Source organism: Porphyromonas sp., assembly GCF_030529325.1.
Classification (GTDB): Bacteria; Bacteroidota; Bacteroidia; order Bacteroidales; family Porphyromonadaceae; genus Porphyromonas_A.
The window spans coordinates 57672-115342 of sequence record NZ_JAUMXC010000001.1 but is presented as its reverse complement, the minus strand read 5'-3'; the positions used below and the strand labels follow the sequence as shown (position 1 = coordinate 115342).

The 57671-nt window shown below is 44.3% G+C and carries 50 protein-coding genes, 1 tRNA gene and 2 pseudogenes (2 of these 53 cut by a window edge); 20 read left to right on the top strand and 33 right to left on the bottom strand.

Going from position 1 to position 57671, the window contains the following annotated elements:
* The 8 genes and pseudogenes from Q4A14_RS00505 to Q4A14_RS00470 form a co-directional block, all read right to left on the bottom strand.
* On the bottom strand, positions 1 to 900 hold the start of the coding sequence (locus Q4A14_RS00505; RefSeq protein ID WP_303169132.1) for a S41 family peptidase. It extends 2352 nt beyond the left edge of the window; 900 of the gene's 3252 nt are visible here — the first part of the coding sequence; it begins with the start codon at positions 898 to 900; its stop codon lies off the left edge, out of view.
* Between the two features lie 189 nt (positions 901 to 1089).
* Positions 1090 to 2721 (bottom strand): L-glutamate gamma-semialdehyde dehydrogenase, encoded by a 1632-nt coding sequence (gene pruA / locus Q4A14_RS00500; protein ID WP_303169130.1) that lies wholly within the window; start codon positions 2719 to 2721, stop codon positions 1090 to 1092.
* 66 nt (positions 2722 to 2787) lie between these two features.
* On the bottom strand, positions 2788 to 3723 hold the full coding sequence (ctlX, locus tag Q4A14_RS00495; RefSeq protein ID WP_303169129.1) for a citrulline utilization hydrolase CtlX: 936 nt from the start codon (positions 3721 to 3723) through the stop codon (positions 2788 to 2790).
* A 26-nt stretch (positions 3724 to 3749) separates the two neighbouring features.
* Positions 3750 to 4985 (bottom strand): ornithine--oxo-acid transaminase, encoded by a 1236-nt coding sequence (gene rocD / locus Q4A14_RS00490; protein WP_303169128.1) that lies wholly within the window; start codon positions 4983 to 4985, stop codon positions 3750 to 3752.
* A 403-nt stretch (positions 4986 to 5388) separates the two neighbouring features.
* Positions 5389 to 6762 (bottom strand): annotated as a pseudogene (locus Q4A14_RS00485) (IS3 family transposase).
* Between the two features lie 233 nt (positions 6763 to 6995).
* On the bottom strand, positions 6996 to 8039 hold the full coding sequence (locus tag Q4A14_RS00480; protein ID WP_303169126.1) for a ribonucleotide-diphosphate reductase subunit beta: 1044 nt from the start codon (positions 8037 to 8039) through the stop codon (positions 6996 to 6998).
* A gap of 47 nt (positions 8040 to 8086) precedes the next feature.
* On the bottom strand, positions 8087 to 10594 hold the full coding sequence (locus Q4A14_RS00475) for a ribonucleoside-diphosphate reductase subunit alpha (protein WP_303169125.1): 2508 nt from the start codon (positions 10592 to 10594) through the stop codon (positions 8087 to 8089).
* A gap of 488 nt (positions 10595 to 11082) precedes the next feature.
* Positions 11083 to 13701 (bottom strand): zinc-dependent metalloprotease, encoded by a 2619-nt coding sequence (locus Q4A14_RS00470; RefSeq protein WP_303169124.1) that lies wholly within the window; start codon positions 13699 to 13701, stop codon positions 11083 to 11085.
* Between the two features lie 490 nt (positions 13702 to 14191).
* On the opposite strand from Q4A14_RS00470, the gene Q4A14_RS00465 reads away from it, so the two are divergent.
* The 11 genes and pseudogenes from Q4A14_RS00465 to Q4A14_RS00415 all read left to right on the top strand — a co-directional run.
* Complete coding sequence (locus tag Q4A14_RS00465; RefSeq protein ID WP_303169122.1) at positions 14192 to 15169, top strand: polyprenyl synthetase family protein; 978 nt, start codon at positions 14192 to 14194, stop codon at positions 15167 to 15169.
* Positions 15166 to 15969, top strand: coding sequence for a TatD family hydrolase (locus tag Q4A14_RS00460; protein ID WP_303169121.1), 804 nt, complete (start codon positions 15166 to 15168; stop codon positions 15967 to 15969). Before Q4A14_RS00465 ends, Q4A14_RS00460 begins: the two co-directional genes overlap by 4 nt.
* A gap of 102 nt (positions 15970 to 16071) precedes the next feature.
* A tRNA-Ser gene (locus tag Q4A14_RS00455) sits at positions 16072 to 16159 on the top strand.
* 78 nt (positions 16160 to 16237) lie between these two features.
* Positions 16238 to 17059 (top strand): MotA/TolQ/ExbB proton channel family protein, encoded by an 822-nt coding sequence (locus Q4A14_RS00450; protein ID WP_303169120.1) that lies wholly within the window; start codon positions 16238 to 16240, stop codon positions 17057 to 17059.
* A gap of 5 nt (positions 17060 to 17064) precedes the next feature.
* Positions 17065 to 17538, top strand: a complete 474-nt coding sequence (locus tag Q4A14_RS00445; protein WP_303169119.1) for a hypothetical protein — start codon at positions 17065 to 17067, stop codon at positions 17536 to 17538.
* A 28-nt stretch (positions 17539 to 17566) separates the two neighbouring features.
* On the top strand, positions 17567 to 18148 hold the full coding sequence (locus Q4A14_RS00440) for a biopolymer transporter ExbD (RefSeq protein WP_303169118.1): 582 nt from the start codon (positions 17567 to 17569) through the stop codon (positions 18146 to 18148).
* A complete protein-coding gene (locus Q4A14_RS00435) occupies positions 18145 to 18612 on the top strand; it encodes a biopolymer transporter ExbD (RefSeq protein WP_303169117.1) in 468 nt (155 codons plus the stop codon). The genes Q4A14_RS00440 and Q4A14_RS00435 overlap by 4 nt, the downstream gene beginning before the upstream one ends.
* A 210-nt stretch (positions 18613 to 18822) precedes the next feature.
* On the top strand, positions 18823 to 20127 hold the full coding sequence (locus tag Q4A14_RS00430) for a serine hydrolase (protein ID WP_303169115.1): 1305 nt from the start codon (positions 18823 to 18825) through the stop codon (positions 20125 to 20127).
* A 56-nt stretch (positions 20128 to 20183) separates the two neighbouring features.
* Positions 20184 to 21353: a DNA/RNA non-specific endonuclease gene (locus Q4A14_RS00425; protein ID WP_303169113.1), complete on the top strand. Its 1170-nt coding sequence runs from the start codon at positions 20184 to 20186 to the stop codon at positions 21351 to 21353.
* Between the two features lie 14 nt (positions 21354 to 21367).
* Positions 21368 to 22219, top strand: a complete 852-nt coding sequence (locus tag Q4A14_RS00420; RefSeq protein WP_303169111.1) for a hypothetical protein — start codon at positions 21368 to 21370, stop codon at positions 22217 to 22219.
* A gap of 81 nt (positions 22220 to 22300) precedes the next feature.
* Positions 22301 to 22495, top strand: a pseudogene (locus Q4A14_RS00415) (ISAs1 family transposase); the annotation flags it as partial.
* Between the two features lie 39 nt (positions 22496 to 22534).
* On the opposite strand, the gene Q4A14_RS00410 reads toward Q4A14_RS00415, so the two are convergent.
* The 20 genes from Q4A14_RS00410 to Q4A14_RS00315 form a co-directional block, all read right to left on the bottom strand.
* Positions 22535 to 24613, bottom strand: a complete 2079-nt coding sequence (locus Q4A14_RS00410; RefSeq protein WP_303169109.1) for a tetratricopeptide repeat protein — start codon at positions 24611 to 24613, stop codon at positions 22535 to 22537.
* 42 nt (positions 24614 to 24655) lie between these two features.
* Positions 24656 to 25210 (bottom strand): peptide deformylase, encoded by a 555-nt coding sequence (gene def, locus Q4A14_RS00405; RefSeq protein WP_303169107.1) that lies wholly within the window; start codon positions 25208 to 25210, stop codon positions 24656 to 24658.
* Between the two features lie 24 nt (positions 25211 to 25234).
* Positions 25235 to 25666 carry a Holliday junction resolvase RuvX gene (ruvX, locus tag Q4A14_RS00400; protein ID WP_303169106.1) on the bottom strand — a complete coding sequence of 144 codons (432 nt, stop codon included), beginning with the start codon at positions 25664 to 25666 and terminating at the stop codon, positions 25235 to 25237.
* Entirely contained in the window at positions 25667 to 26149 is a 483-nt protein-coding gene (folK, locus tag Q4A14_RS00395) for a 2-amino-4-hydroxy-6-hydroxymethyldihydropteridine diphosphokinase (RefSeq protein WP_303169104.1), read from the bottom strand.
* 15 nt (positions 26150 to 26164) lie between these two features.
* Entirely contained in the window at positions 26165 to 27214 is a 1050-nt protein-coding gene (gene queA, locus Q4A14_RS00390; RefSeq protein ID WP_303169102.1) for a tRNA preQ1(34) S-adenosylmethionine ribosyltransferase-isomerase QueA, read from the bottom strand.
* A 30-nt stretch (positions 27215 to 27244) separates the two neighbouring features.
* Positions 27245 to 28012, bottom strand: a complete 768-nt coding sequence (gene truB, locus Q4A14_RS00385; protein ID WP_303169100.1) for a tRNA pseudouridine(55) synthase TruB — start codon at positions 28010 to 28012, stop codon at positions 27245 to 27247.
* Positions 28013 to 28032: 20 nt separating this feature from the next.
* Positions 28033 to 28884, bottom strand: coding sequence for an undecaprenyl-diphosphate phosphatase (locus Q4A14_RS00380; protein ID WP_303169099.1), 852 nt, complete (start codon positions 28882 to 28884; stop codon positions 28033 to 28035).
* Positions 28885 to 28889: 5 nt separating this feature from the next.
* Positions 28890 to 29153, bottom strand: a complete 264-nt coding sequence (locus tag Q4A14_RS00375; protein WP_303169098.1) for a DUF3098 domain-containing protein — start codon at positions 29151 to 29153, stop codon at positions 28890 to 28892.
* Between the two features lie 11 nt (positions 29154 to 29164).
* Positions 29165 to 29896 carry an ABC transporter permease gene (locus Q4A14_RS00370; RefSeq protein WP_303169145.1) on the bottom strand — a complete coding sequence of 244 codons (732 nt, stop codon included), beginning with the start codon at positions 29894 to 29896 and terminating at the stop codon, positions 29165 to 29167.
* A 230-nt stretch (positions 29897 to 30126) separates the two neighbouring features.
* Complete coding sequence (gene dnaB / locus Q4A14_RS00365) at positions 30127 to 31629, bottom strand: replicative DNA helicase (protein ID WP_303169096.1); 1503 nt, start codon at positions 31627 to 31629, stop codon at positions 30127 to 30129.
* 3 nt (positions 31630 to 31632) lie between these two features.
* Positions 31633 to 33420, bottom strand: a complete 1788-nt coding sequence (lepA, locus tag Q4A14_RS00360) for a translation elongation factor 4 (RefSeq protein WP_303169094.1) — start codon at positions 33418 to 33420, stop codon at positions 31633 to 31635.
* 293 nt (positions 33421 to 33713) lie between these two features.
* Complete coding sequence (locus tag Q4A14_RS00355; protein ID WP_303169144.1) at positions 33714 to 34268, bottom strand: DJ-1 family glyoxalase III; 555 nt, start codon at positions 34266 to 34268, stop codon at positions 33714 to 33716.
* 38 nt (positions 34269 to 34306) lie between these two features.
* On the bottom strand, positions 34307 to 35188 hold the full coding sequence (locus tag Q4A14_RS00350) for an energy transducer TonB (protein ID WP_303169092.1): 882 nt from the start codon (positions 35186 to 35188) through the stop codon (positions 34307 to 34309).
* 11 nt (positions 35189 to 35199) lie between these two features.
* Positions 35200 to 35610, bottom strand: coding sequence for a biopolymer transporter ExbD (locus Q4A14_RS00345; protein ID WP_303169091.1), 411 nt, complete (start codon positions 35608 to 35610; stop codon positions 35200 to 35202).
* A 12-nt stretch (positions 35611 to 35622) separates the two neighbouring features.
* Complete coding sequence (locus tag Q4A14_RS00340) at positions 35623 to 36288, bottom strand: MotA/TolQ/ExbB proton channel family protein (RefSeq protein WP_303169143.1); 666 nt, start codon at positions 36286 to 36288, stop codon at positions 35623 to 35625.
* Between the two features lie 94 nt (positions 36289 to 36382).
* On the bottom strand, positions 36383 to 37108 hold the full coding sequence (locus tag Q4A14_RS00335; protein ID WP_303169090.1) for a pyridoxine 5'-phosphate synthase: 726 nt from the start codon (positions 37106 to 37108) through the stop codon (positions 36383 to 36385).
* Positions 37109 to 37296: 188 nt separating this feature from the next.
* Positions 37297 to 38007, bottom strand: a complete 711-nt coding sequence (locus Q4A14_RS00330; protein ID WP_303169088.1) for an FKBP-type peptidyl-prolyl cis-trans isomerase — start codon at positions 38005 to 38007, stop codon at positions 37297 to 37299.
* Positions 38008 to 38059: 52 nt separating this feature from the next.
* Positions 38060 to 38647: an FKBP-type peptidyl-prolyl cis-trans isomerase gene (locus Q4A14_RS00325; RefSeq protein WP_303169087.1), complete on the bottom strand. Its 588-nt coding sequence runs from the start codon at positions 38645 to 38647 to the stop codon at positions 38060 to 38062.
* A gap of 65 nt (positions 38648 to 38712) precedes the next feature.
* The gene (locus Q4A14_RS00320; protein ID WP_303169085.1) at positions 38713 to 39390 is read right to left on the bottom strand and encodes a LysE family translocator; all 678 of its coding nucleotides are present in this window, start codon (positions 39388 to 39390) and stop codon (positions 38713 to 38715) included.
* A 17-nt stretch (positions 39391 to 39407) separates the two neighbouring features.
* Positions 39408 to 40436, bottom strand: coding sequence for an aminotransferase class I/II-fold pyridoxal phosphate-dependent enzyme (locus Q4A14_RS00315; RefSeq protein ID WP_303169084.1), 1029 nt, complete (start codon positions 40434 to 40436; stop codon positions 39408 to 39410).
* Positions 40437 to 41184: 748 nt separating this feature from the next.
* Here Q4A14_RS00315 and Q4A14_RS00310 point away from each other — a divergent pair.
* From Q4A14_RS00310 to Q4A14_RS00270, 9 genes are all read left to right on the top strand, one after another.
* Positions 41185 to 41931 carry a hypothetical protein gene (locus Q4A14_RS00310; RefSeq protein WP_303169083.1) on the top strand — a complete coding sequence of 249 codons (747 nt, stop codon included), beginning with the start codon at positions 41185 to 41187 and terminating at the stop codon, positions 41929 to 41931.
* 265 nt (positions 41932 to 42196) lie between these two features.
* Positions 42197 to 43357, top strand: a complete 1161-nt coding sequence (locus Q4A14_RS00305) for a 1-deoxy-D-xylulose-5-phosphate reductoisomerase (protein ID WP_303169082.1) — start codon at positions 42197 to 42199, stop codon at positions 43355 to 43357.
* Positions 43358 to 43379: 22 nt separating this feature from the next.
* Positions 43380 to 44699, top strand: coding sequence for an RIP metalloprotease RseP (gene rseP / locus Q4A14_RS00300; protein ID WP_303169081.1), 1320 nt, complete (start codon positions 43380 to 43382; stop codon positions 44697 to 44699).
* Positions 44699 to 47161 carry an endonuclease MutS2 gene (locus Q4A14_RS00295; protein ID WP_303169079.1) on the top strand — a complete coding sequence of 821 codons (2463 nt, stop codon included), beginning with the start codon at positions 44699 to 44701 and terminating at the stop codon, positions 47159 to 47161. Before rseP ends, Q4A14_RS00295 begins: the two co-directional genes overlap by 1 nt.
* A 29-nt stretch (positions 47162 to 47190) precedes the next feature.
* Positions 47191 to 47742 (top strand): DUF4924 family protein, encoded by a 552-nt coding sequence (locus Q4A14_RS00290; RefSeq protein WP_303169077.1) that lies wholly within the window; start codon positions 47191 to 47193, stop codon positions 47740 to 47742.
* Entirely contained in the window at positions 47739 to 48647 is a 909-nt protein-coding gene (rfbD, locus tag Q4A14_RS00285; protein WP_303169076.1) for a dTDP-4-dehydrorhamnose reductase, read from the top strand. Before Q4A14_RS00290 ends, rfbD begins: the two co-directional genes overlap by 4 nt.
* Positions 48648 to 48667: 20 nt before the next feature.
* On the top strand, positions 48668 to 50245 hold the full coding sequence (locus tag Q4A14_RS00280; RefSeq protein WP_303169075.1) for a peptide chain release factor 3: 1578 nt from the start codon (positions 48668 to 48670) through the stop codon (positions 50243 to 50245).
* A 5-nt stretch (positions 50246 to 50250) separates the two neighbouring features.
* Entirely contained in the window at positions 50251 to 51216 is a 966-nt protein-coding gene (locus Q4A14_RS00275) for a hypothetical protein (RefSeq protein ID WP_303169074.1), read from the top strand.
* 16 nt (positions 51217 to 51232) lie between these two features.
* Complete coding sequence (locus tag Q4A14_RS00270; RefSeq protein WP_303169073.1) at positions 51233 to 52165, top strand: ion transporter; 933 nt, start codon at positions 51233 to 51235, stop codon at positions 52163 to 52165.
* A gap of 415 nt (positions 52166 to 52580) precedes the next feature.
* Here the strand turns inward: Q4A14_RS00270 and Q4A14_RS00265 are convergent, their stop codons facing one another.
* From Q4A14_RS00265 to Q4A14_RS00245, 5 genes are all read right to left on the bottom strand, one after another.
* Positions 52581 to 54023 (bottom strand): aspartate ammonia-lyase, encoded by a 1443-nt coding sequence (locus Q4A14_RS00265; RefSeq protein WP_303169071.1) that lies wholly within the window; start codon positions 54021 to 54023, stop codon positions 52581 to 52583.
* A gap of 133 nt (positions 54024 to 54156) precedes the next feature.
* A complete protein-coding gene (locus Q4A14_RS00260) occupies positions 54157 to 55413 on the bottom strand; it encodes a DUF1015 domain-containing protein (protein WP_303169069.1) in 1257 nt (418 codons plus the stop codon).
* Between the two features lie 108 nt (positions 55414 to 55521).
* On the bottom strand, positions 55522 to 56445 hold the full coding sequence (locus Q4A14_RS00255) for an NAD(P)-dependent oxidoreductase (RefSeq protein WP_303169067.1): 924 nt from the start codon (positions 56443 to 56445) through the stop codon (positions 55522 to 55524).
* 30 nt (positions 56446 to 56475) lie between these two features.
* Positions 56476 to 57555 (bottom strand): 3-phosphoserine/phosphohydroxythreonine transaminase, encoded by a 1080-nt coding sequence (gene serC / locus Q4A14_RS00250; RefSeq protein ID WP_303169065.1) that lies wholly within the window; start codon positions 57553 to 57555, stop codon positions 56476 to 56478.
* Between the two features lie 43 nt (positions 57556 to 57598).
* Positions 57599 to 57671, bottom strand: the end of a protein-coding gene (locus Q4A14_RS00245; protein WP_303169064.1) for a replication-associated recombination protein A. The gene runs 1286 nt beyond the window's last position; only the last 73 of its 1359 coding nucleotides appear in the window; its start codon lies off the right edge, out of view; its stop codon occupies positions 57599 to 57601.

The window sequence follows — 57671 nt, the reverse complement described above, 5'->3', positions numbered from 1 at the left end:
GTCAGAGTAGACTCTCACGTCCACCTTTGTGGGCTTACCACCTTTGGGGAGATAGTAAAGTTCTCCGTTCCAAGAGTAAGCAAGGTTGCCCGCATCATCAGTCGAAACATATCTGACAGGGTGATTTTTGTACGTTGTCAGTTGGGTAGACTTGCTACCGTCAAGAGCTCTTTTATAGATATTGAGTGTGCCATCCTCTTCGGATGTGTAGTAGAAGGCATCTTCGCCCGCTACCCAAAGAGCATTGCGATCCTCTCCCTTGAATGTTGTCAATTTCTTGTATCCGGCTTTTTGGTCGTACAACCAGATATCTCTCGTGATAGAGGACGTGTGGTGCTTACGGAAAGGATCTTCGTATCCTTTTATATCCGTGTAGAGAATCTTTTCTCCTCTGATTGATGGTTCGATCATGGAAACTGCGCTGAACATCTCAGGACGTCCGCCTTCAGCAGATACTGTATAAAGCTGGCTAAAGCCTCTAAACGGGAAAATCCCCATCTCTACCGCAGGGCGGATATTTGCATCAAAGATCACATTGTTATTGTCCTTGAATGCTACCGGCCTTTCGGAGGCGCTGTTGAATGTCAGGCGGTGAGCCGCTCCACCATCTCTCGATGTGAGGTAGACATCAAACGACCCCTCTCTGTCTGACGCAAAGGCGAGTTTGGATCCATCAGGGCTCCATACCGGATTGGTGTCAAACTTTGAGTGGGAAGTGATCTGTGTCGCGCGTCCTCCTTGTGTTGGCACTGTGAAGATGTCACCTTTGTAGGTAAATGCGATGATCTTACCATCGGGTGAAAGCGCTGTATGACGCACCCATTTGGGAGCTTCTTGGGCCGAAAGCCCTCCGGCAACAGCTACACTTGCGAGAAGTGTAAAGATTGTTTTTTTTGACATGGCTTGATAGTATTTAGTTAGTTTAATGCTCTACATTGTGAGGCTCGGTTTGTCTCGAGTCACTGTGGATTTTATGTTTATCAAAATACAAAGAGTGAGAGTAAGTATCTGTTTTGACTTACTCCCACTCCTTTTATAAGGATATGAATAGCTCGCTAAATATGTCTATAGGAATTATGTTTTCCACTATCAATCCTGCATGAGGAATGGATAAGTGTATTCTGTAGGAGACTGGAATGTCTCTTTGATGTTGCGTGGGTTGACCCAACGGAGGAGGTTGAGTGGTCCTCCGGCCTTGTCGTTTGTTCCCGAAGCACGAGAACCACCGAATGGTTGTTGTCCCACTACTGCACCGGTAGGTTTGTCATTGATGTAGAAGTTACCCGCTGAGAATCTCAATGCATCCAATACGTCTCTGACAGCATATCTGTCACGAGAGAAGATCGAGCCTGTGAGACCGTAAGCTGTCGAACCATCCACGAGCTTGAGTACCTTTGTGAAGTCTTCATCCTCGTATACGTACACTGTGAGCACCGGACCAAAGATCTCTTCCACCATGCTCTTGTATGTGGGATTTGTTGTTTCGATGACTGTTGGTTGGACGAAGTATCCTACGCTCTTGTCACACTTGCCACCTATGACAACTTTCGCATCGCTCGCTTTCTTAGCATGATCGATATAGCTCTTGATGTTGTCAAACGAAGCCTCGTCGATAACTGCGTTGATGAAGTTGGTGAAGTCGTTGACATCTCCGATCTTCATGCTTGATACCATTTCTTCGAGGAGACCTTTGATTTCTTTCCACAAAGATTTTGGGATGTACGCACGAGATGCAGCTGAACACTTCTGACCTTGGTATTCAAATGCTCCACGAGCCAATGCCACTGCAACTTCTCTCGGATCTGATGAAGGGTGCGCAAGGACGAAGTTTTTACCTCCTGTCTCCCCGACGATCTTAGGATATGAGCGATAGTTGGAGATATTGTTACCAATACCCTTCCAAAGAGCGTTGAATGTCGCTGTCGAGCCTGTGAAGTGGAATCCTGCAAACGATGGATCTGCAAGTACTTCCTTACCGATCATGCTACCCTGACCGGGGATGAAGTTCACGACACCTGCAGGTAAGCCTGCTTCTTCGAACAACTTCATGAGGAAGTAGTTGGAGTGAAGAGATGTTGTAGATGGCTTCCATACGCAGGTATTACCCATCATCGCAGGTGCGAGGTTGAGATTGGCTGCTATGGATGTGAAGTTGAATGGAGTGAGGGTAAACACGAACCCTTCGAGAGGACGATATTCCAAACGATTGAAAACACCTTGTTCTGAAAGAGGCTGCTCTGAGTATATCTTTCCTGCATAATATGCGCTGAATCTCAAGAAGTCGATCATCTCACATGGAGCATCGATCTCTGCCTGCATGGGGTTTTTAGATTGACCGACCATGACCGAAGCATTGAGGTCGTAGCGGTACTTACCGGAGCAAAGTTCAGCAAGTCTCATCATGATAGAGGCACGCTCGAGCCATGGCATCTTTGACCACTCTTTGTGAGCTTTATTGGCAGCTTTGATAGCAGCTTTGACTTCCTTTTCGCCCGCTTTGTGGTAGGTTGCGATGACTTTCTTGTGATTGTGAGGCATCACCACCTTTCCTACATCTCCTGTGCGGACTTCCTTTCCGTCGATGATGAGGGGGATTTCGATCTCCTGAGTTTCCCACTTCTGCACTGCAGCCTTGAGAAGTTCTCGATCTTTAGTCCCGGGAGCATATGTCTTGACCGGTTCGTTTACAGGTCTTTCAAACGCATATAAAATATTGTCCATAGGTAATAAATTTTATCTGATTTTATAGTTCAACTGCTTTAATAACTAATCTCATGAGCTTATTGTTTATTTATGCTCATAAATCTCTCCCATCATACACCTTGCTGAGCCTCCTCCGAGCGTCTCTATGGTCAGAAGAGAGGGTGCCAGGATGCGGGCGTGAGACTCTATCTGTCGTATCTGATCCTGTGTGAGGCTGTCGTACGCCTGACGAGACATCACCATGAGAGGATAACCTGTATCGTGAGTGCGTACCGAGAGCATATTGCCGGCATATTTGTACACTTGATCGAGTGTGATGTCCACTATCTCATGCCCTGTGCTTTTTAGGCTTTCCACGACTTTTTCACGCTCTTTCTCGTCTCGGATGCACTCCAAGCATATCACTGCAAACTTCTCAGCAAGAGCCATCATGACGTTGGTGTGGTAGATCGGTAGCCCCTGACGGTCGAGAGCATCAAACACGACGGACTTGTACCCCATCTCTTGACAGAAGATATCAAGTAATGGCTCCGAGATGCGCTCCGATCGGCATGCATAGACGATCTTGTTCACTCTATCCAAGATGAGACAACCTGTCCCCTCCAGCATCAGCCCTTTTTCCCGATAAGGTCTGAGGTCTGTCACCTTGACCGGATCAAAGGCCGTTTTAAGGGTCTGAAAAAGTGCATTTTTGTAACTCTCCTTGTTGCGATTGTCCGTGTACATCGGATAGAGCATCATTGTCCCGTCTTCGTGGGTCGAAAACCAGTTGTTGGGGAACAATGAGTCCGGTGTGGCGGGAGACGCTGTGTCCTCCGCGACAACGACCTTGACACCATTGTCCCTAAGTAGGGTCACAAAGGCATCAAACTCTGCGAGAGCCAACTCATGAGACTTCTCTATGAGCGCAGGGTCGGGAGTCTGAAAGTGATTGTCTTCGGCGGTATGGATGTTGAAGGTGAAGTTGTAAGGTCTCACCATAAAGACGGTATCCGTCGTCTGTCTTGATTGAGTTGCCATAGGCCAATGGGAGATTTATGCAATGTTTACTGAGATAGCTCTTCGAGTGCGGATCTGATGATGCCAATAGCTTCCAAGAGTTGCTCTTCGGTGATACATAGTGGTGGTGCAAATCTGATGATATGTCGGTGTGTAGGCTTTGCGAGAAGCCCCTTATTGGCCATCACCTCACATACGTTCCACGCTTCATATCCGTTGTGAGGCTTGATCACTACTGCATTGAGTAGACCTTTGCCTCGGACGAGAGAGATGAACGGACTGTCGATGGCTTCGAGTTCGCGACGGAATACCTCTCCGAGGCGTTCTGCATTTTCTATCAGGTTTTCTTCTTTTACGACAGTAAGGGCTGCTCTTGCTACCTTACAAGCCAGAGGGAAGCCTCCGTATGTCGAGCCGTGCTCACCCGGCTTGATGGTCAACATCACAGGGTTGTCTGCCAATACGAGAGACACCGGAAGTACACCTCCGGATATGGCCTTGCCGAGTAGTACGATATCAGGACGCACTCCCTCGTGATCGCAAGCCAGCATCTTCCCTGTGCGGGCGATACCCGTCTGGATCTCATCGGCGATGAAGAGGGCATTGTGCTTGCGACAAAGTTCGACCAAGCCCTTGAGATAGCCGTCGTGTGGGACAACGACTCCGGCTTCGCCTTGGATAGGCTCCGCAAGCACTCCGGCGATCTTGTCTCCATACTCATTCATTACCTTTTCGAGAGCTTTCAAGTCATTGTAAGGTACTTTTATAAAGCCCGGAGTGTGAGGCCCGTAATCTGAGAATGAGTCCGGGTCTGTAGACATGGATACGATACTGATCGTACGTCCGTGGAAGTTGCCTTCGCACACGACGATGATCGCTTTGTCCGCAGGTATCCCCTTGACACGGTATCCCCAGCGGCGTGCGAGCTTGAGACCTGTCTCCACAGCTTCGGCACCACTGTTCATCGGCAACATTTTGTCGTAGCCGAAGTAGTTGTGTATAAACTCCTCAAATGGCCCCAATGCGTCGTTGTAAAATGCTCTCGAAGTGAGACAAAGTGTCTCTGCCTGCTGAGTAAGTGCAGCGATGATCTTGGGGTGGCAGTGACCTTGATTGACAGCTGAGTATGCCGAAAGGAAGTCAAAGTACTTTTTATCGTCTACGTCCCATACAAAAGCCCCTTTGCCTCTCGAAAGTACTACGCCAAGGGGGTGATAATTATGTGCTCCGAACTGGTGTTCTTGATCAATGAATTGTTGTGCTTTAGGTGAAATGTTGAGCATAGTTTAGTATTTTGTTTTAATGTGATGTTAAATATCTTCGTGGTTTTGAATAAACCTTTACAAGGTATATAAAATCATCTAATAAAACAATAATCCGGGCTGTTTTATTGCCGTTCTAAAGTCTAATTGTCAATCGTAGATCCGTGTTTTCGGGGTATGGGGAGTTTTTATGTGTTTTGTCCTTATTCTGTCGGTGTAGAGGATGTTGTCGGAGGGGGTAGAACAAGTTGTCTAACTTGATCTCTCAAGTTAGACAACTTAATTCATCAAGTTAGACACCTTGATTTAGAAAGTCCCTTACCCTGTGGTGTACTGAAAAAAGTTGACAGTAGTGGAGGCAAGTTTCATACTTAGTTTACACAATAGATCTTTATAATAGTCTTGGGTTTACGGCGTCCTTTGGTTAGGGCCATAAACGTTGACACGATGCAAATTTGGCTCTTTGTTCGGGATTCATCATTGCATAGAGCTTAGGAGAGATTGTCCAATCTTGTCCTTTGGTGGGGACAAGGAGATTTTGAACTTCTTTCTGCAATAGTTGCATGGGTGTCCGTCCTCCGATAGACTGATGTGGGCGAGCTTCGTTGTACATCCGGACGGCTCGTGCCACTGCTTGCTTTGCTTCCTCGAGTGTTTGGTCCTCGGAGGAGATATACCACGAGTTTTTCAGGGTGTTGTTTATCCTTTCGGCCGGGGCGTTATGAAGCGGGTCTCCCGTACGGGTCATGCTGATGCGGCCCCCCCCGATCGGTGAGAAGTTTCGTGTACCGGGTAGAAGCGTACTGTACTCCCCGGTCGCTGTGACGGATCATTTCTTTGATGTCTGTCTTATGTCTTTTATAGAAGTCAAATGCTTGTTCGAGGGCCGAGATACAGCCCTCCACTTCAAGTGTCGGGTGCAGACAGTGCCCCACGATACAACGGCTGTATACATCTGTAAGGAGGGATAAACAGGCGAAACCGCCACGATAGGAGATGTAAGTGATGTCAGCCACAAGGAGATCTCCCGGCTTCTTGGACTCATATTTCGATTCGGTATTGAGCAGATCTTCGTATTTGTGGAAGTGATGGTCGGAGTTGGTTGTATGGGGGCGATAACGTCGCTTACGAAGTATTAACTCATTGGCTCTCATCAGGGCACAGAAGCGATCTCTGCCGATGAGGAACTTTTCCCCGAAGTATTCTTTGCACAGCAGGAACAACTCCCTGAAGCCGGCTTTGGGAAGGTGTTCTCTCCTTCGCAAATGCCTGAAGTAGAGGATGATGCTTGTCTCCAAGATCTCTGATTCGTAGGGACTTGGAGTCCTGAGGTTGCGTTTATAGTAAGCCTGACGGCTGAAGCCGGGCAGTTCGCAGAGAAGAGTGACAGGATGATGAGGCCGATTGTCCTCTGACAAACGCTGAACTACTTGGCTTCGGAGTTTTTTCTTATCTCGATGCCGTGGGTTTCTTCTGCCAATTCAACGAGCAACTTGTAGGCTTTGTGTCCCGGCTCCTCGTGTTTGAGTTTTGCTCTGAGCTGACGGATCTCCTTGCGAAGACGTGCTAATTCCTTTTGTTCGCTCATGCTGAGCGCATTATCATCTGTCGGAGTTTTCATGACTTCTGTTTTAAGCTTGTCTGATAACCCGAATTTACGAAGCCAAAAGTAAATACTCCCCCGATTCAAGCCATATTTCTTCTCGATGGCATACTTGCTGAGGTCCGAGCCGAGATATTCTTCGAGAATGTGAAGGCGCTCCGGAATACTGAAATGTTTGGTTAGTGGGTTCTTGATTTTTTCTCCTCCGCTACTGTCAACTTTTTTCAGTACACCACACTGCCACAATTGTAAGTTAGACTGTCCTCTCTATTAGTGAACTGAAAATGGGGATGCAATCTTGGCAGCATTGCCCCTGTCTCATGTGTTTTGCCGCACTATGGCTATAAAACAAGAAACCCCACTCAGAACATATCTGAGTGGGGTTTCTTGTTTGTTCGTGACCCTTTTATAAGGTCAATCAGAGTTGATTATAAGTCGTCTTCGATAGCTGTAGACTTCGCGTATGCGCTGGGCTTTGCTTCGAAGAAGTCTGTCTTGATGAGGTTGGCATTGCTGTACTGAGACACCCACTTCATGCTTTCGGGCTCTTCGTCATATCCTTCGTAGATAGTGCCAAGTCCGATGCTGCGTGATCTTTGGTTGGCAAGATACATGATGTAATCCTTGACCATCTGTTTGTTGAGACCTTCAATGTCGTCACCGATGACATAATCTCCCCACTTCATTTCCTGCTCTGCTCCTTCTTTGATCATTGCTCTGTAAGTAGCTTTGCTCTCTTCTGTAAAGAGTTCGGGCATTTCTTTTTGAAGCTCAAGGATCATAGATCTGAAGAGCCATAGGTGGGTGTTCTCATCACGGTTGATGTAGCGGATTTCTTGTACCGATCCTGGCATCTTGCCGTTTCTGCCGAGATTGTAGAAGAACATAAATCCGGAGTAGAAGTAGACCCCTTCGAGGATATAGTTTGCTACCATGGTTTTGAGGAGCTGTTCCGGGCTTTTGTTTTCCTGAAACTCGTTGTAGATGTCTCCGATAAACTTGTTGCGTGCGAGCAAGTGTTCATCGTCCTTCCATTGGTAGAGGATGCTTGTGCGCTCTTCGGGCGAACATATAGTGTCCAGCATATAGCTGTAAGACTGTGAGTGTACGGCCTCTTGGAAGGCTTGGATCGTGAGACACAGATTGACTTCGTTTGCAGTGATGTACTCACCCACGTATGGGAGGTTGGCTGTCTGGATACTGTCAAGGAAGATGAGGAACGAAAGTATCTTGTCATAGGCCGTCTTTTCTTGTGAGGAAAGCAGACGATAGTCCTTGACGTCCTGGCTCATATTGATCTCTTCCGGTATCCAGAAGTTGTTCATGGCTTGACGGTACCATGTGGATGCCCAGCTATATTTCATGTTGTTAAAGTCATTGAGATTGGTGGTGTTCCCATTGATAAGCTGACGCTTGTTGACTTCGACATCTCCATGTTCGTTGAAGAGAGCTTTGCGCTTTAGTTCTTCCATATCGTGTATATATTATATCGGTGAATATTTAGTAGCCCCCGGGGAAATTAAGCTGAACAAGTCTCACACTCTTCCACCTCGAGGGATTTGCTTCGTACATAGTATAGTGTTTTGACACCTTTGCTCCATGCTCTCAGATAGAGATCCATGACACCTCTGAAAGTGACGGTCTGATCGATAAAGAGATTGACCGATTGAGATTGATCCAAGTGGCGTTGACGGACAGCAGCTGCATCGATGATCCAGTTTTGATCCATCTGGTGAGCTGTCTTGTAGAGCCAGAATGTAGCGTCTGAGAGTTGTGGCGCAACACGAGGAACGATGCTTCCCTTCTTTTCCTCAAGGAAGTAGCGATCCATTACCGGGTCTGTTCCTGCCGTAGTTCCGGCAATGATTGAAGTCGAACTTGTGGGAGCAATAGCCATGAGATAGCCGTTGCGTAAGCCCTTTGCGTGAACATCGGCAGAGAGTGCTTTCCAACGGTCGCTCGTATAGTTGCGATCAGTGAAATAGTTACCGTTGTCCCAGTCACTACCTTTGAAGTGTGAGTAAGCGCCCTTTTCTTCTGCAAGTTGGCATGACGCTTGGATCGCGTAGTAGTTGATCTTTTCAAATACCTTATCCATAAATGTCAAGTGCTCGTCACTCTCCCAACGGATGTTGTGCTTAGCCAATAAGTGATGATAACCACTTGTACCAAGCCCTATCGGACGCATACGTTGGTTGGTTATCTCTGCATAAGGGATAGGATAGAAGTTGAGGTCGATGACGTTGTCAAGAGCTCTGACAACAGTACTGATGACTTGTTGCATCTCCTGTTCATTCTTGACGTTGATATTACCAAGTACCAATGATGCAAGGTTGCACACGACAAAATCTCCCGGTATGGTTTCCTCGACGACGATATCTTGCCCATCTTCGAGTTTGACATATCTTTGTTTTGTTTTGATTGCCTTTTGATTTTGAGCAATCTCCGTACAGAGGTTTGAGCAGTAGATGATACCTTGGTGTTTATTTGGATTGAGTCTGTTGACCGTATCCCTATTGAAGATAAACGGTGTGCCTGTTTCGACAGCAGACTTGATCAAGAGGCGCACAAGGTCTTTTACCTTGATTGCACGCTTTGCTATACGGTTGTCTTGCAGACATTCTTGATAGCGACGCTCCCATTCCTCACCATAGAAGTCTTCCAAGCTATATCCTTTAGCCGTCTGAACTTCATGTGGACACATCATGTACCAGTTACCATCAATGTCTTCCTGTACCATACGCCAGAATAGATCCGGGAAACAAACGCCCGGGAATACATCATGGGCCTTCATGCGGTCGTCTCCGTTGTTGGTACGTATCTGTAGGAATTCTGGCATGTCCTTATGCCAAATATCGAGATAGATAGCTACCGAGCCTTGACGTACCCCGAGTTGATCGACCGCTATTGCCGTATCGTTACACAACTTGATCCATTTAAGGACACCACCGGCAACACCCTTGAAGCCGCGGATGTCACTACCAACGGCTCTGACCTTACCCATATAGATCCCCATACCGCCCCCAAACTTAGACACTTGTGCAAAGTTATTGATGGTCCTGTATATCCCTATAAGGCTATCAGGCATGACATCCTCAAAGCAACTTGATAACTGGCTCAACGGTTTACGGGCATTACTCATTGTTGGAGTTGCCATCGTAACCTTGAGGGTGCTGATGATGTCATATATCTTCTTTGCCCATTCAACTTTGTTATCACCTTCGGGGATAGCCAAGTGCATGGCGATACCCATAAACATCTCTTGAGGTCTCTCAAGCAACTGATGGTTGTGATTGGTGATGAGGTAACGCTTGCAGATAAGGTGGAGCGAACTATATGTCAATAAGTTATTGCGTGAGTGATCAAGGTACTCTTCAAGTTCCTTGACTTCTTCAAAGGTATAAGCATCAAGCATATAAGCACCATAAAGACGCTCATCTGTGAGGTAGCGTAATTTGTCGTAAAAAGAAGAAAAGCCAAGGTGCTGTTCGTGCTGACGTATGCTTCTCTCAGACTTTAGGAGCAGTAGGCGAGAAGATACGAATTCCCAGTTTGGTGCTTCCGGAGTGATAAGTTCGACAGAGGCCTTGATGAGAGTATCGAGAATGTTGACATCTTCCTTATAGAAGGATTGAAATTTCACAAGCAGAAGATCAAGGCTGTATTGACGTGCGCTATAAGAAGCCTGAACATCCTTTAGTAGACGGATGATTTCTTCGTCGTCAATGACTTGTCTGAAGCTTTCGATGACCGCTCTGAACTCACTGCGCTTGTCTCGATAGAGGATATAGGCTTTAGCTACCTTGTAGTAGCCTCTTTTCATGAGCTCCGTTTCGACCATGTCTTGTATGGTCTCCACAGAGATGGATTCCTTGTCTCCTATCTGAGCTGAAAGTTCGTCACATATGAGATTGAGTGCACTTTTGGATATCTTTTCTCCGCAGGCTGTAAACGCTCTGTTTATCGCTCTTTTTATCTTGTCAAAGGTAAAGTCTTCGAGTCTTTGATCTCGCTTAATTATCTTCATTGTTCGGGGTTTTTCAGCACGTTGTGTGTTATTAAATTTATCAATATACGGTTGACCATATAGGCATTTGGAGCTCAAAAGTAGTAAAAGTTTTCCACTTTTCGGCTACTCTTTTGTTTTAAATTTAAGATGTGTGTTAAATATTTTTATGTCACTTATTGTAAAATGCTCGTAAGTCTACTCGGGGGGTGAGTAGTGAGGATAACCTGATTGTTGCTAATAAATGTTTTTTTATGGGCTTAGTTTCATGGTTATAATTCCTTATTCAGAGCATGTGTAGTTAGATAATTAGATGTTTAACACTTCTCTATGTCGGCGTATTGCGGAAATTTATTTTGCTTCCCCTCCTTGCCGGTTTATTCAATCTTTTGCTTTTGTAGGAGAGTAAAATTTCCTGTATTGAGGAGGGATGTTTACAAAATTAAGAAAGGGCATGCCAACATATTTGGCATGCCCTTTACGTATGTTTAAGGAATATTTGCCTTTAATTACTTGTCAAAAAGTTCCTTGAATCTTTCTTCCCACAACTTATAGTAGTTGCGAGTTTTTGTGTCCTTTGCCGAGGCAGCGCGCTGACGGTACAGGCGGCGTACCTCGTGGAGGCGAGAGAGTAGGGCAGGCTTTGTTTCGTACTCTGCAGGTGTAGCAGGTATCAATGTCATTCTGAAGAAAGATGTGTTGTCTTCAGACTTGCCCAACGCGCAAGAGTGACAGCTGTGGCAAGGCATTGTGCTGAAGAGTTTGTCTACAGATTCTGCAGCTTCTTCCAAGCGTTTACGAGCTTGTGTGCTTGCAGCAGGTTTGGGTGATCCATATGCGATAAGCGTGCTGATACCTGTATTTTCGATAGCTATATCAGCATCAGATAGCTTGCGTCCTGAGTAAGATGCAGCGAATATCTCACGAGTTGCATCGTTGAGCATTTCCTCTATCGGATACTTGGTGCTCTTCTTTGCTCGATTACCCTCTACGACACCGAGAAGGCGGTGTGGAGCCAACATGTTGCCTATTACCGAAGGGATAATGCTGTAATATAGCACAGCATCAAACGCTGACGCCGACATGTCGTAGCTCTGTAGGGTTTCTGCGTCAAATAGCCACTTGTCCATATCTCTCAATTGACCTACAAGCCACTTGATTGCCTTTTTCTGACGTGCCTTGTCGATGTGTGTTACAGGATAGTTGCCATCGCCTTGTCTGTTCTCATAGTACTCGCGACCACCTATGTAAGGAGCTACGTGTTGAAGGTGACGGACAAACTGTGTTGCGATTTCCTTGTGCGTCTGTTGGAGGTTGTCTGCTCTTCTACCCGGTTCACTCTTCCACTCTTTGTAGTGCTTCATGATGATCTTGAGATTGGAGATGCTGTTGTCTCCCGCCTTGATGTGATCGTTACTCAAGTCTTCTGTCTGATCTGTCGGGTCGAGTATTGTCATTTGCTGAGCTCCAAATACATATTTGGGGTCATGTTTCTTTGCCTCAATCCAAGATGAGAGGGTTGTGTACTCATCTTTGAAGTTGGTGATATCAGGGATGAGACGATATCCCCAGTTGATCGCATGGATGTCGTATACACCGACGAGAGGTGGGGTCAACTTGACACCCTTTTCAAAGTCTCCGGGCTGAGCAACAAAGTTGTTACGAGCATAGTCCATGATACTTGGTGTCGTACCATATTTTTGGGTAAATGCAGGGTCTCTCAACTGCTCGACTGTGAATGCGTAAGAAGCTCCCATGTTGTGCATGAGTCCGAGTGTGTGACCTATTTCGTGTGCTGCCACGTATCTCATAGACTCTGCCATTACTTCATCGGGGAAGACAGTTGTACGGACACGCTTGTCTACGGCTGCAGTCTGGGTAAATCTCCAGTTGTGGAGGAGTTCGGTGATGTTGTGATACCAGATTACATCTGCGTTGAGGATTTCACCGCTACGAGGGTCTACATAGCTTGGACCCATTGCATTGGCGATGGTTGTCGTAGCATATTTTACGCAAGAGTAGCGTAGGTCATCCGGATCAAACTCCGGATTTTCCTTTGCTGAAGGATAATCTTTGACGATGACGGCATTTTTGAACCCGGCTTCTTCAAATGCGATATTCCAGTCTGCTATACCCGCCTTCACAGCGCCTTTCCATTTCTCAGGGAATACCGTATCAACGTAGAATACAATAGGCTTGACAGGCTCTACGAGTTCACCACGGAAGTAGGCTGCCGAGTCTTTTGGCTCGAGTCTCCAACGATGGATCACCTGATAGCGTTCGAGTTTGTCTTTGTTTGTTGTAAACTGAAGACGACCGGAAGAGAAATAACCGACTCTATTGTCTTGAAGTCTCATCTGCATAGGTTGCTCCGGGAGGAGTACCACAGATCTGTGTGTCTCGATCGTATATGGTTGATCTGCATTGCGATAAGCAAGGACATTTTTCACTTCCACGTTCTTTGGGAAGCTCTTTACACTGCTGAAGTATGAAGCACCGGGGATGGGAGCACCATTGTTTTTTCCATTTTTTGCCAAAGGCGAGATGCTCATCTCGGCACCCATGAAGAAAGCCGTCATGTCGATGACAGTGTTTTGTTCGTTGGTAGCAACGGCATCAAATACCCTGAGGATAGGCTTGCTGTAGTTTTTATCAAAGGAAGGGGCTATGGGATCTGTCCTGTCTATCGAGTTGTGTGTAGGGACATAGTACATAAATACTTTTTTGCCCTGTTTCTCAAGTCTGAATAGTATAGGATCGGAAACCATCTGTCCGGCAACAAAATCATTGTTGTCCGAGGTCCTTGAGATACGATTGGATAGGAGTAGATCTCTGCCGTAAATAGAGTCTTTGAGTTCAAAGTATAGCTTGTCATCTTTGAGGATCGTACGTACAAGTCCATCCGTGATTTCCGCACCGGAAGTGAGTTCGGAGTACTTCTTGGCTTCCGGAGATGGAGCTTTACCTTGATTTTTCTGTGCGTCTTCTTTTGCCTTACGACGCTTGCTCTTGAAGATGTTCTTGATCTTGGAGCAGGACTGCTGGTCTACAGTCACGCTCTGTGCAGACATCTCCATGCTACCCATTGCTGCGATGAGCAATGCGGGTAGTAGATAACGATGTTTCATTGATAAGTAAGATTGAATTTAATTTTTTTATTGTATGGAGCACAAAGATAGTATAATTGACTGATATATCTTAACTGCAGAGTGCAAATACTCGGGTGTCCAAGGTGATGGGAGTATGGGGCTGTTTGATATCGGCTCGATTTGACTTGTAGTCCTTCCTTATGAGGCTATCCTAAATTAAATATTGAGAAAAAAGACGTACATCTGTCGAAATTCAGGTGTCTAACTTGATGAATGAAGTTGTCTAACTTGATACGTCAAGTTAGACAACCTTTTTTATACCCTTTCAAGTCTTTGAGGATACGTGGTTTACGGTAAGCTTCAATGTGGGGCATTTTGGGGAGTTACAATGCTCCGACTAAATATTATAGCATATGTGTCCCTGAAAATATAGGGCCTCTCATCACCGGGGAGAGTTTTTTTTGCCTGTCAAATGATGTTCGGTACCTGCAAAGATTATTATCTTTACCGCTCATTAAGTAAAATTGTAATGACCCAACATCAAGAATATTTATTCAAGCAGGTAGAGCAGGCCCTTCAAAGCGTCGTCTCTGAAGATTGCAGACCTGATGGTCTCTATGCTCCTATAAAGTATGGATTGTCTATGGGCGGGAAGAGGCTGCGCCCATTGTTGACGCTCTTGGCCTATCGCCTTTTTCTGCCACATGGAGATCTTGGCATGCCTCTTAGAGCGGGGGTAGCCTTGGAGATCTTTCACAACTTTACACTCTTGCACGACGATCTCATGGATGATGCTCCCGTGCGTCGTGGACAACCCACTGTGTATCGCAAGTGGGATACCAATACCGCTATCCTCTCCGGAGATGCGATGATGATTGTTGCTTATCGGGAGTTGGCGGCCTTGCCCTCGGAACTCCTCAAACCGGTCTTTGAGGAGTTCAATGCAATGGCTCTCGGCGTGTGCGAAGGACAACAGTATGATATGGAGTTTGAGCACCGCAGTGATGTGACGGTAGATGAATACATGGCAATGATCCATGGGAAGACTTCGTGTCTCATCGCTTCATCAATGAAAATCGGAGCCATGATCGCCGGAGCTCCTTCTGAGGTCTGTGAACAAGTTTATCGTGCCGGAGATGCTTTGGGCTTGGCTTTTCAGCTCATGGATGACTACTTGGATATTTGGGGATCGGAGTCTTTTGGCAAGAGGAAAGGTGGAGATATCCTTGAGGAGAAGAAAACATGGCTCCTCATCAAGGCTCTCGAGGCTGCAAGGTTTGATGGTGATGCCCGATTGTCTGAGGCCTTGGCACTGAAGGACGATGATGCCAAGATAGCTGCAGTCACGGCATATTATGAGGCAAAAGGGTTGGACAAAGAGATTTTGTCTCTGGTTTCATCATTCTCTGAAAAGGCGATTGATATCATCGATAATTTGGAGGCTGATGTGGAGCTCAAGAGTGATCTCGCTCGACTTGTTGCTGATCTGACAACACGACAACTATGATGGGTCATCAAATGCAGCTTGTCGATACACATTCTCACGTCTTTGTTGAAGAGTTTGATGATGACAGGGATACTGTCATCGCTCGGAGTGTAGAGGCCGGTGTCGGCAAGATACTATTGCCCAACCTTGATGATCGTTCCATAGACGCAGTGTTGAGTCTTGCAGATGCGTATCCTGACGCTTGTTTCCCTATGCTTGGGATGCATCCGTCTTATATCAAGGCTGACTATAAGGAGAGATTGTCAGAGGTAAAAGCCGCATTGGATATCCATCATGGACGGTGTGTCGGTATCGGGGAGATCGGTCTCGACTACTATTGGTCATTGGAGTATAAAGAGGAGATGAACGATGCCCTACGCACCCAGCTCGAGTGGGCATTGGAGTATGATTTACCTGTGTCTCTCCACGCACGAGACGCGATCCCGGATACTGTAAAAGCTATAAGGGATGTAGGGGCAGATAGACTACGTGGTGTCTTTCATAGTTTCACCGGAAACATAGAAGAGTTGGAGGCTGTGCTGGAGCTGCCTCACTTCTATGTCGGTATAAATGGGGTGGTGACATTCAAGAACAATGACTTGAAGACCTTTATTCCCGACAGGCTGCCCCTCGATCGGCTCATAATAGAAACGGATGCTCCATATTTGGCTCCGATGCCTAAGCGTGGAAAGCGTAACGAACCTGCCTATCTTGTCTATATTTATGAGTACTTGACGGCGTTATATGGAGTCTCTCCCACAACTATGAGAGAGAAACTCTTTGCCAATTCTTGTAATTTATATAACTTTACGGTCAGATAGTCTATTTTCACGCTTCATGTCCGCAGGGAGAGCTGTGTAGAGTGGAGGGGTAATCCAAGATCAGGATACAGTCCGAGTGAAAGAGTGACGTCTTGTTTTTAAGGAGAGATGCTCGAGTGGCTGAAGAGGCACGCCTGGAAAGCGTGTATACGCCAAAAGCGTATCGCGGGTTCGAATCCCGCTCTCTCCGCAGATTTATTTCGGAAGAAATAAGTAGCCCATAGAGAATAAACAATGTATTAATCATTAATCTTAAAAAAAACGTACAATGAAAAGATTTTTTGCAAGTCTTGCGTTGGTAGGTCTCCTTTCAGTTGGATTTACTAATGCCGTTATCGCTCAAGAAGAAGCTGCTCAAGAAGCTGTGCAAACAGAAGCTCCTGCTCCTGTAGAGGAAATCGCTGCTTCACAGGAAGAAATGGCTACAGAGGTTGCAGTGACTGAAGGTGGTTTCCACCAAGCTCTTAAGACAAAGTTCATCGAAGGTGGACCTGACTTTATGGCTGCGGTTGCTATCGCTCTTATCCTTGGTTTGGCTTTCGCTCTTGAAAGAATCATCTATCTAAACCTCGCAGACACTAACAACGAAAAGTTCTTGAAGGAAATCGAAGCAGCTCTTGATAGAGGTGATGTCGAAACAGCTAAGAATATTGCTCGCGATACTCGTGGTCCTGTGGCTTCTATCGCTTACCAAGCTCTTCTTCGTATCGATCAAGGTCTCGATGTTGTAGAGCGTTCTATCGTTTCTTATGGTGGTGTACAAGCAGGTCTTCTTGAAAAGAACCTTTCTTGGATCACTCTCTTTATCGCGATGGCTCCATCTCTCGGGTTCTTGGGTACTGTGGTGGGTATGGTTCAGGCATTCGACGCTATCGAAAAGGCCGGTGATATCAGCCCAACAGTCGTTGCGGGTGGTATGAAGGTTGCGCTTATCACTACTATCGGTGGTCTTGTCGTAGCTCTTATCCTTCAGGTATTCTACAACTACCTCCTCAGCAAGTATGAAGGTATCCTCAATCGTATGGAAGATGCATCTATTTCTCTTGTAGACTTCATCGTTAAATACAATGTGAAATACAAAAAAATCTAATAGCAATGGCAGTAAGTAATATCCGTAAAGCTTCAAGCTGGACACTACTGATCGTTGCAATTATTTCAGTGATCGTATTCGCACTATTCTTCTTAGGAGGTGTAGTCAATCCGGCTGCAGCAAAGCCAGAGCCTGTGTACACCGGTGCACTCCTATATTGGGGGTATATCGTGTGTGGTCTCGCAGTGTTGGCGCTTGTGCTCTTTTCATTGCTCTCTTTTGGAAGCCAATTCAAGGCTAATCCTAAGAAGGCACTCTTGTCGTTGGGTATCATAGTTGCATTTATCTTGCTGCTTGTGGTTACTTATAACGTCGGTAGTCCTGACCCACTTCATCTCGGTCAAGACTTCCAAAAGTATAATGAGGCATCATGGTTGAAGACCGCAGATATGTGGCTCTACTCAATCTATGCTCTACTTGGATTTTCATTCATCGCTGTAATTTGGGGTGCTGTAAAGTCTTTCGTAAGTAAGAGGTAAGATTCGTAACATTAAAAAGCTAAAAAGTATGGCTAAAAGGAAAGTTCCAAGTATAAATGGCTCGTCTTCTGCCGACATCGCTTTCATGTTGCTCATCTTCTTCCTTGTGACTTCTTCGATGGGCTCAGACAAGGGGCTTGCTCGTCAGTTGCCTCCTGCTGTGCCACCCGATCAAGATGCTACCATGGACCTCAAGAAGCGTAATATGCTTCGTGTCCTCGTGAATACGGCAGGTGACATCATCTGTAATGGTGAAGAGGTTACATTGGTTCAGTTAAAGAACAAAGTTAAGGAGTTTGTCCTCAATGAACAGGATGACCCTAATATGCCCGAAATGGAGGAGATGGAAATCCCTCTCATCGGAAATGTCAAGGTCTCTAAGTATCACCTTATCTCTTTGACGAGTGTGGTAGATACCAGATACAATGACTATATCGCAGTTCAGAACGAAATAGCGAAGGCATATAGGGAATTGCGTGATGAATATGGTATGACAAAGTGGGGCAAGAAGATGTCTGAACTCTCTCAAGAACAACAAGAGGCTCTCATCAAACTCTATCCTCAGAAGATTTCAGAAGCTAACCCTAAAGAATACGGAAAGAAAAAATGAGCAAGTTTACAAAAGGCAATACACGAGAGATGCCCGAGCTGAATACGTCGTCTCTACCTGACTTGGTATTTGCGTTCCTATTCTTTATCATGATGGTGACATCTATGAGGGAAGTGACCAAGATGGTAGATTTGACGTTGCCTGTGGCTACGGAGCTCACCACGCTTGAAAAGAAGTCTCTTGCGACTTACATCTATATGGGTAAACCCCAACAAATGTATCAGTCCAAGTATGGATCTGAAACTCAGATCCAGCTCAATGATAAGTTTGCGAGCCCTAATGACATCTTTGATTTCATCGCTCAGGAGAAGGCTTCAAAGCGTGAAGCGGAAGCAGCGTTGATGACTACAGTGCTTAAGATTGACAGATACTCTAAGATGGGTATCATAAATGAAGTTAAGCAAAAGCTCAGAGATGCAGATGCTTTGAAGATCATCTATGCAGCACAACAAGGAGTTGAGTAATCGCTTACAGAGGTTACAACCGAAGTAAACTCAACTATTTAAGATAAGAGAACAGCGGTCAGAAAACAATCTCTGACCGCTGTTCTCTTATCATTGGCTAATAAATACCGTATGAGCGGATTTTGGAGATTATGTCTATATTTGCCTAACAGAGACGTTTTGCTCACTTTTGATTGGGAGCGACGTCTAATTTCAAAATTAAAGAGCACTATGATGAAAAGAGTAATAGGTCTTATAGCACTGTCATTGTTTGTTGTTGAAGTGACAACAGCTCAGACACAAATATCTGCACAGGAGTCCGATCCCAAAGTGATGGGATGGATGCGAGGTTTTCCTCCTGAGGATGAGCATAAGTTGTCGATGCATGATGGGACATTCTTTCAGTTCCCCGGATTGAGATACAGTGTTTGTCACATGCGTCAGTTCATGCCTACACTTGAGGTGAAGTGTGCAGGAAATCACAGGTATTCATGGAAGCAGGAGATTGATCCCAACGTAGGTAAGGTTTCTTTTGTTCCTTGGGGTGAAAAGAAAGCTATGACTTGGGACGAGTCAATGCAGAAAAATTATGTGGATGGCATCCTCGTGATACATAAGGGGGTGATAGTCTATGAGAGGTATTTCGGAGAACTCTCACCCGACGGACAACATGCCGTCATGTCTGTAAGTAAAACATTTGCAGGGACTCTTGCGGCAATGCTTATTGCTGAAGGGGTCATAGATGATACAAAGTATGTCAGAGAGTATGTGCCTGAGCTAGCTCAATCTGCCTTTGGAGATGCTACGGTAAGGCAGGTCTTGGATATGACTACAGCTCTCAATTATAGTGAGAATTATGCCGATCCAAATGCAGATGTGTGGATTTTCGGACTTGCCAATAACCCTTTTCCCAAGCCTCAAGGATATAATGGACCACGTAATAGCTATGAGTATTTGATGACTGTCCAAAAGTCCGGAGAACACGGCAAAGCATTTGGTTATAAGACTGTCAATACGGATGTCATAGGCTGGATCATAAGTAGGGCTACAGGACGAAAATTCACAGAGATCCTTTCTGAAAAATTATGGGCCCCCTTGGGTACAAACATTGATGGGTACTATCAGGTAGATAGCTATGGGATTCCTTTTGCAGGAGGTGGCTTTAATGCAAATCTCAGAGACTTGGGGATGTTTGGTGAGATGATGCGTTGCGGCGGGTATTTTAATGGCAAACAGATATTGCCGAACATTGTCGTTCAAGATACACAGAGAGGGGGAGATCCTCGATTGTTCGAGAAGGGGGGATATCCAAATCTTAAAGGATGGAGTTATCGAAATATGTGGTGGGTTACTCACAATGAGCATGGTGCTTATATGGCTCGTGGAGTGCACGGTCAGGCGATATATGTGGATCCCGCTGCCGAAATGGTTATTGTGCGTCTCTCTTCTCACCACACGGCGAGTAACGGTGCTAATGATCCATACTCCATACCTGCTTACCATGCTGTGGCAAAGTATCTGTTGAGCAAGAAGTAGTGATAGGATAGTACTCATTTGTAAAACGTTTTATGCCTTTTGTTTGTCGCATGGATATGAAAAGAGAAGTCAATATATTTTTGCCGATACTATTTTTAGTTTTCTGCCTTCAAGCATTTGCTTGCAAACATGATAATAATGGAAATAATAACGATGGAAAAAACTCCGTCCACTTTGATCCACGTTTCGTACATGACAATAAAGTAGATTATAAGGAGTCTCAGATTTTTTTGAAAATCGAAAGTTCGATGTCTTGGGAGATGAGCATAACAGCAGAGGATGATTTTGTCACGGCAGATATATTTTCAGGGGAAGGGAATAAGGATATTGTCCTCTTCGTAAAGAGAAATTTGAGCAGGGAGAGGAAAGCAAAAATCAGAGTTGTGTTCTCTGATAAGTCTGTGAAGGAACTAATCCTTATCCAAACAAAGGCGGATGAGCCATTGCCTGATCCTTCTGTGGCTTCACGGATGGAGATTCCCAGACTTTCAGATAGCCCTGACTCACGGTTTGTTGCACATTATACACGTACCAATAAGGGAGAAGAGGTGATGAACTTTTGTCTGGAGTTTGTTCTCTCTAAGCACCAAAGTCGTTGGGTTGCTTTTCGCTTTGATTCTCGAACTTCTCCCAAAAACGTAAAGCGGCAGGATACTTGGTCTGATGACCCTAAACTCCTTGGCCTTACTGCGATGGGAACTTATCCGTATTTCAAAGGGGTAAAGTTGGATCGTGGACATATCGTGGCAAGTAGCGATCGACTTTTTAGTAAAGAGGCGAACGAACAGACGTTTTATTACTCCAATATCGCTCCTCAGATGGGAAAGAAATTTAATCAAGGTGTATGGAGTACCTTGGAAGGTAAGGTACAAGGATGGGGACGTAATAGGACGACTGCAGATACTTTGTATGTTGTTAAGGGGATCACGATTGACCGGGAGTCTGACATCCTTGGATATGTCACTTCAAGTGAGACAAATACCAGCGTCCCTGTTGCAAAAAAATGGTATATGGCACTTTTGAAAATCAAGGATGGAAAGTACTCGGCTGTAGGGTTCCTTTTTGAACACAAGGAATATGATACTACAGTTGTTTTGCCTGAATACAGACGAACAATTAAAGAACTTCAGGATGAAGTGGGTGTGGATTTTTTCCACCTTCTTCCGGATGAAATTGAACGAGAAGTTGAGAGTTCATTCACTGTAAAAGATTGGCCTGGAATTTAGGCTCTTGCTTTCCAATGAGAAAGGATAAACTCACACTTGTACCGAAAGGAGGCCTTACAGACAGGCTTAAAGTCATTGCTTCTGCGATTTCTCTTGCTTTGGAGGCTGAGACGCGGATGGACATAATTTGGTTTTCGGATGAACGCCTATATTGTCCGTCGTATAGGCTTTTTACTCTTGATCCAATGCTTGAGGAGGCCGGTATTTTTATTCGAGAGGCTACTGCCAAAGATTGGTTCTTCAATGATCTGCCTCAGACGGGAAATGGTTTTTTGTCTTATCCTTTTTTATTCTTTCGATATGACCGGTGTTTTTCTCCGAAGGATATTCGCAGTATATGTGAGAATGGGCAGGAGCAGTTGCTTTCGTTATTCCGTGGGCGTGAGCATATCCTGATTTCTTCAGAGACCTCTTTGGGTGATCATCGTAATATGTTTGATCTTATGAAGGCATCCGTTGAGGTCAAAAACGCTTTTCAATCTAATATTTCAGATTGGAGTGATAACGTCGTTGGTGTACACTTGGATAGCTGCCGCAAAAATGATGTGTGCCATCATAACCCCATCGAGTTATTTATTAAGCGTATGCAGGGTATGATAGAAGATGACCCTTCCGTCTCTTTCTTTATAGCTTCAGATATGCCTGAGGAGCGGGAGCGCCTGTCTACGGTATTTGCCGGACGTATTTTTATGCCACACACTGTATCTCTGCTCAATACTCCAAAAGGTTGTATCAATGCTTTCGGTGAACTACTGGCCCTCTCTCAGACCAAGCACATATTGTCTACCAAAGGCGGGTCATTCTCTCAGGTAGCGGCTCTTATAGGTAATATATCTTTGGAAACATTGTCTATCTACTCTGAGTAGCTTTTTTCAAGTTGAGAAGATAATACTTTCTACTAATGGATGAGGTGTAAGGCGTAGCGTCTGCTTGATGCGGCTGCCCTGCACTGGCATTTGGATGTAACCTTTAGAGAAAATGCTTGCCGTGCTCGTAAGGATTATTCAGCGACTAATCTAAACACGCTAAGAAAGTTCGCCTTAGCCATTGTCTCGCAACATAAAGACAAGCTATCCTTACGGAAGAGGCTGTTCAAAGCCGCTCTGAATATGGACTATCTCAAAAAGATACTAAAGATTTGATGCGGTTGCCCTGGTGGATGTGGGTTGCCTTTACACCTTTTATTGTTGCATACGTTTGATAATACTGTATGCTTTATACAGACCTAAAGAGCCTGCGAGGCTCATGTCATTGTCGCCCTTGGCTTTTTCTCCAAGTGCATAATGAGATAAAGCCTTGTTGAAATATGATGCAGCGGATTGGTTGTCTTTTGCTATCGCCAAAGCAAAATGTTTTATTGCTTCTTCGTGTGCTCCTAAAGTCTGATAAACACACCCGATATTGTAGAGGATAAATCTGTCCTCAGGGTATGAAGCCTTAAGTATTTCTAATTCGTGTAGAGCCTCTTCACAAAGTTTTTTGCCTATAATCGTTGAAGATGATAGTAGGCTACTTTGGAGGGTTGTCTCCCAAGATCGTTGGCGTTTTTTAGCTTGAACTTCCTCTATGGAAATATTTTTTTCCTCAAGTGACCTCAGATACATGAGTGTTGTTGCATATTGAAATCTCAATAGGGATGTGAGAGTAGATTTTTCATCTTTGAGCATTTTTTCTATCAGAACCTTAGCTCCGGAATAATCCTTGAGGGTGAGTAGATCCATTACTCGAGCAAAGTTTTCGTCCATATTTGCCGGATCTATTGGAGATTCAAGATTCTTCTGATGTTCCGAGATGACTCTTTCGTTCAACAGCGGTAGTTGGCGAACCATCTTCAATGAATAGGGGGTATTGGGATGACCAAGATAGTTGTTGTAAGTGTTTGATTCAATGTGCCCTTTGCTTTCTTTCTCATAATATGAGAGGATGTACATAGGCTCAGGTTCAATGCTACCTTTACGATCTTGGATACGCCCTCGGAGATTTTCTTCGCTTTGATACAGATCATTATATCCTTTCTTGCGACCATCATATACCAACATCCTAAACTTCCGGATATTGTCATCTCTTTCGTCTCTCGTGTCTTTTGTATTTGGATCATCATTGGAGTCGATAGAGCTACGAGAGTTTCCTCCACGTTTTTTTAGGGATGCACGTACTTTGAGATCATTCATGATCTGAGAGGCCCTGTACATATCTATTTCTGCACCTCTAACATCTCCAATATTACGGAGGACAGATGCTCTCTGAAGATAGGCCGGTATGAAAGTTGGATGGCGATCTATGATGTAATCAAAATCTGTTCTTGCTTGGCTGTAGAAACCTAAATTTGTCAAGAGAAGTCCTCTGTTGAAGTGTGCAAAAGAATTACCCGGTTCGTACTGCAAGATGATATTGAAGTCTTCTACCGCACCATGGAGTTCTCCCACTCGGCTCCTTAGGAGTGCTCTATTATACAGTGCGAGGAGATTATTGGATTTCAAGTCAATGGCTGTGGTATAATCTGCCATTGCACCTCTGAGATTGTTAAGTTGGAAATGAATGAGTCCACGATTTGTGTACAGATCGGCGGCTTCAGGATCAAGAAATAGAGCCCTATTCAGGTAGTCTAATGCTTGATGATAATCCTTTTGAGCATAAGCTATTCCTGCCAATGAAACATAGGGAGATGTGGCAGTGGGGTTTAGTTCAGCTCCCTTTTTAAATAAGGCTTTCGCTGCTACAGTGTCTTTTTGAGAGAGGGCAATCCCACCCTCTATTAGATATGTAGGGGAATATGTAGGATAGAATCTCTTGAGTCGCTCAAGAGTTTTGCGCGCACTGATAGTGTCTTTTTGAGAAATATATAACAGAGATATGTTGTGTAAAGAACCTTGGTCATCAGGGTTGTTTTTTAGCACCTTCTCATAGTCTGATAATGCCAAGGTGTCTTTCCCTAAAGTGTGGCGGGCGATAGCTCTAAGAAAATACGCTTGATAAATATAGGGGTTGCGCTCCAAGCACAAGTTGCAGTCTTCCTCGGTGCCATGTAAGTCATCGAGACTGTATTTTGCGACTCCCCGATAGAAGTAAGGTTCTGCAATCTCAGGAGAGTAACGTATGGCAGTATTGAAATACTGAATGGCCAAAACATAGTCCTTGAAAGAAATGGCGTTTCGACCAATAGTTATGACGCGATCTGTGTCTATCTGTGCTACTACTTCTTTTGAGAGTCCTTGTAGCCCTATGATAATGATAAACAGTTGCCAGATACGCGTTTTCATGAGTTTGAGTTTTTGTTTCTACATGATGCTTTAACTTATGCCTTAGCGCTTGCAGACCGTACGATAGTGGCAATTGACTTGACCTTGAGAGATTTTAGATAGCTTAGATTTGATCATTTGCTTTCTCATCGGTGAAATCCTATCTGTGAAGAGGGTTTGCTCTATATGATCAAATTCATGCTGAAAGACTCTGGCTGCAAATCCCGTAAGGTCTATGGTCTGTGGTTGGAGTTCTTCATCAAGATATTCGACAGTGATTTCGGTGGGTCTTGATACTTTTTCCTGAATACCAGGTATACTCAGACATCCCTCATTCAGAGAGACTTCTTCATCATTATGTTTTGTTATCTTGGGGTTGATGAACACCTTCTTGAAATCTTTACATTCCGGAAAATCCTCTGCTAAAACATCCGCGTCGATGACCATGAGACGTATGGCTTTACCTATTTGTGGAGCGGCTAAACCAATGCCTTCAGCGTCATACATCGTCTCATACATGTCTTCTATCAGTTTCTTTAGATCCGGATATTTGGCATCTATTTCTATTGTCTCTTCTCTAAGTATAGGATGACCGTACAGGTAAATTGGAAGTTTCATATTTGATTATATATACCCTTATTTTTATTTTTTTCCGGACATACAGTCGACATGCTCCATATAGTCTCGTAATATTATTACTGCACTTATTTCATCGACTAGTCCTTTTTCTCTTCTTTTATGTTGCTTCAGTCCGGCTTCGATCATCGTCTGGTGTGCCAAGACTGAAGTGTATCTTTCGTCGTAGCGTACAATCTCCAAGTTTGGCAAAACCTTTCTTATCCGATTGATAACAGGATTGATATATTTGACGCTCTCAGAGTCGCTGTAATTTGCTTGTTTAGGCTCTCCGATTATAAGTTTATCTACAGGTTCTTTCTTGCAATATTCCTCCAGCCAAGCAGGTACTTGGTGAGTTGGGAGATACCCCAATCCTCCCGGGACTATTTGCATGATGTCTGTTGCGGCTATGCCAGTCCTTTTACGTCCTATGTCTATAGCGACAAGTCGTCCCATTTATTTTCTTTTTGCTATCTGAGCGAGATCTTTCATTGTTTTTTGAGTTACCGGATCTACCATCTCGGGTGCAACCTCCTTCAGTAGATTGATAACAAAAGAGCGAGTCCTAAACTCTTTATGGGGGATAGTTAGCTCATGATCGCTGTACACCAGATCTCCACACAAGATAATATCAATATCTATTGTACGATCATAGTGAGTCCCATCGTGGGATTTGTGAGTGCGTCCAAGTTCTCGCTCTATCCTCTGCGTTTCTGCCAATAGTTCTTTGGGTCTAAGGCTACTACGGACTGCGATCACTTGATTGCTGAATGTGTTTGCGGACTCAAACCCTTCCGGTTCTGAGTAGATGACGGTGGATTCTTTTATTATTTCCCCAACATGTCTTGAGATAGCTTCTCTTGCAAAGGATAGGTAATGCTGAGTATCACCTATATTCGACCCAAGACCGAGATAATATGTTCTACTTGATCTTACCATAAATAAAGAATATATTTAGAGAATTAGCATTGCATCTCCATAAGCGCCAAAGCGATACTCCTCTTTGACTGCAACATCATATGCATTCATAACATGGTCATACCCTCCAAGGGCAGCAGTCATCATCAATAGAGAAGAGTAGGGCATATGGAAGTTGGTTACCATGGCAGCCTTCGCACGAAATTCATAGGGAGGGAATATAAATCGGCTTGTCCATCCTTCAAATTCCTTGATAAATCCGTCCGTACTAATACATGTCTCAAGAGCTTTTAGGACAGAAGTACCCACTGCACACATACGGCCTCCTTTTGATATGGCGTCATTTACAGCCTTGCAGCATGCACCATTGACACTCATGAGTTCAGAGCCCATCTTATATTTTGTCAGATCATCCACATCAATGTCTCGATATGCCGTCAGACCTGTATGCAGGGTCAAATATCCAAACCGACAGTCCTGTATTTCTAATCGTTTCATCAACTCTCGGCTGAAATGTAATCCGGCAGCTGGAGCTACGACAGCTCCTTCTACTTCAGCAAAGATTGTTTGGTATCGATCTTCATCTTCGGGTTCGGGTTCTCTTTGGATATATTTAGGCAGCGGAGTATGTCCCAAAGCAAATAATGCTGCCTTAAACTCTTCGTGAGTCCCATCGTATAGGAATCTCAGTGTACGCCCACGGGATGTAGTGTTATCAATTACTTCAGCAACGAGAGAGTCATCTTCTCCAAAGAATAGTTTGTTGCCGATTCTTATTTTTCGAGCAGGATCCACAAGGACATCCCAAAGCAGTTGCTCTGCTTTCAATTCACGGAGCAGAAAAACTTCAATCTTTGCATTTGTTTTTTCCTTATTGCCATAGAGACGAGCTGGAAACACTTTTGTGTTGTTAAAGACAAACACATCATCTTTTCCAAAGTATTGGGTGATGTCCTTAAATACTTTGTGTTCTATCTCTCCCGTTTTAGAGTGTAATACGAGGAGGCGAGATTCGTCTCTAAATTTAGCCGGATATTGAGCTATTAATTGCTCTGGCAACTTGAAATTAAATTGAGAAAGTTTCATACTATATCTTCCGTATATTCGTTGTCTTACTTATTGTTGTTGGGTAGGTATATATGAAGCCAAAGTTCTTTCTATCCAACTTGGTACCTCTTCCATCGTAATGAGGTTTGATTCATCTATATTTCCTGATCGAGTACGTCGCAGAGACGTCAGGTATCCTCCGCTATCTAGAGCTTTTCCTATGTCTCGAGCCAATGCCCGTATATAGGTGCCTTTCCCACAATCAACTTCAATCTCGATCTCGTTTTGTGTATATCGGATCAAGCGGATATTATTTATATAGATAGTCTTTGCTTTAAGTTCTACACTTTTACCCTTTCGTGCCATCTCATACGCTCGTTGCCCTTCGACTTTGCAAGCTGAAAATGTCGGGGGAACTTGTTGGATCTCTCCTACAAAACTATTTAAAACCTTCTCTACCAACTCTTGAGTTATGTGTTGTGTAGGGTAGAGAGCGTCTACTTCTGTCTCCATATCATACGATGGCGTTGTTGCCCCCAACCTAATCGTTGTACGGTATGTCTTTGCATGAGTCTGGAGTCCTTCTATCATTTTGGTAGACTTTCCTGTGCAAAGTACTACCACGCCTGTCGCAAGAGGATCAAGGGTGCCGGCATGTCCGACTTTCAGCTTTTTTAGTTTTAGTCTTTTAGTCAATAGATAGCGTACCTTATTGACCACATCAAAAGATGTCCAACCATAAGGTTTCTCTATCCCTATGATAAGCCCCTTTGAAAATGGATTTTCCAACTTCTTTTCATGTTCTTGTTGGGCAGTTTTGTTATCTATATTTGTCATCAATGATGTTAAAATCACAATTAAATCACTGCAAGATCTACTCCAAGGAGTATCATCGTTATGATTGTACCTCCAACCAATATACGGTATATCCCAAACGCCCTAAATCCATGCTTGCCCAAGTAGGAGATGAAAAATTTTATCGCCAAAAGACCGACAATGAATGATACCACATTTCCTATGATGAGAGTGTTTAGGTTGTCAACAAATATTTGTTTTCCCCCACTTTCCCACATTTTATAGGCTTTGAGAAGGGCTGCTCCAAACATCGTTGGGACAGCTAAAAAGAAGCTGAATTCCGCCGCAGTTTTACGAGTCAGTCCTTGTGTCATTCCTCCAACAATGGTGCACATTGATCTTGACATGCCGGGTAAGAGGATTGCGAGACACTGAAAGAACCCTATTATGATGGCATTGGGATACGTAACCTCGGAGCGTTCATTATTTCGGATAATACTGTCTACAAAGAGCATAACAATACCACCGATGATAAGGTTCACTGCAATTACCCATACGGATCCCAAAACTTCATCTATCCAATTGTTGAAAATTAGTCCAAATATCACTGCAGGGATCAGCCCCACGATCAATTTGAAGTAAAATCGGAAGCGAGCTAAAAAACGTCTCCATTCAGGAATATTTCCATGCCACATATCTGATGGCAGGCTAAAGTTTATAAATCTCTTGAAATATAAAACAACAACAGAAAGGATTGCTCCAAGCTGTATCATCACTGTGAATGACTTGACATACTCTGTACTCTCCATACCCATTAGGGCTTGTGTGATGATCATATGCCCTGTGCTGGAAATCGGAAGAAATTCTGTAAGTCCTTCTACAATAGCAAGTATAATGGCTTCGAGTATAGACATGGGCTTTACTCGTTATGGTTATCGTTTGTAGTTACTTTTTTAGAGCGCCAAAGTATGGCAACAAGGATCCCAATATAGCCAAGGGTGCACAATACCGGAGCAATTTTGATTCTTGTGTTTGAAAAAACTTCCGGATTGAAACTTACGCCATCCGGTGATGTTCCACCCGCCATCAGGGCATAACCCAAAATAATGAGTATTATTGATGCTGAAAAGATATATAAGTTGATCTTGGTGAACGTGTATAATTTATATGGTTTCTCTTTCATTTGTTGGATGTTTAGATACGATACAACTTGTTCATGTCCATTCGCATGTACTTATTTACTGTTACTGCTGCTGACCAAACAGAAATCAGGACTCCAAAAAGAATCACTGCTCCGCATAGTACTATGGCATTCTGCCATGTCAGTAGGGAGCCCATGATAGGATATAAAGATGCTAAATAGTAGGCGCCCCAAGCTAAAAGGCCCAATGCAATGACGGCCGCGATAGCTCCATTGATTAGATTTTGTGCAATAAAAGGTCTACATATAAATCCAGGTGTGGCTCCTACGAGACGCATGGTGTAGATTGAGAATCTACGAGCATATATCATCAGTTTTATTGTATTGCTGATCAGGGCGAAAGATACTAAAAGTAATAGCCCGGCAATAGCTGTCATTGCCAAACTTAAAACACGGATATTATCATTGATCTTTTCCAAAAGATCTCTCTTATAGATTATTTTCTGAACAAGATCATGTTTTTCTATGTTTGCAACAATTTTATCTGCTTCAACTTTGTCAGCAGAGATCTCTGCTTTCAGCGTTAGTTCAAAAGCCGGAGCTAAAGGATTCCAACCCAAAAAATCTTGGGGATCTTCACCTAATTCTTTTGAAATCTCTTCAAGAGCTTCCTCTTTTGATATATACTCAATGCCTTTTATTCCCTCTGTCGTTTTCAAAAAGGTTGAGAGGACTTTGATATCCTTGTCTGATGCATTTGGGGACATGAGGACAGATACTGTCATACTTTCTTGTACGTAGTTTTTTAGTTCTCTTCCCACTAACCCCATCATTACGATCAACCCAATTAGGAATAGTACCATCGAGACACTTACAATCCCGGTAAGTCTCGAATGCCAAAATCCTGGGCTATGTCTCGTTACTTTCTGTCCCATGTTTTGATTAGATTATTCTAAGGATCACGATCCTTACAAATATACAAATAAATTCAAGTGAGTCATTTGATCAAACTTATCTATGCTTCCAAGTCATCTACTATTGTTGTTTCGGTAGCATATCTGTTTGAGTTGAGAGATGATGTCATCGTGACATGTTCTTTCTTGTCATGTATCGGATGATCAAGGGCACTGGCAAACTTGATGAATTCTTGTCTGAATCTTAGGTAGACTGCTCCCGTCGGACCATTACGGTGCTTGGCAATGATAAACTGCCCTAAGCCTCTCAAGTCTCGTCCGTCTTCTTTATCTTCAGTAATTCCATAATATTCCGGTCTGTGGATGAAGCATACCATATCGGCGTCCTGTTCAATAGCTCCAGACTCGCGAAGGTCCGAAAGTTGAGGTATCTTACCATCCCCACGATTTTCTACACTACGATTCAGCTGGGATAGGGCAATGATTGGGATGTTCAGCTCTTTCGCAAGTTGTTTTAGGGAGCGAGATATCATACTTACCTCTTGTTCGCGATTTGTGTTTGCTCGCATACCGCTTGCAGTCATGAGCTGGAGGTAGTCAATGATAATCATCTTCACGCCTTGTTCTCGGACGAGCCTACGGGCTTTGGAGCGTAGATCAAAGATAGATAGACCGGCATTGTCATCTATAAATAGAGGGGCATTATAAAGTGGATCCAGCCCTTCTGTCAACTGCCTTAGTTCTTCTTGATTTAGGTTGCCTCGCTTTATCTTGTCGTTGGATATCTCTGTATGGTTGACGATGAGACGAGTCATGATCTGAGTTTTACTCATTTCCAGACTGAATATCGCTACGGGGATGTCATAGTCCATCGCCATGGACTTTGCCATAGAGAGGACGAATGCCGTTTTTCCCATCGCAGGTCGGGCTGCGATGATCACAAGGTCAGGACTTTGCCAGCCTGAAGTCATATCATCAATCTCTCGGAACCCGGTGTTGAGTCCACTGATACCCTCTTTACGACTGCTCGCCTGCTCTATCTGTTTCAGAGCATCTCCAATGAGTAGTTTGACATGCTCTACCTCATCTTTATCTGTGCGCTGAGTGATCTCGAAGAGCTTGCTTTCTGCTTCCTGCATCGTGTCCACCACGTCCAGACTTTCATCAAATGCATTTTTTATCACCTGATTTCCAAAACTGATCAGTTCTCGTTGGAGGGCCTTGTCGTAGAGTATACGGGCATGGGTCTCAAGGTGCGCGGTACTGTTGATCTGACTCGATAGTAGGATAGGGTAGTATTCTCCACCCACCTCATGCAGAGTCTTATTTTTCTTTAGCTGCTCGATGACAGTTTGGATATCCACCGGACGCTCAAGTAGGGCTAGGTCACGTATAGCTTCAAATATGTGGCGATTTTTAGGCTCATAAAAGCATTCGGGGCGCAGCAACTCCCCCACGAGAGGATAAGCATCCTTCTCTATCATCAGCGCACCAAGGACTATCTCCTCTGTTTCCACACTGTGAGGAGGAACACGAGTAGGCCTGGTGTTGGTCTCTTCGTTGCTGTTTTTTTTTGTAAACTTTTTACTTGCTGCTTCTGCCATGACTTAGTCAAGCTTTAAGACTGCCAAGAATGCCTTTTGAGGTACTTCTACAGTACCGATCTGTTTCATACGCTTCTTCCCCTCTTTTTGCTTTTCGAGGAGTTTGCGTTTACGAGAGATGTCACCACCGTAACACTTCGCTGTTACGTCTTTACGTACAGCTTTTATGGTCTCGCGAGCAATGATCTTAGCTCCGATAGCTGCTTGTATGGCTATGTCAAATTGTTGGCGGGGGATGAGTTCCTTGAGCTTTTCACACATGCGACGCCCGAAAGTTACGCTATTGTCGATATGTGTCAGTGTGGATAGAGCATCGACAGGCTCCCCGTTCAGCAGAATGTCGAGTTTGACAAGCTTAGATTCCCGAAAGTCATGGATAGTGTAATCAAATGAGGCATACCCCTTGGATACACTCTTAAGTTTGTCATAAAAGTCAATTACGATCTCACCCAAAGGTAGGTCGTAGATGATCTCTATACGATTACCCCAGATATAGTCTTGTCGTACCAGCACACCGCGCTTGCCAAGACACAGCGTCATGATTGGTCCTATGTACGTAGTATCGGTGATGACCGATGCTCGGATAAATGGCTCTTCTATCTTGTCGATCGTTGCAGGGTCAGGTAGTCCGGAAGGGTTGTGTACCTCTGTTACTCCACCTTTCTTGTCGTAAACGAGATAAGATACGTTGGGGACTGTCGTGATGACATTCATGTTGTATTCTCTATCGAGACGCTCTTGGATGATTTCCATGTGCAGAAGACCTAAAAACCCACAGCGAAAACCAAATCCGAGGGCTGCTGAACTCTCAGGTTGGAACGTCAGCGAAGCATCGTTGAGTTGGAGTTTTTCAAGCGAACTGCGGAGGTTCTCAAAATCTTCACTCTCTATGGGGTAGACTCCGGCAAATACCATAGGTTTGACTTCCTCAAATCCCGAGATTGCCTCTTTTGCTCCCCCCTTGACATGGGTGATGGTATCACCGACTTTAACCTCCTTCGAGGTTTTGATACCGGAGATGATATATCCGACATCCCCTGTTCGGATCTCTTTGCGAGGCATCATATCCAGTTGGAGTACACCGACCTCGTCTGCCTCATATTCTTTTTCTGTTGCTATAAATTTTACATGATCCCCTTTGCGTATTACGCCATTGACCACCTTGAAATAGGCGATAATTCCTCTGAATGAGTTAAATACAGAGTCAAAGATGAGACATTGAAGCGGTGCCTCAGGATCTCCTTGGGGAGGGTCGATACGTTCGATAATGGCTCTAAGGATGTCTTGTACACCTTCTCCTGTCTTACCGCTGGCACGGATGACTTCGTCATGGTCACATCCGAGTAATTCGACGATTTCATCTGTTACCTCTTCCGGCATTGCACTCGGGAGATCTACCTTATTGACGATCGGAATGATCTTCAAATCGTGATCAAGAGCCATGTACAGATTAGAAATTGTTTGAGCCTGGATACCTTGTGCCGCATCAACGATGAGTAGAGCACCTTCGCAAGCAGCAATGGATCGCGACACTTCGTAGGAGAAGTCCACGTGTCCCGGAGTGTCTATGAGGTTGAGTGTATATTCTTGACCATCCAGTGTGTAGTTCATCTGTATGGCATGACTCTTAATTGTGATACCTCGCTCACGCTCAAGATCCATGTTGTCAAGCACCTGATCTTTCAGTGCCTTTTGGTCTACGGTCTTGGTTTCCTCCAGCAATCTGTCTGCCAAGGTGCTCTTACCGTGGTCAATATGGGCAATGATACAGAAGTTGCGAATATGCTTCATTTGGGCTGTCAGTATATGTTCTATGTGTACGTTTTTGACTCTGATATTCCCTCAATCTTAGCTCCAAAGGTAATCTTTGAGTACAATAAGGGGTTAAAGGCAAAGGTACAAAAAAATACCTTTTTCCTTGGGGGAAAATAACATCTTCTTGCTTTTTGTTTGAACCAAGTATGGAGATCATGTCGCAGATCACTTTGTTATGCAGACCTTCTAAACTCCAATTTGGTAACAGAAAAGGGACTGTGTCATGACTTAGCACTGACACAGTCCCTTCCTCGTACCTATAATGACATTTAACGGCCTCCGAGGAGTAACCCTGCAGCGACATCGTCTGCTACAGATTTGCCTTTTAGTGCAGAAATTAAGGTAAGCCCGAAGTCAAAGACGTATCCCGGGCCTCTGCCGGTTATGATGTTCCCTGAATGGACGACACCGGAAGTCTTACAGTTTGCACCCGATAGTTCGCCTTCAAAGCCAGGATAGCAAGTGGCATCAACACCATTGAGCAATCCTGCTTTTGCAAGAGCCATAGGAGCAGCACATATGGCAGAGACAATTTTGCCTTCTTTATGATGCTTCACCAGCATATCTCTGAGAGTCTCACATTCTGCAAGATTTGCCGCACCCGGCATGCCGCCCGGCAATATGAGAGCATCTACGGTTTCATCTTTCACCGCAGAGATAGTTGTGTTTACAATGACTTTTTGGCCATGAGCCCCTTCTACAGTAAGATCATCAGTGATAGATACTGTACGCACATCAACGCCCCCCCTGAGGAGAACATCAAGAGTTCCTATCGCTTCGGTTTCTTCAAAACCATTGGCAAAAAATAACAATGCTTTCATGATTATATCCTTATTATAATTTAGTATGATATTTCTTGTAATTATCTGAGTCTGTATCTGTAGGTGATTGTACCTGTTTGATTGTTAATACCGTCTATCGCATTGAATTGCGCCGATCCTGCGGCCTTCAGCGCACTGTTTCGCATGTTTGTGTCTGCGATGTTGGTGCCCGGAGCTATACTGGTGTTGATGACCTTCCCAGAGGGATTCACAACGATCTTGATAACAATGGTACCCTCTATCTGTGAGGTGTATGATGGACGTGGAAGACCACTCCCTGCAAGACTCCGACCGTTGAGATTGAAGGATCCGAAGCCCCCAATACCTTGATTGGTCCCTCCTTGTATCACATTGCCATCAGGAGAGCCTTCTCTTCGATCTCCGGATTCGCCACTACCACTGCCCTTGCTCTGTGCAGAGCCAAAGGCCCCTGATACAGACTTGCTGATCGCATCACGACGTTGCTGTTCCTCAAGCTCTTTTTGGCGACGTTGTTCCTCTGTACGACGTGCTTCCTCCTCTCTTTTCTTCGCCTCCGTATCTATGGGTTTGACGGGTTTTGCAGGCTGAGTCTTTGTCTCTTTAGGTTTCGTTTTAGGCTTTTCCTTTGTTTTCTTTTTAGGAGGTGTTATGACCGGAGCATCTTCACTGTCTTGAGAAAGTAGTTCTTCTGTGTCTTGTGATGATGGTTCCGGCTGAGGTGTAGATGGGGTAGGAGGTGGCGTTGCAGGTGCAAGGGGAGCAGGAGTAAATGTTCCTGCAGATAAATCTATATCTCCTATATTGACCAGCACAGCGCCTTGCTCTTCCATTTCAATCTTTGGAAGAATGATCAGGAAAAGACCTGCCACAATACCTACATGTAGCAGCACCGTAATGATGGCAGATAGCAGTTTATCTTTATTTCGGTTATTCTCTATCATGATAGAGGATCCTATTTTAACGGCCTTGTGGCAAGGACCATCTTATACTTATTCTCAACGGCAATGTTAAGAACCTTTACAACTTCCTTATAAGGGACTGTTTCATCTGCATAAAGAGCTACAAACATCTCGGGATCTTCATTATATGCGCTCAGCAGAAAAGGCTCCAGCTCCTCGAAAGTCACCTCCCTGTCCTTGTCTTTTCCCACTGCGACATAGTAGTGCAAGTTCTTATCTATGGTCACACGAGTGAGGGGCTTTGCTGCCGTTTGTTGCTTTGACTGTGGCAGTAGCACCTTGAGTGCACTTGGGATGACAAAGGTAGAAGAGACCATAAAGAAGATCAACAGCAAAAACACCACGTCTGTCATGGATGCCATGCTGAAGATATCTACTGCCTTACTTCTTCTTTTTAACTTCATAATCTTAAAAGGTTAGGCTCTCTTTGCCGGTTCGTTTATCATATCCATGAATTCCAAGGCTTGCGTTTCTGACTTGGTCACGACGTGGTCTACCAACCCAACGAGATAGTTGTACGCAAATAGAGCCACAATACCCACTATGAGTCCACCTACGGTAGTGACAAGAGCTTCATAGATACCGGCAGACAAAAGAGTTACATCTACGTTTGCACCGGCATTTGCCATGTCATAAAAAGCGCGGATCATACCTGTCACAGTCCCCAAAAAGCCTATCATGGGAGCCCCTGCAGCTATGGTTGCGAGAAATGGTAAGTGACGCTCAAGTTTTGCTATTTCGATATTGCCTACGTTTTCAATGGCTGCTGAAATATCCTGCATAGGGCGTCCAAGTCTCTGTATTCCCTTGTGTATCATGCGGGCACCGGGAGTACTTTGGGTCTCACAAAGTGTTATTGCCGAAGATATCTTCCCCTCTTGGATGTAATCTCTGATGCGATTGGTAAAGTGTGGGTCAATCTTTGCTGATTTTTTGATCAAAAGTAGTCTTTCGACGAAGATATAACAGGCAATGATGGATAGGAGCAAAAGGATAATCATAACCCATCCTCCCTTAGTAGCCAAGCTCAACAGCGTGAGTGGTTCAGCTGCCACAACTTCTGCTGTTGAGAGATTTGGCATAGCAGATGCTACGGTATCGGTAGCGACTTGAAGTAGTACTGACATAATCTATCTTAGTTATATTAATCTTCTATTATATTATTGTTATATGAAATTATAGACCTGTGTGCCCAAGCCTTTTACGGTATTCTCTAATCGTGTTTTCAAGTCCCATATACAAGGCGTCACAGATAAGTGCATGACCGATAGAGACCTCATCCAATTGTGGTAGGTTGTTATGTAAGAACTCAAGATTTTCCAAATCCAAATCATGTCCTGCATTAAGTCCCAATCCACACTCTTTGGCATATTTACCGGCCTTGGCGAATGGCGCCACTGCGATGTTTCTGTCGGTGTGATACATTTGAGCGTAAGGCTCAGTGTATAGTTCCACTCTATCTGCACCAACTTCTGCTGCATCACGGATGTTGGCCAAGTCTGTATCTATGAATATGGATGTCCTTATCCCTTTTCCGTGGAAGTGTTCAAGTACTTTCTTCAGGAAATCAAAGTGTTCTCTGACTCTCCATCCTGCATTACTTGTCAATACTTCGGGTGGGTCCGGTACGAGAGTCACTTGCTCGGGTCGTACCTCAGATACGAGTTGGATAAAGTCATCTGATGGATACCCCTCGATATTGAATTCGGTATGCACTACTTCTCTAAGTGCGTACACATCGGCATAACGTATATGTCGTTCATCCGGACGAGGGTGTACAGTCACACCTTGTGCTCCGAATGCCTGTACATCTCGTGCAACCTGGATCACATCGGGGTTGTTACCTCCTCGTGCGTTTCTAATGGTGGCTACCTTATTTATATTTACACTAAGTTTTGTCATAATGCGTTTTCTTAATATATATACCGTCAGAGGATACTTGTATCATTACCCCTAACCCTACAAATGTAGACAATTTCGATGACCTATGAAAACTTCTTATCCCCTTATCCCCGTGTGAATATAACGACACCGGGCGAGTCTTCCTTTCTAAGAATGACCCGCCCGGTGGTGATTTATAAGGCGATGTATTACTTACCCTTGTATGGACGTACTTCTAGGAGTTCGCACTCGAAACGAAGAAGGCGGTTAGGACCGAATTCGCCCAAATCTCTTTCTCCGTATGCAAGAGCTGAAGGAAGCCACATAGTGATCTTGCTACCTACAGGGAAGATTTGGAAAGCTTCTGTCCAACCTGAGATAACTTCATCAAGAGGGAATGTTGAGGGTTCACCACGATCATAAGAAGAGTCGAACTGCTTGTCATCAAGAGTCGTACCCTTGTAGTGAACAACTACAGTGTCCTTTGGTGATGTTGCCTTTGCACCTGTTCCTTCTACTTCATACTTGTATTGTAGACCGCTTTCTGTTGTTATGACACCTTCAGCAGACTTGTTCTTTTCAAGGAATGTTTGCTCTTCCTCGATATTTCTGTTCTTGATTTGAACTTGTATGTCTTCAACATACTTTTGGATGAACTTCTGTGCATCTTCCACTGTCATCTTACCGGGGTTGCCTACAAGTGCATCGTAAAGACCGGCAGCGATGAGCTTGCCATCAAGAGAGTCTCCGGGGAAACCTTTCAATGAAGCTGCCAAACCTTGGCCATTAGCAAAACCTACAGCATAAGCTGCTGTATCGATAGGAGTTTTGATAGAGACGTTTGATGAAACGCCACCACCACACGAAACCATTGCAGTCGCAACGAGTCCGAGGATCGATGAAAATACAATCTTCTTCATAGTTTAATGGATGTTTTTCTATTATTAATTTTTTGTTCTTTCCTTGTCTCTGTTATTTCTCTATGGCAAGTAGTTCAATGTCAAAGATGAGCGTGCTGTAAGGTTCTATGCTTTGTCCTGCTCCTCCTTCTCCGTAAGCGAGATCATAAGGGATAATCACACGCCACTTGGATCCTACCGGCATGAGTTGAAGTATTTCTGTCCATCCTTTGATGACTCCGGTGAGAGTGAAAACTGCAGGCTCGCCTCTATTGATTGAGGAGTCAAAGACCACTCCATTGATGAGGGTTCCATGGTAGTGACACTTCACGCTGTCACTCAAGGTTGGTTTTGGTCCATCGCCCATCGTGAGTACTTGGTACTGAAGTCCTGAAGGGAGAGTCGTTACATCTTCACGACATCCGTTGATCTTTAAGAACTCAGCCCCTGCAGCCTTGTTATTTTCAAATCTTTCTTGTTGTAACTTCATAAAGTATTCGTTGATGACGACTTTTGCATCTTCATAAGTGATCTGAGGGTCTTTGTCTGCCAACACATCACTGAGACCTGTAACGAAATCCTCTACTACGATGGAGTTTACGCCTGAAGCCTTGAAGTTATTACCGATGCTTAAGCCTAATGCATAGCTGATTTTATCCATGTTCTATCTTTATTCTTTTATTATTGGACAAAGTTATCAAAAAATATTTATTCTCAGAGGGTTGGTTATGGCAGCAGGCCTGAAAGTGCTGCTATGATACCATATATCCCCAAAAAGAAGATGATGCTCCCTATGCCCCTGTTGAAGTATAGCAGGCTGGTGACATTGAACCACTGCTTCACTTTTATCAAGATTGTTGTCACTATATACCACCAAAGTATTGCGCCTATACCGATCCCGACCAGACCCAATAAGAGGCTTTGATAAGTGGCTCCTTCCGAGACAAATGAGAACTGGGCAAATAGTCCTATATAAAGGAGTACTATCAGGATGTTTCCAAAAGTAAGGAGAAATGCGGAGAGGAATACTTGAAAGTCTGATTTCTTTTCATCCGAATAAAATATACCACCATTTTTCTTTTCCTTATTCTTGCCCTTTCTTGTAGGGGGCTCCAGGGAGTGATTCCCAAAAAAGACATATATGGCAAAGAGTATCATGAAGATACTGCCTGCCAACTGGAGGTGATCTGTATATTTTATGATAAAGTCGATGAATGCACCTACCCCAAGCAGGGTCAAAAAGGCATAAATAAGATCACTGACAGTTGCTCCAAGCCCTGTCAGTAGTCCATATCGTTTCCCCCTCGCCATTGTGCGTCTGACACACAGCATTCCTATGGGACCCATAGGGGCAGAAACAATAATCCCTATAAGTATGCCTTTCAGTAAGGTCTCCAGCAACATCTCTGTCTAGATATGACTTATCTGTCTTTCATCCAGTTTGAAATAGCTTCTGCCAACGCCTTGTTTGATTCGTTGTCAAGGGCACTTACCCTGAATTCGTTAGGTTTGAGATCCAAGCCATCTGTGCAGACTCCGACCTTCATGTTGTATTCCTCCATGAGGTATTCGTTGAGCTTGACAGCGTCTCGGTCAAGAAGGCGTACTACAAAAAAAGCAGTGGCTGAGGGTAATATTTCTATTCCATCAATTGCTGTAAGTCTGTTTTTCAGTTCTGTCGCACTACGATGCCATTTACGTGCAGGCAGTGTAAATTGTGCCGGATGGATCAAGATAAAACGTATGGCTTCGACTGCTAATGCTCCGATTGTGCAAGGCGTTCTCTTTTCTTTTAGATCTGTAATGATGTTTTTACGAGCTACAATGTAACCGACTCTCATGCCGGGGATATTGTAAGCCTTGGAGAAAGAGGACACAATGATCAAATTTTTGTATGTTTTGACATCAGATGGGCGGAGAGTTTCCTCAACGACGAATGAAGCCATGGAGATGTCCACTATGAAAGTGACATTCGGATTTTCTTTGATCAAAGAAATGAGGGAGGCACGACTCCACAATCTTCCATCAGTGATGTTTGGTGTGCATAGCCAGCAATATTGGATACCGTCAAGAGGCAGTTTGCTCACATCTGCGCAACCTTCTATCTCTGTGACTGTATGTCCCGCCTTGTTCAAGGCTGTCCTAAACTCCTGATGGGTGGGGGCAATGATCAAGGATTTGCTTCCCGAAGAGCTTTTAGCGAGGAGATGTATTGCCCCGGTACTTCCGGAGGTTACCAATAGTTCATCCTCACGTACTTCGATACGTCGAGACAAGAGACGTGAGATCGTATCAGCCGAGCGTTCGGGTCTGGTACTTATCAGGTCAATATTATCTATAAGGTGCATTTTGAGTTTGCTCAGATCTGCACCATGCCACAATACAGTACTAAAATCCACCACCTGCTTCATGTCCGAGGTGTCGGATGATCTCACCTTTTTCTTTTGCATCGTAAAAATTCCTTATTGTAATTGTAGAGGTTTATTTGCCCTTCGACTTACAAAGATACGTAAAAATAACAGTCATGCATATATTGTTATAAGTATTGGGCGGATAGACCCGAAAATTTCACTAATGGTGGGGTAATAGCTCAATGGCAAAATGTTTCGACCCCCTTGAGCTTCAATGTCTTTTGAGGCCTTGAAAAAGGTTGTCTAACTTGATGCGTCAAGTTAGACAACTTCATTTCTCAAGGTAGGCATATCGATTTCGAGAGATGTACATCTCATTCTTGATACCCTATTCAGAAAAAAACTCTCTGACTCAAGGTGGGGTAATGTTTGCAGGGCAATCGCATCAAAATGTAAGTGCCTGATTATCAATCATGGTTTTGAGTGCATTCTTTATCTTTGAATATAATCCTAAAATGCAATCATTTGAAAATCAGCAACTTGTATTTTATCGAGATTTTTGATGCGGTTGCCCTGTAATGTTTGAGGTGTGTGTTAAGTTTAATTTTGTTTTTTATACCTTTGCGGTTGATACATAAAAACCACATGAAACTTGGGGGAGGATTGGGAGGTTTTCAATTCTTATTAGAGTTTTAGAGCGGAGCTTTTTGTGCGATTTCTTTCAGTCCGGAGATTTATACTCTTGACTGTGTCGGGCATTTGTGTTTGCTGATTGGCAAGTATGATCGATCAATCAAAACTGTATACTATCTATTTTATTAACTGTTTAATACATTAAAAAACTAACATGAAGAAAAACAGACTGCACTTTTCTCTTCTTGCTATTATGGCAGTCGTATCATTATCAATCGTTGCTTGCGGTTCCGGAAATCCTGAGGCTAAAAAGCCCGATACATCAAGCAAGGATAATTCGGATCAGCCTAATACCGATACTCGTCCTGCACTTTCGTTAAGTCTCAGTGGAGAGATCAATCCTACAGACTTTGTTTCGGGACAGAGCGGTTCTGTATCATTTAACAGATTTCCTGCGTCTGTGGAAGAGTTTAGAGATGTGCGCAATCAGATCGCAAAGACTCCTCACGGGGCGGCAGCACTCAATATCATGGCACTCGAAATGTATCGCCGTAATCCTCAGATCGGTCAACAGTGTCTCGAAATCATGGGTACCAAGGATTATATACATCCACAAGGCTCTCTTATGAATAAGCTTAAGGGTGGACATAAGAAACCATATCAGTATGCAGCATACCTCGACGGTGCCCGCTATGATAATGGATATAATCCTACCAAGCCTTATACCATCCGTGTCAAAGTTGATGAGGGACGTCAGTACACCAAGAGTAACAATGGTATTCCTTACCTCAACTTGTATATTATCAACAATGGTGGTGATAAGCCTGCAAGAGTGAAACTCACCAAGTACGATAGGAATAACATGGATAAAAATAACCAATACTTCCTTACTGATGAGTCTGATGTGTTTTACAATGTTCGTGATATCAAGTTTGATCAAGAATTTAAAGGGCTTGACTGATCGATAAGCTCAAGATATTAAAGGAATAAACAATTGCCCCCTCTTGATCCCGCATTCCCATGTGTGCATCGAGAGGGGGCAATACATATGGAGGACTGTGCTCGAAAAATGCTTCTGTAATATCGCCAAAAAAGCTTAACTTTGTCAAGATATACAGCAGACTAAGAAGCTTGTGGTTTCCATAGGTTTAGGCTTAATCAGATGTGTATTAATCAGATGCAGTTTTAAAGGCTTGGAGTAACTCTGCCAAATTGTTTCAGGAAAAATGACCCCAAAAAAAGTTACCATACTGGGGAGTACCGGTTCCATAGGTACTCAAGCATTAGATGTGATCTCAAAGCATAGAGACATCCTCTCTGTGTATGCCCTCGTGTGCCACAGCAATGTCGATCTGCTTATCCGACAGGCTAAGGAGTTTAAACCTCAAATGGTTGCAATTGCAAGTGAAATGCAATACAAATACTTGAAGAAAGAACTTGCCGGCGAAAGTATAGAGATACTTGTGGGCGAAGAAGCGGTCTGTGACATCGCAGGATCATATGAGGCCGATACCGTTCTTACAGCGATGGTTGGTTTTGCCGGACTTGCTCCTACAATCCATGCTATGGAGACAGGGCGCACGATAGCCCTTGCCAACAAGGAAACTCTTGTTGTAGCAGGTGAGCTTATCATGCAGTTGAGTCGCCAAAAGATGTCTCCAATCATCCCGGTAGACTCGGAACACTCTGCCATATTTCAGTGCCTGTATGGGGACAAGAGTGATGCTGTATCTCGTATCTACCTGACGGCATCAGGAGGTCCCTTTGTGGATTTTACGACAGAAGAACTACAGCGGGTGACACCTCAACAAGCTTTGAATCACCCCAAGTGGGATATGGGTAAAAAGGTCTCGATAGATTCGGCAACATTGATGAACAAAGGCTTGGAAATGATAGAAGCCAAGTGGTTGTTCGACGTCTCTCCCAAGGATATTGAGATCGCTATACACCGTCAGAGTATCATTCATTCCATGGTCGGTTATAGGGACGGTAGTGTCAAAGCTCAACTGAGTATGCCTGATATGAGGTTGCCTATCGCCTATGGTCTCTTGTTTCCCAACCGTTTGGATATCGACTTGCCACTTCCGAGTCTTTCAGATCTTTGCAATCTTACATTTGAAGTCCCACGCAGAGATGCTTTTCCTTGTCTGGATTTAGCATTTGAAGCTATCGAGATGGGGGGAACAGCACCTTGTGTCATGAATGCTGCAAATGAGATTGCTGTAGAACGGTTCCTTAGTGGAGGTATTGGATTTACGGATATTCCTCGCTTGATAAGAGACACTATGGACAATATGGGAAGCCGCAACATATCGGGTGTCGTTCAACTAAGAGACATAGACGCCGAAGCAAGGCAGCGTAGTAGAGCCTGGACTCGTAATCGTTAGTATTATTTTTTCAATTTTAAATATGAGTATATTTCTAATCAAAGCATTTCAACTGATACTCTCTCTTGGGATATTGGTCTTTATACATGAGCTGGGACACTTCCTCTTTGCTCGACTATTCAAGATTCGGGTAGATAAGTTCTACCTGTTTTTTGATCCTTGGTTTTCCTTGATCAAGTATAAACCCAAAGGTAGTCATACTGAGTACGGCATCGGATGGTTGCCTCTCGGCGGGTACTGCAAAATTTCAGGTATGGTCGATGAGTCAATGGATACGAAAGGGTGGGCCAGCGAGGCTCAAGCATGGGAATTCAGAGCCAAACCTGCATGGCAACGCCTATTGGTCATGCTTGGTGGTGTACTATTCAATGTAATCCTTGCATTTGCAATCTATTCGGGGATATCATATACTTGGGGAGATGTCAAGATCCCGATGAAGAATGTCGGAGATAATCTCGTCTACTCAAGTGTGGGACATCGTATGGGCCTTCAGGATGGTGATCTCCCCGTCGCTATAGATAAGGTAGAATTCAAATATTTTGATGAGTCGATACTCCAGATGATCAGTAAGGGTGAGGTGCTGACTGTCGAGAGGGCAGGGAAACTCTTGGATATATCGATCCCAACAGATCTGATGAGGGCTATTATCAGTTCGGATAGTACTCTTTACCGTTTGCAACCTCCATGTGTGATAGACGCTGTGTTGGATGGTGGAGAAGCCCATAAGGCCGGATTGGAGTCCGGGGATAAAATTATTGCCGTGGCAGAAAAAGAAACTTCTCATCTTGGAGAAGTTATAGACGCTATATCTTCGGCTAAGGGGGACTCTGCGACTCTTCTTGTGATAAGAGGTGGAGAGAAGATTGCTTTGAGGAGCTACATCGATGCGGAGAAAGGTATAGGGATCAGTTTTATGCCTCCGGCCAAGGCTTTGGGAGTCGAGGAGGTCAGTTATGGCTTTTTTGAATCAATACCTGTCGGTATAGGCAAGACTTTTAAGAGACTCGGAGCTTACGTTTCTTCGCTCAAGTATGTTGCTACGAAGGAGGGTGCGTCTAAGATTGGAGGATTGGGTACCATTGGTAGCCTTTTCCCTGAGAGATTTTCATGGATAGACTTTTGGAGTATGACGGCTTTTCTGTCTGTTATGCTTGCTGTAATGAATATCTTGCCCATCCCCGGCCTTGATGGCGGGCATATCATATTTTTGATTTTTGAAATCATCACCCGTAGAAAATTGTCGATCAAGGTGCAAGAGCGCATACAGATGGCAGGCTTATTTTTCCTACTGTTCTTGATGCTTTATGCCAATGTCAATGACATACGACGATTCTTTTTCTGATGAAAGGCAACGAGAGTAAGACGAAACTGAAAAGTAATATCTTCCCCTCAACATTTGAAGATAGGTTGGACTTCGGCATCATACGTGCTGAAGTCTATCGCTTGTGTGACAATGAAGTCAGCAGGCATCTCGCAGAAAATATGGCATTTATGAATGATCCGAAGGAACTCGGAGAGCGACTTGCCCATGTGCGTGAGATGATGCATTTGTTGACTTCAGGTAAAGATGTGCCTCTACTGCGTTTTGGAGATCTGAGAGCCTATATCTATGGTATTCGTCCTGAGGGAGCATTTTTGCCTATTGAAGGTGTCGTGGCTCTCGGGGAACTCCTTACTGCATGTCTTCAAGTGATCAAGACTTTTGAATACTCCGGGGATGAGGATTATCCTTACCCCAACCTCCATAAAGTCGTATCGGGTATAAATACTCTACCGGACATACGTCGTCGCATACACAATCTCATCGATGAAGAGGGAAATGTCAAGGACTCTGCTTCAAGAATTTTACGAGATATCCGTCAGGATTTGAGGGCTCTCAACAGTTCTATAGGTTCAACGATACAGAGTCTCCTCAAACATGCTCAAGCTCAAGGTTGGGTGGAAAAAGATGCTCATCCGACTTTGCGTGAAGGCCGTCTCTTGCTACCTATCATCCCGTCTGCTAAGAGGGAAATGAGAGGAATTGTCCACGATGAGTCTGCAACAGGTAAAACGCTTTTTGTCGAACCTGAGCAGTTGGTGGAGATGAATAATAAAATCCGGGAAAAACTCAGCGAGGAGAAAAGAGAAATCACTCGTCTCTTAAAGGAGTTTACCTCAGTGTTGAGACCTGATCTTCCGGCAGTACAGTTAAATTGTACCTTGATAGGTATACTTGACTTTGCAAAAGCCAAATCTCGACTTGGAGGTAGATTAAATGCCATCGTGCCTACAATAACACCTCACAAGAGAATGGAATGGTATGGGGCAAGACATCCTCTACTTGAACAACATCTAAAGTCTCAACACAAGGAGATTGTACCGCTCGATATCACTCTTTCACACGAAAAACGTATACTCGTAATATCCGGACCCAATGCCGGTGGGAAATCTGCGACCTTGAAGACTGTGGGACTTCTGCAGTACATGCTTCAATGCGGATTGCCCATACCGGTATCGGATCACTCTACTTGTTGTTTGTTTAAGAAGATATTTCTGAACCTTGGAGATGAACAGTCCCTTGAAAATGATTTGAGTACTTACTCTTCTCATCTTTTGAACATGAAGTATTTCTGCAGAAATGCAGATAAACATACCCTCATATTGATAGATGAGTTCGGATCAGGGACAGAACCTATAATTGGGGGGGCCATTGCAGAGGCTCTTCTTGATCAGTTCGTCAAAGTCGGCTGTTTTGGGATGATAACGACCCATTATGGTAATCTCAAAGACTATTCGGAAACTCACAAGGGCGTGATAAACGGAGCAATGCTTTTTGATAGACAACAGATCCGGCCTTTGTATCAGCTCTTTATAGGTAAGCCCGGTAGTTCGTTTGCGATAGAAATTGCTCGTAAAATAGGACTCTCTTCTGATATCTTGGACTATGCTGAAAATCTTGTAGGTACAGATTATGTCATGCAAGATAAGTATCTCCAAGACATCATGAGAGATAAAAAATACTGGGAGGAAAAGCGTAATAAGATTCACAGACAAGAGAAAGAGCTCGAGCAACTCAAAACAAAGCTCCAAGAACGTCTTGATAAGTTAAGTTCGGACAGAAAGATCCTCATATCCAAAGCTGAAAAGGAGGCGATGCAGATCATTGCATCCGCAAATGCAACGGTGGAAAAAACCATTCGTGAGATAAAGGAGAAGAACGCGGAAAAAGAGTCTACGAAGATCCTTAGACAGAAGCTTGAGGAGAAAAAGAAAAATCTTTTGACGAATATTTCTCAGAAAGAGAAATCGGAAAAGAAGAGCAAGAAAACAGACGCTTCACCTCAAGTCGATAAAGAAAAATTAAAGATAGAAGTCGGTAGTAATGTCTCTGTTGAGGGCTCTAATGAGGTCGGGGAAGTCGTCGAATTGATGAAAAATAAGGCTCGTATTCGGCTGGGAAGCTTGTTGATGGTATTACCCTTGTCGAAACTATCACCAAGCATAAAGGAAGCTACAGGGATCATCAAGCGTAAGCCTGCTGTCATCGAAAGTTTGGACGATGACCGAAGGTTGAACTTTAAACCTCAGTTGGATTGCAGGGGGATGCGAGTGGATGAGGCGATGCAGAGTGTGACTTACTTCATTGATGATGCTGTGAGATTTGCTTATTCGCCGGTTCGAATCCTTCATGGTACGGGGACAGGAGCTCTCCGTGAAGCCATAAGACAGCAATTGGGGGGAATGCCTTTGGTCAAAAAGTTCAAAGATGAGCATGTGGATCTTGGCGGGGCCGGTATCACAGTGGTAGAACTCGATATATAGATCGATTGTTTTATAAGCGGAAAGAATATATGTTTGTAGCACAGAAAAAAAGAAAGGAGAATATCTCAGAATATATCCTCTACATGTTTCAGATAGAGGATATTATCAGAGCTTTGGGCGGAGATGATAAAGCTATTGAGGACTATGTTTCTCAAAACTACAACAAAGAGGGAGAGCCGGTGCAAGATGTTATCGAGTGGTACCTCCGGCTTAGAGATGAGATGCTCAGAAGCAATACGATATCGTCAGGTCATGTGCCTATGATACAATCTTTGCTTATCGAACTCAATGTTATCCATCAGCAGCTTCTCAAGATGCCGGTGCAATCTATATACTCAACTCTGTATTACAAGACTTTACCTTCGATCATTCAGCTTAGGACATTGAGTAACGACACTCAGCAGAATGAGATAGAAACTTGTTTTGTCGGAGTGTACGGTTATTTAACTTTAAAGATGAAGGGGAAAGACGTCTCAGAAGAAACTCTCTCTGCAATCAAGCAGATAAGTACATTTTTGGCCCTTCTTGCTGATCGATATTGTGAGATAGAGGCCGGTAATATCAAACTGAACGAGGCATGAGCAGAAAGAAGCAACTAACCGCATGGCTCACGGGTGCAGGTGGGCAATTGGGTAACTCTATAATAAGAAACTTTGGTGATGCAGAGGGTATCAAATGGTTGCCCACTATCCGTAATGTCATTGACCTCACTTTACCTCAAGAGGTAGAGAGGTTTTTTAACTTTTACAAGCCTGACGTGGTCGTCAATGCCGCTGCATTTACAGGTGTAGACGATGCTGAAATCAATTGCAAAGAAGCTATACGTCTCAATACCGAGCTCCCAATACAATTGGCTGAACTTTGCCGAAAACAAAACAGGGTTTTGTTTCACTTTAGTACAGATCATGTTTTTGGTGGTGAAGGATCTCCGGAACGTCTCCATTCTTACAAAGAAGGTGATACTCCTAATCCTGCCAATTTCTACGCAAAATCAAAGCTGGAAGGAGAAGAAGGTGTCTTGGCCAATTGTCCCACAGCCTATATCTGGCGCACGGCATGGCTTTATTCCCCATACGGCAAAAACTTCTATAATGTTATTCGCAAAAAAGCTCTTGAGGGAACTCCTCTCACTGTCGTCAATGATGAGACAGGAAGTCCCACCTCTGCTATAGAACTTGCCCGTGCAGTTGTGAGAGTTATCCAATTGATGAAAGCGAACGAGGGTATTCCTTTCGGGCTGTATCATTATTCTGATATGGGAGAGGTGACAAGATATGACTTTGCGAAGGCTATCTTGGATCTTGATCCACAAACCAAAAACATCGAGATCTCTCCTTGTACTCAAAAGGACTACAAGACAATTGCCAAACGCCCAAGTTATTCCCCTTTGAACACTGAGAAGATCCAAAATCTCCTTCCTGAGATTGTCAAGCCTTGGGAGGAAGCTCTTCGGGAAGTATACAAGATAGACAATATTACGATTTAAGCACTCTAATCAATATCATCATGCAATATAATCAAGCTGAAATATCAAGACGTCGTACTTTCGCGATTATTGCCCACCCGGATGCCGGTAAGACTACATTGACCGAGAAGTTGCTCCTTTTTGGGGGTGCGATACATGTCGCAGGCGCTGTAAAAAGCAATAAAATCAAGAAGACTGCTACTTCCGACTGGATGGAGATCGAAAAGCAAAGGGGAATCTCTGTAGCTACGTCTGTAATGGGATTCAACTATGATGGTTACAAGATCAATATTCTTGATACTCCGGGTCACCAAGATTTTGCTGAGGATACATATAGGACTCTGACCGCGGTGGATAGTGTCATTATCGTCATTGATGGTGCGAGAGGTGTGGAGCAACAGACTAAGCGTTTGATGGAGGTTTGTCGCATGCGTAAGACTCCTGTGATCGTCTTTGTCAATAAGATGGATAGAGAGAGTCAAGATCCCTTTGATCTGCTTGATGAGATTGAGGAAGAACTTCAGATTGCAGTCACTCCGCTCTCTTGGCCGATAGATTCCGGAGAACGCTTCAAAGGGGTTTATAACATCTTTGAAAAAGGTCTTGATATTTATACTCCCGACAAGCAGAAGATCTCTGAGCGTGTAGAGTTGGATTTGAATAGCGATGAACTCACAAAGTACATATCTGAAGCTCAAGCTGCCAAGCTGAAAGATGATCTTGAACTTATCGGTGAAGTCTATCCGGAGTTAAATACAGAGAGTTATCTCAATGCTGAAGTGGCACCGGTCTTTTTCGGTTCGGCTCTCAATACTTTTGGGGTTAAGGAGTTGCTCGACTGTTTTGTTCGTATTGCACCTTCTCCTCGTTCGACTCAAGCAGAGGAGCGAACTGTCAATCCTTACGAAGAGCCATTCACCGGATTTATCTTCAAAATACATGCCAACATGGATCCCAACCATCGAAGTTGTATCGCCTTTGTCAAGATATGCTCCGGGCAGTTTGAGCGTAATACGAACTATAGGCATGTCCGTCTAGATAAAAACCTGAAGTTCAGCAGCCCGACAGCCTTTATGGCTCAGAAAAAAGAGATTGTGGACAATGCCTTTGCCGGTGACATCATCGGTCTTCCGGACACCGGTAATTTCAAGATCGGAGATACTCTGACATCCGGTGAAAACCTTCACTTCAAAGGCTTGCCAAGTTTCTCTCCCGAGATGTTCAAGTACATTGAGAATGCTGATCCTATGAAGTCAAAGCAGTTGCAAAAAGGGATTGATCAACTCATGGATGAAGGTGTGGCTCAGCTCTTCACCAGCACATTCAATGGGCGTAAGATCATAGGTACTGTCGGACAACTCCAGTTTGAAGTGATCGAGTACAGGCTACTCCATGAGTATCAGGCTCAGTGTAGATGGGAACCCGTGAGTCTCTACAAGGCTTGTTGGATCGCATCGGACAATAAGGAAGCTCTCGAAGATTTCAAACGTCGAAAAGCTCAGTACATGGCAGTAGATATACATGGTCGAGATGTCTACATGGCTGACAGTGCTTATTTGCTCAACATGGCAAGGCAGGACTTCCCTGAAATTGAGTTTCACTTCACTTCTGAGTTCTAAGTGACGTGTTAGACTACTATGACAGACAGGGGGTAGGACCACTATGGGATGTGGTGCAGGCGATGTCGACATCAGGCATCACTCCCTATATCCTCCCTGTTCTGTATTTTGTAGCTGTCTTATGGGGCAGTTACAAGATGTTTCTTTCTATTCCCAATTGCAGATATTTTCTCCTTCTGCTATTACCGGCTTTTTTCCTCAGTGTCGGATATTTCTCTCCTATCTTATTATCACTACCCTTTATATTGATCGCAGCTCTGTATTTGGACACGCATCCCAAGGTCAGTGCTGCCGTTGTTAGTTTGGGTAGTGTCCTCATGATCCATCCTCTCCTTGGTTACTTCCTGATATTTTTCACCGATCGCAAGCGAGAATTTGGAGTTACTGCACTTGTGGCAACTCTGTTCTTTACACTCTTACCACTGGTGATATTCTCCCCCAAAGAGTTGCTAAGCAGCTATTACGAGTGGATCTCAGGTTTCCGAGGTGTGCCTCCCGACACTCAGAGCCTACCACAAAAGTTTTCATTCATCCATATCATGAGGGTGTACGAAGTCCTTCCCGCTTGGGTGATGAGGTTATTTATCATCAATCTTTTTCATGTCCAATTACTTCCATGTCTTAAGGTGAGGCATTTGAGTTCTCCTGCACCGATATTTCCACTGTTTGTGTCATCTCTCCTGTTATTTATAGGACTTTTTAGTTCGATGAATACACCATATACTCTTCTGATCTCATTGGTGGGAGTCTTAGGATGGGTTCAATATTCCCGATTGAAAAGGGGATGGAGTAAAGCCATAGGATTGACAGTTGTGATAATCTCGTACCTTTGTTTGGGGTTGATTGGCTTGGGATATATCTCGATGAATATCGCAGAAATTGCAGTCACGCTGCCTCTGTTTGCCGTATGGATTATCTGCATGGTAGAGATATGGCGTCACATGTATAAGTACAAAGTCAAGAAGGTCTAACCAAAACATCAGAGCTATGGACAGACATAAAGCTTCACACAGAGAAAAACAAAGACGTCACCGTCCATCGATCAATGATCTGGGTAACTATGGTGAGATGTCATGGTATGATCAACGCAAGCTCTACCGGATCATTTTTCTGAACGACACCAAGGAGGGATGGAGATTTGATGTCATCATCCTTTCGTTGGTTTTGCTCAGTGTTATAGCTGTTTTCATCCATACCATTACAGACACAGGCTCTACACTCCACTATGGACTGTTGATTTTTGAATGGGTCTGTACGATCCTTTTTACTGTCGAATATATCTTCCGTATTTATGCCAGTTTTGAGAAGAAGAGATACATCTTTTCATTCTTCGGGCTTATCGATCTTTTTTCCGTACTGCCAAGTTATCTTTCCATAGCATTTGTAGGGGCACACTACATGTTGATTTTGCGTATCGTGCGGCTATTGAGAGTTTTCAAGATATTGCAGATGGGGACATTTGTGGAGCAAGGGAAGTTTTTCTCCAGAGCCATAAAACATAGTTACGAAAAGATCAGTGTATTTATGCTATGGATTGCGGTGCTCGTGTCTCTCCTCGGTACAGTAATGTATCTCATCGAAGGTCCAGTCAATCCCAACTATAGCAGCATCCCTCGCTCTATCTATTGGGCGATGATCACGCTCACTACCGTGGGTTATGGAGATATTACACCTATTACACCTTTGGGTCAGTTTGTCTCTACGATTGTGATGCTCCTTGGTTACTCTATCATTGCCGTACCTACGGGGATCATAAGCGCTGAAGTCGCCAAGGAAAACTCTTACTCCAAGGTAAATAAGCAGCTATCCACTCTTGAGCCGCATGAGGGTGTCTTTTGCCACTCTTGCGGACACGAAAGTCATCAGCCGGAAGATAATTACTGTTCTATCTGTGGCACAAAACTTATCAAACCCGAATAGATGTAATTATTCTGAGACGAATGGTAAAAGTCAGGTTGTCGCATGTTCAGGCAACCTGACTTTTTACGTATGGAGTAGAGATTTGAAGCAAGGCAGATATGACAGAGCAGTTTTTCTCTTTGGGAATGTTATACTTAGCCAAGACTTTATATCTTTCTATTTGCCTTTAATGAACTTCCCTGCGGATGGGTATTAAAAAGGTTGTCTAACCTCGTGAATCAAGTTAGACAACTTAATTCATCAAGGTAGGCACATCGATTGTACAGGTTTATATCCCTCTTTGTTGTCTTTTGTCGTATGAGTTGTCTGGATGATATATTTGTCAGGTAGGCAGCTTGCGGTAGAGAGGAAAAAGAAAATAGGGTGACCAATTTAATGGCACACCCTGTTTCCGATTTTTATTATGTCGTAAGGATTATTCCTCGTATCCGAGGTTATCCAATTGCTTGATGTCAAGGTGTACAGGCTTGATCATGTTTTCAGGAGCGAGGATCATATCCAGTTCTGCCTGAGTGAGGATGCCCTTTTCGATGACGATCTCTGTGATAGGGCGACCTGTCGCAACGGCTTCCTTCGCGATCTTTGTCGAGTTCTTGTACCCGATGTATGGGTTGAGAGCAGTGACGATACCGAGACTTTCGCTGACGTGTCTGCGGCAACGCTCTTCGTTCGCCTTGATGCCTACGATACATAGATCACGGAGGGTGTCAAGACCGACCGTGAGGTAGTCAGATGACTCGAAACAGCACTGCGCCATGACCGGCTCCATCGCGTTGAGCTCCATCTGTGCACATTCGCCGGCCATGGTGACACACACGTCGTTACCCATGATCTTGTATGCGATCTGAGATGCTACTTCGGGGATCACAGGGTTGACCTTACCCGGCATGATAGATGATCCGGGTTGGCGTGCAGGAAGCTCGATCTCACCGAGACCACAACGTGGGCCTGATGAGAGGAGACGGAGGTCATTGCTGATTTTGCTGATCTTTACTGCAATACGCTTGAGGGCTTGTGAGTAGCCTATGAGGTGTGATGTGTCTGATGTCGCACCTACGAGGTCTTCGGCAAGCTTGATGTCCCATCCGGTGATCTCCTTGATAGCCTTTGTGCACTCTTCTGCGTAGCCCGGTACGGCACAGATACCTGTACCGATAGCAGTAGCACCCATGTTGATGGTGAGGAGTTGATCTGCGGCGTGGCGGAGGTTAGGGATCTCTTCTTCGATGATCGAAGCAAAACCGTTGAATGTCTGACCAAGTGTCATAGGCACAGCATCTTGTAGCTGTGTGCGACCCATCTTGATGACATGTGCAAACTCTTTACCCTTCACTCTCAAGGCCGCCACAAACGACTCCATATGCTCGATCACGCGGAGGTGAGTAGCGTAGAGACCCAAGTGGATGGCTGTTGGGTAAGCATCGTTGGTAGACTGAGATGCGTTGACGTGGTCGTTAGGAGAGCAGTGCTTGTAGTGTCCACGTTCGTGTCCGAGGATCTCAAGTGCTCTGTTGGCAATGACCTCGTTGGCATTCATGTTTGTAGATGTACCTGCACCTCCTTGGATCATGTCGATGGGGAAGTGCTCGTGGTGCTTGCCTTCGAGAAGTTCTTGGCATGCCTTTTCGATAGCTTGAGCACACTCGTGTGTGATGACACCGAGCTTACCGTTTGCTCTTGCCGCACCCATCTTGGTCCAAGCCAAGCCGTGAATGAATAGGGGATAGTTGTTGAGCTTGAATGGAGAGATGTTGAAGTTGTCCATCGCTCTGAGAGTCTGTACCCCATAGAGTACGCTGTTGGGAAGCTCTCTTGAACCAAGAAGGTCGCTTTCGACCCTTACTTTATTGGTTTCCATTATGTGTGAAATGAAAAAAGTTGGGAGGCGTTCTCTTAATTATTTTTAGATCGCCTTCATAAAATTATAAAGACTTTTGTTAGATCAGGCTTCCCATGAGTGAGCATGGGAAGCCTGATCCGGACTTTATCTATTATTTGTCGTTTTCAAGAGTGTGAACTACAAGACCTGAGCGTAGTTTAGGCTCGAACCATGTAGTCTTTGGAGGCATGATGTTGCCTGAGTCTGCAATGTCCATGAGTTGCTTCATTGACACAGGATAAAGTGCAAGTGCTGCAACCATTTCACCACTGTCTACACGCTTCTTGAGTTCACCAAGACCACGGATACCACCTACGAAGTCAATTCTCTTAGAGGTGCGGAGGTCTCTGATGCCGAGGATCTCATCGAGGATGAGGTTAGACGAGATAGTCACATCAAGGACGCCGATAGGATCGTTGTCATTGTAAGTGCCTTCCTTAGCTGTGAGTGAGTACCACTTACCGCCCAAGTAGAGAGCGAAGTTGTGGAGCTTTGCAGGCCTGTATTCTGCTGCGCCTTTTTCTTCGACGATGAAGTCCTTTTCAAGAGCCTTGAGGAAGTCTGCTTCTGACAAACCGTTAAGGTCCTTAACAACACGGTTGTAGTCGATGATGGTAAGGTGGCTTGCTGGGAAACATACTGCCATGAAGTAGTTGTACTCTTCGTCACCTGTGTGGTTGGGGTTCGCCTTTGCCTTTTCAGCACCTACAAGAGCAGCAGCTGCAGATCTGTGGTGACCGTCAGCGATGTATAGGTATGGCATCGCAGCGAAAGCCTTGGTGATAGTCTCGATGTCGTTCTTGTCATTGACAACCCAGAAGTGGTGACCAAAGCCATCGAGTTGAGCTACGAAGTCGTAGATAGGCTCAGTTGCTTTGTACTTGTTGATGATGCGCTCCAACTCAGCATTGTCCGGGAAAGCAAGGAATACAGGCTCGATGTTGGCGTTGTTGACACGTACGTGCTTCATGCGGTCTTCTTCCTTGTCCTTACGAGTGAGCTCGTGCTTCTTGATGACATTGTTCATGTAGTCATCCACGTTCGCACCCACGACAATACCGTACTGGGTCTTGCCATTCATTGTCTGAGCATAGATGTAGTAGCATGCTTCAGAGTCTTGAACCAACCAGCCTTTGTCTTGGAACATCTTGAAGTTCTCTGCAGCCTTAGCGTACACATCTTCATCGTGTTCGTCCTTTCCTACAGGGAAGTCGATCTCAGGACGGATGATGTGATAGAGAGACTTTTCGTTGCCCGCTGCTTCTTCGCGAGCTTCATCGCTATTTAGGACGTCGTATGGACGTGATGCTACTTGTGTAACAAGATCTTGGGGAGGACGAAATCCTCTAAAAGGTTTTACTCTTGCCATTGGATTTTGTTGTTTGTGATGTATGGGAATAGAGGCAGGTGCGACCGACAGTAGTATTTTACTGCCGGTCGTCCCTTTCTCAAATATTTTCTATGGATGTAAGTTTGATCACTTATTGACTTTGAACTTAGCTTCGCCTGTTTGGATAAACGCTGCGATTTGCTTAGCAGCAGCCATACCTGCATTTGTGTTAGCTTCAGCAGTCTGAGCTCCCATCTTCTTTGCAGTTGCAAAGTATTGGTTAGGGAACTTTTCGACAAGTTCTGCTTCACAATCAGGCTTCACGTCAGTGAGGTAAGTAAGGTCAGATCTTTCACCAAGAACGCGGAGAAGGTCAGCTTCGTTGATGAGGTCCTTACGAGCGATATTCACAAGGATAGCACCCTTAGGCATACGGCTTAGCAAATTGTAGTCGATCATCTTCTTTGTGTTTGCCGCTGCAGGCATAGCTAATACCATCACGTCGCAAAGACCGAACATAAGCTCTCTGTCGTTGAAGAACTTGAAGCCGTCCTTAACGAAGTAGTTCGCAGGAGTCAATCTCTGGAAACCATAGACCTCCATACCGAAGCCTTGACCGATACGCGCAACATTCTGTCCGATGTTACCATAAGACATTACACCAAGCTTTTTACCCATAAGCTCGCTACCTGTCTTGCCATTGAATCCTGTTCTTACGTGGAAGAGCAGCATTGCAAACACAAGCTCAGCAACTGCATTAGAGTTTTGGCCAGGGGTGTTCATCACGCAGACATTGTGCTTTGTTGCAGCTTCGCAGTCGACATTGTCATAACCTGCACCTGCACGCACGACGATCTTGAGGTTCTTAGCTGCTTCGATGACTTCTGCATCGATGATGTCACTACGTACGATGATACCTTCCACATCCTTGACAGCCTCGAGAAGTTGACTTTTCTCTGTGTACTTTTCGAGCTTCACTACCTCGAAACCGTTTGCCTCAAGGATCTCGCTGATCTGAGCGACAGCTACGGGAGCGAAAGGCTTTTCCGTTGCGATCAATACTTTTGCCATGACTGAATATTTTTACGGATTAGTATGATTTTAGAATTGCTTTTCGAAGTCTTGCATACACTTAACAAGAGCTTCTACAGACTCACGTGGGCAAGCGTTGTAGATAGAAGCACGGAAACCACCTACTGAACGGTGACCCTTGATACCTACCATACCTGCAGCCTTCGCAAATTCCATGAATGCAGCTTCCTTGTCCTTGTGTTCTTCAGCCATTACGAAGCAAACGTTCATGAGTGAACGGTCTTCCTTAGCTGCTGTACCGACGAACATCTTGTTGCGGTCGATTTCGTTGTAAAGGAGTTCAGCCTTTTCCTTGTTGATCTTGTACATTGCTTCAAGACCACCGAGGTTCTTCACCCACTTTAGAGTTTCGTGCATTACGAAGATAGAGAATACAGGAGGTGTGTTGAACATTGAGCGATCCTTCTCAGCATCACCGATGTGTGTGCGGTAGTCCACCATTGTCTGGAGCTTGCGCTCTACCTTGCCAAGGAGGTCTTCGCGTACGATGACGAAAGTAACACCTGCAGGACCTACGTTCTTTTGAGCACCACCATAGATGATACCGTACTTGCTTACGTCTACAGGACGGCTGAGGATGTCAGATGACATGTCGGCAACGAGAGTGACGGGGCTGTCGATGTCTTCATGGATTTCAGTACCGTAGATAGTGTTGTTTGTAGTGATGTGGAAGTAGTCAACATCAGTAGGGATGGTGTATCCTTTTGGTATGTAAGAATAGTTCTTATCTTCTGAAGAAGCAACGATTTCTACATCACCATAGAACTTAGCTTCCTTAGCAGCCTTCTTCGCCCAAACACCTGTCTGTAGGTAAGCAGCCTTCTTGCCGAGGATGTTTGCAGGGACATGGAAGAACTGAGTGCTTGCACCACCGCCAAGGAAAAGTACCTTGTAGTTGTCGGGGATATTGAGGAGTTCGCGCCATAGATCTGCTGTTTCCTTCATGATGCGTTCCCAGCCCGGAGTACGGTGAGAGATTTCAAGGATACCGATACCGGTGTTGTCGAAATCACGGATAGCTTCGATTGCAGATTCCACTGCTTCGCGAGGTAGGACACATGGTCCTGCATTGAAATTGTGCTTTTTCATTGTTGAAAATAGTTTGGATAATTTTAGTTTATAAATATAGTAATTAGTTCTCGATATTTGGGTCAGACTCCCTGTGCATTTGTTGAGATCTTGGGGACAAAATGTCGGTTTTCTCT

Excerpts from the sequence above, each read along its gene's own strand:
- rocD (WP_303169128.1), bottom strand. The coding sequence starts at position 4,985 with ATGCTCAACATTTCACCTAAAGCACAACAATTCATTGATCAAGAACAC.
- Q4A14_RS00470 (WP_303169124.1), bottom strand. The coding sequence starts at position 13,701 with ATGAAACATCGTTATCTACTACCCGCATTGCTCATCGCAGCAATGGGT.
- Q4A14_RS00410 (WP_303169109.1), bottom strand. The coding sequence starts at position 24,613 with ATGAAAACGCGTATCTGGCAACTGTTTATCATTATCATAGGGCTACAA.
- truB (WP_303169100.1), bottom strand. The coding sequence starts at position 28,012 with ATGACAAATATAGATAACAAAACTGCCCAACAAGAACATGAAAAGAAG.
- Q4A14_RS00345 (WP_303169091.1), bottom strand. The coding sequence starts at position 35,610 with ATGAAGTTAAAAAGAAGAAGTAAGGCAGTAGATATCTTCAGCATGGCA.
- Q4A14_RS00325 (WP_303169087.1), bottom strand. The coding sequence starts at position 38,647 with ATGGATAAAATCAGCTATGCATTAGGCTTAAGCATCGGTAATAACTTC.
- Q4A14_RS00350 (WP_303169092.1), bottom strand. The coding sequence starts at position 35,188 with ATGATAGAGAATAACCGAAATAAAGATAAACTGCTATCTGCCATCATT.
- Q4A14_RS00450 (WP_303169120.1), top strand. The coding sequence starts at position 16,238 with ATGAAAAGATTTTTTGCAAGTCTTGCGTTGGTAGGTCTCCTTTCAGTT.
- Q4A14_RS00375 (WP_303169098.1), bottom strand. The coding sequence starts at position 29,153 with ATGAAAGAGAAACCATATAAATTATACACGTTCACCAAGATCAACTTA.
- ctlX (WP_303169129.1), bottom strand. The coding sequence starts at position 3,723 with ATGGCAACTCAATCAAGACAGACGACGGATACCGTCTTTATGGTGAGA.
- Q4A14_RS00430 (WP_303169115.1), top strand. The coding sequence starts at position 18,823 with ATGATGAAAAGAGTAATAGGTCTTATAGCACTGTCATTGTTTGTTGTT.
- lepA (WP_303169094.1), bottom strand. The coding sequence starts at position 33,420 with ATGAAGCATATTCGCAACTTCTGTATCATTGCCCATATTGACCACGGT.
- rfbD (WP_303169076.1), top strand. The coding sequence starts at position 47,739 with ATGAGCAGAAAGAAGCAACTAACCGCATGGCTCACGGGTGCAGGTGGG.
- Q4A14_RS00380 (WP_303169099.1), bottom strand. The coding sequence starts at position 28,884 with ATGTCTATACTCGAAGCCATTATACTTGCTATTGTAGAAGGACTTACA.
- Q4A14_RS00260 (WP_303169069.1), bottom strand. The coding sequence starts at position 55,413 with ATGGCAAGAGTAAAACCTTTTAGAGGATTTCGTCCTCCCCAAGATCTT.
- ruvX (WP_303169106.1), bottom strand. The coding sequence starts at position 25,666 with ATGGGACGACTTGTCGCTATAGACATAGGACGTAAAAGGACTGGCATA.
- Q4A14_RS00265 (WP_303169071.1), bottom strand. The coding sequence starts at position 54,023 with ATGGAAACCAATAAAGTAAGGGTCGAAAGCGACCTTCTTGGTTCAAGA.
- Q4A14_RS00480 (WP_303169126.1), bottom strand. The coding sequence starts at position 8,039 with ATGGAAGAACTAAAGCGCAAAGCTCTCTTCAACGAACATGGAGATGTC.
- Q4A14_RS00305 (WP_303169082.1), top strand. The coding sequence starts at position 42,197 with ATGACCCCAAAAAAAGTTACCATACTGGGGAGTACCGGTTCCATAGGT.
- def (WP_303169107.1), bottom strand. The coding sequence starts at position 25,210 with ATGAAACTTCCAATTTACCTGTACGGTCATCCTATACTTAGAGAAGAG.
- Q4A14_RS00295 (WP_303169079.1), top strand. The coding sequence starts at position 44,699 with ATGAAAGGCAACGAGAGTAAGACGAAACTGAAAAGTAATATCTTCCCC.
- Q4A14_RS00320 (WP_303169085.1), bottom strand. The coding sequence starts at position 39,390 with ATGTTGCTGGAGACCTTACTGAAAGGCATACTTATAGGGATTATTGTT.
- Q4A14_RS00420 (WP_303169111.1), top strand. The coding sequence starts at position 21,368 with ATGAGAAAGGATAAACTCACACTTGTACCGAAAGGAGGCCTTACAGAC.
- Q4A14_RS00440 (WP_303169118.1), top strand. The coding sequence starts at position 17,567 with ATGGCTAAAAGGAAAGTTCCAAGTATAAATGGCTCGTCTTCTGCCGAC.
- Q4A14_RS00255 (WP_303169067.1), bottom strand. The coding sequence starts at position 56,445 with ATGGCAAAAGTATTGATCGCAACGGAAAAGCCTTTCGCTCCCGTAGCT.
- Q4A14_RS00280 (WP_303169075.1), top strand. The coding sequence starts at position 48,668 with ATGCAATATAATCAAGCTGAAATATCAAGACGTCGTACTTTCGCGATT.
- Q4A14_RS00465 (WP_303169122.1), top strand. The coding sequence starts at position 14,192 with ATGACCCAACATCAAGAATATTTATTCAAGCAGGTAGAGCAGGCCCTT.
- Q4A14_RS00290 (WP_303169077.1), top strand. The coding sequence starts at position 47,191 with ATGTTTGTAGCACAGAAAAAAAGAAAGGAGAATATCTCAGAATATATC.
- serC (WP_303169065.1), bottom strand. The coding sequence starts at position 57,555 with ATGAAAAAGCACAATTTCAATGCAGGACCATGTGTCCTACCTCGCGAA.
- Q4A14_RS00435 (WP_303169117.1), top strand. The coding sequence starts at position 18,145 with ATGAGCAAGTTTACAAAAGGCAATACACGAGAGATGCCCGAGCTGAAT.
- Q4A14_RS00340 (WP_303169143.1), bottom strand. The coding sequence starts at position 36,288 with ATGCCAAATCTCTCAACAGCAGAAGTTGTGGCAGCTGAACCACTCACG.
- folK (WP_303169104.1), bottom strand. The coding sequence starts at position 26,149 with ATGGTAAGATCAAGTAGAACATATTATCTCGGTCTTGGGTCGAATATA.
- Q4A14_RS00270 (WP_303169073.1), top strand. The coding sequence starts at position 51,233 with ATGGACAGACATAAAGCTTCACACAGAGAAAAACAAAGACGTCACCGT.
- Q4A14_RS00475 (WP_303169125.1), bottom strand. The coding sequence starts at position 10,594 with ATGAAGATAATTAAGCGAGATCAAAGACTCGAAGACTTTACCTTTGAC.
- Q4A14_RS00335 (WP_303169090.1), bottom strand. The coding sequence starts at position 37,108 with ATGACAAAACTTAGTGTAAATATAAATAAGGTAGCCACCATTAGAAAC.
- Q4A14_RS00425 (WP_303169113.1), top strand. The coding sequence starts at position 20,184 with ATGAAAAGAGAAGTCAATATATTTTTGCCGATACTATTTTTAGTTTTC.
- queA (WP_303169102.1), bottom strand. The coding sequence starts at position 27,214 with ATGAAACTTTCTCAATTTAATTTCAAGTTGCCAGAGCAATTAATAGCT.
- Q4A14_RS00310 (WP_303169083.1), top strand. The coding sequence starts at position 41,185 with ATGAAGAAAAACAGACTGCACTTTTCTCTTCTTGCTATTATGGCAGTC.
- Q4A14_RS00330 (WP_303169088.1), bottom strand. The coding sequence starts at position 38,007 with ATGAAGAAGATTGTATTTTCATCGATCCTCGGACTCGTTGCGACTGCA.
- Q4A14_RS00370 (WP_303169145.1), bottom strand. The coding sequence starts at position 29,896 with ATGACAGTATCTGTCCTCATGTCCCCAAATGCATCAGACAAGGATATC.
- Q4A14_RS00460 (WP_303169121.1), top strand. The coding sequence starts at position 15,166 with ATGATGGGTCATCAAATGCAGCTTGTCGATACACATTCTCACGTCTTT.
- Q4A14_RS00445 (WP_303169119.1), top strand. The coding sequence starts at position 17,065 with ATGGCAGTAAGTAATATCCGTAAAGCTTCAAGCTGGACACTACTGATC.
- Q4A14_RS00315 (WP_303169084.1), bottom strand. The coding sequence starts at position 40,436 with ATGCAAAAGAAAAAGGTGAGATCATCCGACACCTCGGACATGAAGCAG.
- dnaB (WP_303169096.1), bottom strand. The coding sequence starts at position 31,629 with ATGGCAGAAGCAGCAAGTAAAAAGTTTACAAAAAAAAACAGCAACGAA.
- pruA (WP_303169130.1), bottom strand. The coding sequence starts at position 2,721 with ATGGACAATATTTTATATGCGTTTGAAAGACCTGTAAACGAACCGGTC.
- rseP (WP_303169081.1), top strand. The coding sequence starts at position 43,380 with ATGAGTATATTTCTAATCAAAGCATTTCAACTGATACTCTCTCTTGGG.